Source organism: Streptomyces sp. NBC_01450 (assembly GCF_036227505.1).
Lineage (GTDB): Bacteria > Actinomycetota > Actinomycetes > Streptomycetales > Streptomycetaceae > Streptomyces.
Map to the genome: position 1 here is coordinate 920,188 of NZ_CP109480.1, position 56,911 is coordinate 977,098.

Annotated in this window: 51 protein-coding genes (2 of these 51 running past the window's edge); 17 read left to right on the forward strand and 34 right to left on the reverse strand. The window is 70.2% G+C overall.

The window, feature by feature from the left end:
* The 3 genes from OG568_RS04235 to OG568_RS04245 all read right to left on the reverse strand — a co-directional run.
* Window positions 1-332 carry the 5' portion of an SDR family NAD(P)-dependent oxidoreductase gene (locus OG568_RS04235; RefSeq protein ID WP_329530328.1) on the reverse strand. It extends 439 nt beyond the left edge of the window, so the window shows 332 of its 771 coding nt (coding positions 1-332); the start codon lies at window positions 330-332; its stop codon lies beyond the left edge, outside the window.
* A gap of 9 nt (window positions 333-341) precedes the next feature.
* Complete coding sequence (locus OG568_RS04240; protein ID WP_329530329.1) at window positions 342-1,133, reverse strand: SDR family NAD(P)-dependent oxidoreductase; 792 nt, start codon at window positions 1,131-1,133, stop codon at window positions 342-344.
* Between the two features lie 177 nt (window positions 1,134-1,310).
* Entirely contained in the window at window positions 1,311-2,330 is a 1,020-nt protein-coding gene (locus OG568_RS04245) for an SGNH/GDSL hydrolase family protein (protein ID WP_329530330.1), read from the reverse strand.
* A gap of 235 nt (window positions 2,331-2,565) precedes the next feature.
* Here OG568_RS04245 and OG568_RS04250 point away from each other — a divergent pair, with 235 nt between their 5' ends.
* Window positions 2,566-3,345 (forward strand): SDR family NAD(P)-dependent oxidoreductase, encoded by a 780-nt coding sequence (locus OG568_RS04250; protein WP_329530331.1) that lies wholly within the window; start codon window positions 2,566-2,568, stop codon window positions 3,343-3,345.
* A 68-nt stretch (window positions 3,346-3,413) separates the two neighbouring features.
* Here the strand turns inward: OG568_RS04250 and trxA are convergent, their stop codons facing one another.
* Window positions 3,414-3,740: a thioredoxin gene (trxA, locus tag OG568_RS04255; protein WP_329530332.1), complete on the reverse strand. Its 327-nt coding sequence runs from the start codon at window positions 3,738-3,740 to the stop codon at window positions 3,414-3,416.
* Between the two features lie 33 nt (window positions 3,741-3,773).
* On the reverse strand, window positions 3,774-5,477 hold the full coding sequence (locus OG568_RS04260) for a UGSC family (seleno)protein (protein WP_329530333.1): 1,704 nt from the start codon (window positions 5,475-5,477) through the stop codon (window positions 3,774-3,776).
* Between the two features lie 51 nt (window positions 5,478-5,528).
* On the opposite strand from OG568_RS04260, the gene OG568_RS04265 reads away from it, so the two are divergent.
* A complete protein-coding gene (locus tag OG568_RS04265) occupies window positions 5,529-5,681 on the forward strand; it encodes a hypothetical protein (RefSeq protein ID WP_329530334.1) in 153 nt (50 codons plus the stop codon).
* Window positions 5,682-5,861: 180 nt separating this feature from the next.
* On the opposite strand, the gene OG568_RS04270 is transcribed toward OG568_RS04265, so the two are convergent.
* The 4 genes from OG568_RS04270 to OG568_RS04285 form a co-directional block, all read right to left on the reverse strand.
* Window positions 5,862-6,797, reverse strand: coding sequence for a zinc-dependent alcohol dehydrogenase (locus OG568_RS04270; protein WP_329530335.1), 936 nt, complete (start codon window positions 6,795-6,797; stop codon window positions 5,862-5,864).
* 12 nt (window positions 6,798-6,809) lie between these two features.
* Window positions 6,810-8,747: a flavin-containing monooxygenase gene (locus OG568_RS04275; RefSeq protein WP_329530336.1), complete on the reverse strand. Its 1,938-nt coding sequence runs from the start codon at window positions 8,745-8,747 to the stop codon at window positions 6,810-6,812.
* A 155-nt stretch (window positions 8,748-8,902) separates the two neighbouring features.
* Window positions 8,903-9,640: a hypothetical protein gene (locus OG568_RS04280; protein ID WP_329530337.1), complete on the reverse strand. Its 738-nt coding sequence runs from the start codon at window positions 9,638-9,640 to the stop codon at window positions 8,903-8,905.
* 461 nt (window positions 9,641-10,101) lie between these two features.
* On the reverse strand, window positions 10,102-10,893 hold the full coding sequence (locus tag OG568_RS04285; protein WP_329530338.1) for a FadR/GntR family transcriptional regulator: 792 nt from the start codon (window positions 10,891-10,893) through the stop codon (window positions 10,102-10,104).
* A 196-nt stretch (window positions 10,894-11,089) separates the two neighbouring features.
* Between OG568_RS04285 and OG568_RS04290 the strand changes: the two genes are divergently transcribed.
* The 4 genes from OG568_RS04290 to OG568_RS04305 all read left to right on the forward strand — a co-directional run bounded on the left by OG568_RS04290 (window position 11,090) and on the right by OG568_RS04305 (window position 15,602).
* Window positions 11,090-12,217 (forward strand): acyl-CoA dehydrogenase family protein, encoded by a 1,128-nt coding sequence (locus tag OG568_RS04290; protein ID WP_329530339.1) that lies wholly within the window; start codon window positions 11,090-11,092, stop codon window positions 12,215-12,217.
* Complete coding sequence (locus OG568_RS04295) at window positions 12,214-13,407, forward strand: acyl-CoA dehydrogenase family protein (protein ID WP_329530340.1); 1,194 nt, start codon at window positions 12,214-12,216, stop codon at window positions 13,405-13,407. The genes OG568_RS04290 and OG568_RS04295 overlap by 4 nt, the downstream gene beginning before the upstream one ends.
* A gap of 11 nt (window positions 13,408-13,418) precedes the next feature.
* Window positions 13,419-14,609 (forward strand): acyl-CoA dehydrogenase family protein, encoded by a 1,191-nt coding sequence (locus OG568_RS04300; RefSeq protein WP_329530341.1) that lies wholly within the window; start codon window positions 13,419-13,421, stop codon window positions 14,607-14,609.
* Between the two features lie 63 nt (window positions 14,610-14,672).
* Window positions 14,673-15,602 (forward strand): cyclase family protein, encoded by a 930-nt coding sequence (locus tag OG568_RS04305; protein WP_443077538.1) that lies wholly within the window; start codon window positions 14,673-14,675, stop codon window positions 15,600-15,602.
* Between the two features lie 51 nt (window positions 15,603-15,653).
* On the opposite strand, the gene OG568_RS04310 is transcribed toward OG568_RS04305, so the two are convergent.
* Together OG568_RS04310 and OG568_RS04315 are read right to left on the reverse strand one after the other, a co-directional pair.
* Complete coding sequence (locus OG568_RS04310; RefSeq protein ID WP_329530342.1) at window positions 15,654-16,424, reverse strand: crotonase/enoyl-CoA hydratase family protein; 771 nt, start codon at window positions 16,422-16,424, stop codon at window positions 15,654-15,656.
* Window positions 16,421-17,188: an SDR family NAD(P)-dependent oxidoreductase gene (locus OG568_RS04315; protein WP_329530343.1), complete on the reverse strand. Its 768-nt coding sequence runs from the start codon at window positions 17,186-17,188 to the stop codon at window positions 16,421-16,423. The genes OG568_RS04310 and OG568_RS04315 overlap by 4 nt, the downstream gene beginning before the upstream one ends.
* Before the next feature lie 162 nt (window positions 17,189-17,350).
* On the opposite strand from OG568_RS04315, the gene OG568_RS04320 reads away from it, so the two are divergent.
* Both OG568_RS04320 and OG568_RS04325 read left to right on the forward strand, forming a co-directional pair.
* Window positions 17,351-18,874 carry a class I adenylate-forming enzyme family protein gene (locus OG568_RS04320; RefSeq protein WP_329530344.1) on the forward strand — a complete coding sequence of 508 codons (1,524 nt, stop codon included), beginning with the start codon at window positions 17,351-17,353 and terminating at the stop codon, window positions 18,872-18,874.
* A gap of 52 nt (window positions 18,875-18,926) precedes the next feature.
* Window positions 18,927-20,171, forward strand: a complete 1,245-nt coding sequence (locus tag OG568_RS04325; RefSeq protein ID WP_329530345.1) for an FAS1-like dehydratase domain-containing protein — start codon at window positions 18,927-18,929, stop codon at window positions 20,169-20,171.
* Window positions 20,172-20,187: 16 nt separating this feature from the next.
* On the opposite strand, the gene OG568_RS04330 is transcribed toward OG568_RS04325, so the two are convergent.
* Window positions 20,188-20,991 carry an enoyl-CoA hydratase/isomerase family protein gene (locus OG568_RS04330; protein ID WP_329530346.1) on the reverse strand — a complete coding sequence of 268 codons (804 nt, stop codon included), beginning with the start codon at window positions 20,989-20,991 and terminating at the stop codon, window positions 20,188-20,190.
* A 131-nt stretch (window positions 20,992-21,122) separates the two neighbouring features.
* Here OG568_RS04330 and OG568_RS04335 point away from each other — a divergent pair, with 131 nt between their 5' ends.
* Window positions 21,123-22,226: an acyl-CoA dehydrogenase family protein gene (locus OG568_RS04335; protein WP_329530347.1), complete on the forward strand. Its 1,104-nt coding sequence runs from the start codon at window positions 21,123-21,125 to the stop codon at window positions 22,224-22,226.
* Here the strand turns inward: OG568_RS04335 and OG568_RS04340 are convergent.
* The 4 genes from OG568_RS04340 to OG568_RS04355 all read right to left on the reverse strand — a co-directional run bounded on the left by OG568_RS04340 (window position 22,207) and on the right by OG568_RS04355 (window position 27,340).
* Window positions 22,207-23,262, reverse strand: a complete 1,056-nt coding sequence (locus tag OG568_RS04340; protein ID WP_329530348.1) for an LLM class F420-dependent oxidoreductase — start codon at window positions 23,260-23,262, stop codon at window positions 22,207-22,209. The genes OG568_RS04335 and OG568_RS04340 overlap by 20 nt on opposite strands.
* A gap of 90 nt (window positions 23,263-23,352) precedes the next feature.
* Window positions 23,353-25,005, reverse strand: coding sequence for an AMP-binding protein (locus tag OG568_RS04345; RefSeq protein WP_329530349.1), 1,653 nt, complete (start codon window positions 25,003-25,005; stop codon window positions 23,353-23,355).
* Between the two features lie 34 nt (window positions 25,006-25,039).
* Window positions 25,040-26,188 (reverse strand): thiolase family protein, encoded by a 1,149-nt coding sequence (locus OG568_RS04350; RefSeq protein ID WP_329530350.1) that lies wholly within the window; start codon window positions 26,186-26,188, stop codon window positions 25,040-25,042.
* 60 nt (window positions 26,189-26,248) lie between these two features.
* Complete coding sequence (locus tag OG568_RS04355; protein ID WP_329530351.1) at window positions 26,249-27,340, reverse strand: CaiB/BaiF CoA transferase family protein; 1,092 nt, start codon at window positions 27,338-27,340, stop codon at window positions 26,249-26,251.
* A gap of 75 nt (window positions 27,341-27,415) precedes the next feature.
* Between OG568_RS04355 and OG568_RS04360 the strand changes: the two genes are divergently transcribed.
* Complete coding sequence (locus OG568_RS04360; RefSeq protein ID WP_329530352.1) at window positions 27,416-28,585, forward strand: acyl-CoA dehydrogenase family protein; 1,170 nt, start codon at window positions 27,416-27,418, stop codon at window positions 28,583-28,585.
* Window positions 28,586-28,627: 42 nt separating this feature from the next.
* On the opposite strand, the gene OG568_RS04365 is transcribed toward OG568_RS04360, so the two are convergent.
* The 5 genes from OG568_RS04365 to OG568_RS04385 all read right to left on the reverse strand — a co-directional run bounded on the left by OG568_RS04365 (window position 28,628) and on the right by OG568_RS04385 (window position 32,418).
* Entirely contained in the window at window positions 28,628-29,569 is a 942-nt protein-coding gene (locus OG568_RS04365; RefSeq protein ID WP_329530353.1) for an SDR family NAD(P)-dependent oxidoreductase, read from the reverse strand.
* 83 nt (window positions 29,570-29,652) lie between these two features.
* Window positions 29,653-29,847: a ferredoxin gene (locus tag OG568_RS04370; RefSeq protein ID WP_329530354.1), complete on the reverse strand. Its 195-nt coding sequence runs from the start codon at window positions 29,845-29,847 to the stop codon at window positions 29,653-29,655.
* Between the two features lie 19 nt (window positions 29,848-29,866).
* Entirely contained in the window at window positions 29,867-31,054 is a 1,188-nt protein-coding gene (locus OG568_RS04375; protein WP_329530355.1) for an NAD(P)/FAD-dependent oxidoreductase, read from the reverse strand.
* Window positions 31,055-31,171: 117 nt separating this feature from the next.
* Complete coding sequence (locus tag OG568_RS04380) at window positions 31,172-31,912, reverse strand: SDR family NAD(P)-dependent oxidoreductase (RefSeq protein WP_329530356.1); 741 nt, start codon at window positions 31,910-31,912, stop codon at window positions 31,172-31,174.
* A gap of 113 nt (window positions 31,913-32,025) precedes the next feature.
* Window positions 32,026-32,418, reverse strand: coding sequence for a carboxymuconolactone decarboxylase family protein (locus OG568_RS04385; protein ID WP_329530357.1), 393 nt, complete (start codon window positions 32,416-32,418; stop codon window positions 32,026-32,028).
* A gap of 288 nt (window positions 32,419-32,706) precedes the next feature.
* On the opposite strand from OG568_RS04385, the gene OG568_RS04390 reads away from it, so the two are divergent.
* Complete coding sequence (locus OG568_RS04390; RefSeq protein WP_329530358.1) at window positions 32,707-34,368, forward strand: flavin-containing monooxygenase; 1,662 nt, start codon at window positions 32,707-32,709, stop codon at window positions 34,366-34,368.
* A 144-nt stretch (window positions 34,369-34,512) separates the two neighbouring features.
* Here OG568_RS04390 and OG568_RS04395 read toward each other — a convergent pair whose 3' ends face one another.
* From OG568_RS04395 to OG568_RS04420, 6 genes are all read right to left on the reverse strand, one after another.
* Window positions 34,513-35,541, reverse strand: a complete 1,029-nt coding sequence (locus OG568_RS04395) for a hypothetical protein (RefSeq protein WP_329530359.1) — start codon at window positions 35,539-35,541, stop codon at window positions 34,513-34,515.
* Between the two features lie 145 nt (window positions 35,542-35,686).
* Entirely contained in the window at window positions 35,687-36,385 is a 699-nt protein-coding gene (locus OG568_RS04400) for a TetR/AcrR family transcriptional regulator (protein WP_329530360.1), read from the reverse strand.
* A gap of 86 nt (window positions 36,386-36,471) precedes the next feature.
* Complete coding sequence (locus OG568_RS04405; protein ID WP_329530361.1) at window positions 36,472-38,469, reverse strand: alpha-ketoacid dehydrogenase subunit alpha/beta; 1,998 nt, start codon at window positions 38,467-38,469, stop codon at window positions 36,472-36,474.
* A gap of 79 nt (window positions 38,470-38,548) precedes the next feature.
* Entirely contained in the window at window positions 38,549-39,703 is a 1,155-nt protein-coding gene (locus OG568_RS04410; RefSeq protein WP_329530362.1) for an acyl-CoA dehydrogenase family protein, read from the reverse strand.
* A gap of 1 nt (window position 39,704) precedes the next feature.
* The gene (locus tag OG568_RS04415) at window positions 39,705-40,763 is read right to left on the reverse strand and encodes an alcohol dehydrogenase catalytic domain-containing protein (RefSeq protein ID WP_329530363.1); all 1,059 of its coding nucleotides are present in this window, start codon (window positions 40,761-40,763) and stop codon (window positions 39,705-39,707) included.
* On the reverse strand, window positions 40,760-41,587 hold the full coding sequence (locus tag OG568_RS04420; RefSeq protein ID WP_329530364.1) for an enoyl-CoA hydratase/isomerase family protein: 828 nt from the start codon (window positions 41,585-41,587) through the stop codon (window positions 40,760-40,762). Before OG568_RS04420 ends, OG568_RS04415 begins: the two co-directional genes overlap by 4 nt.
* A 167-nt stretch (window positions 41,588-41,754) precedes the next feature.
* On the opposite strand from OG568_RS04420, the gene OG568_RS04425 reads away from it, so the two are divergent.
* The 4 genes from OG568_RS04425 to OG568_RS04440 all read left to right on the forward strand — a co-directional run bounded on the left by OG568_RS04425 (window position 41,755) and on the right by OG568_RS04440 (window position 47,464).
* Complete coding sequence (locus tag OG568_RS04425) at window positions 41,755-43,296, forward strand: acyl-CoA synthetase (protein ID WP_329530365.1); 1,542 nt, start codon at window positions 41,755-41,757, stop codon at window positions 43,294-43,296.
* Window positions 43,293-44,063, forward strand: a complete 771-nt coding sequence (locus OG568_RS04430) for an SDR family NAD(P)-dependent oxidoreductase (RefSeq protein ID WP_329530366.1) — start codon at window positions 43,293-43,295, stop codon at window positions 44,061-44,063. Before OG568_RS04425 ends, OG568_RS04430 begins: the two co-directional genes overlap by 4 nt.
* A gap of 639 nt (window positions 44,064-44,702) precedes the next feature.
* The gene (locus OG568_RS04435; RefSeq protein ID WP_329530367.1) at window positions 44,703-46,160 is read left to right on the forward strand and encodes an MFS transporter; all 1,458 of its coding nucleotides are present in this window, start codon (window positions 44,703-44,705) and stop codon (window positions 46,158-46,160) included.
* A 347-nt stretch (window positions 46,161-46,507) separates the two neighbouring features.
* On the forward strand, window positions 46,508-47,464 hold the full coding sequence (locus tag OG568_RS04440) for a redoxin family protein (RefSeq protein WP_329530368.1): 957 nt from the start codon (window positions 46,508-46,510) through the stop codon (window positions 47,462-47,464).
* A gap of 149 nt (window positions 47,465-47,613) precedes the next feature.
* On the opposite strand, the gene OG568_RS04445 is transcribed toward OG568_RS04440, so the two are convergent.
* Window positions 47,614-48,369, reverse strand: a complete 756-nt coding sequence (locus tag OG568_RS04445) for a helix-turn-helix transcriptional regulator (protein WP_329530369.1) — start codon at window positions 48,367-48,369, stop codon at window positions 47,614-47,616.
* A gap of 54 nt (window positions 48,370-48,423) precedes the next feature.
* Between OG568_RS04445 and OG568_RS04450 the strand changes: the two genes are divergently transcribed.
* Window positions 48,424-49,704 (forward strand): MFS transporter, encoded by a 1,281-nt coding sequence (locus tag OG568_RS04450; protein WP_329530370.1) that lies wholly within the window; start codon window positions 48,424-48,426, stop codon window positions 49,702-49,704.
* On the opposite strand, the gene OG568_RS04455 is transcribed toward OG568_RS04450, so the two are convergent.
* The gene (locus tag OG568_RS04455) at window positions 49,694-50,575 is read right to left on the reverse strand and encodes a cytochrome P450 (RefSeq protein WP_329530371.1); all 882 of its coding nucleotides are present in this window, start codon (window positions 50,573-50,575) and stop codon (window positions 49,694-49,696) included. The two genes, OG568_RS04450 and OG568_RS04455, sit on opposite strands and share 11 nt — an antisense overlap.
* A 177-nt stretch (window positions 50,576-50,752) precedes the next feature.
* On the opposite strand from OG568_RS04455, the gene OG568_RS04460 reads away from it, so the two are divergent.
* The gene (locus tag OG568_RS04460) at window positions 50,753-51,625 is read left to right on the forward strand and encodes a VOC family protein (RefSeq protein WP_329530372.1); all 873 of its coding nucleotides are present in this window, start codon (window positions 50,753-50,755) and stop codon (window positions 51,623-51,625) included.
* Between the two features lie 59 nt (window positions 51,626-51,684).
* Here OG568_RS04460 and OG568_RS04465 read toward each other — a convergent pair whose 3' ends face one another.
* The 5 genes from OG568_RS04465 to mftF all read right to left on the reverse strand — a co-directional run.
* Window positions 51,685-51,873 (reverse strand): ferredoxin, encoded by a 189-nt coding sequence (locus OG568_RS04465; RefSeq protein ID WP_329530373.1) that lies wholly within the window; start codon window positions 51,871-51,873, stop codon window positions 51,685-51,687.
* Between the two features lie 86 nt (window positions 51,874-51,959).
* Window positions 51,960-53,432, reverse strand: a complete 1,473-nt coding sequence (locus OG568_RS04470) for a FadR/GntR family transcriptional regulator (protein WP_329530374.1) — start codon at window positions 53,430-53,432, stop codon at window positions 51,960-51,962.
* A 174-nt stretch (window positions 53,433-53,606) separates the two neighbouring features.
* A complete protein-coding gene (locus OG568_RS04475) occupies window positions 53,607-54,812 on the reverse strand; it encodes a cytochrome P450 (protein WP_329530375.1) in 1,206 nt (401 codons plus the stop codon).
* A gap of 90 nt (window positions 54,813-54,902) precedes the next feature.
* The gene (locus tag OG568_RS04480; protein WP_329530376.1) at window positions 54,903-56,183 is read right to left on the reverse strand and encodes an amidohydrolase family protein; all 1,281 of its coding nucleotides are present in this window, start codon (window positions 56,181-56,183) and stop codon (window positions 54,903-54,905) included.
* Between the two features lie 142 nt (window positions 56,184-56,325).
* On the reverse strand, window positions 56,326-56,911 hold the end of the coding sequence (mftF, locus tag OG568_RS04485; protein WP_329530377.1) for a mycofactocin biosynthesis glycosyltransferase MftF. The gene runs 800 nt beyond the window's last position; only the last 586 of its 1,386 coding nucleotides appear in the window; its start codon lies beyond the right edge, outside the window; the stop codon is at window positions 56,326-56,328.

A 56,911-nucleotide genomic window follows, 5' to 3' on the forward strand; every position in this document is an offset into this window, starting at 1 on the left:
ACGTCGAAGAGCCGGAGGTGATCCTCGACGTCGAGTTCGTCCACCCGGCCCAGCCGTGCGGGCGCGATCCCCGCGTTGTTGACCAAGACGTCCAGGCGCCCGAACCGCTCGCGCACGGTGTCGGCGGCGGCGCTCCAGTCCGCGACGGAGGTGACGTCGAGGTGGACGTAGCAGCCCGCCACCGAACGTGCGGTCGCCTCACCGCGATCGTCCAGTACGTCACTGACGATGACCTCGGCGCCCTCCCGCGCGAACAGAGCGGCCTCGCAGGCGCCTTGGCCGCGCGCGGAGCCGGTGATCAGTGCCACCTTGCCGTGCAGTCTTCCTGTCATGATCGCCCCTCAGGCCATGGACGCGCCGCCGTTGACGCGGATCACGTGTCCGGTGACGCAGCGGCTCGCGTCCGACGCCAGATAGAGCACGGCGTACGCGGAGTCGATCGCCTCGGCCACCGTTCCCAGCGGAGCGGCGGCGGCCATCCTGCCGGCGAGCTGGTCGAACCCGCTCTGCTGGAACTCGCCCGCGTCGTCCACGTGCCGCTGCCGGGTGATGCCGGTGTCCGTCCAGCCGGGTGCGACGCCGTTGACCCGGATGCCCCGGGGTCCCAGTTCGACGGCGAAGGTCCGGGTCAGCGCCTCGCCGCCCTTCTTGGCGGCGGCGTAGGAGCCGGTGCCGGCGGTGGCGAAGTCGATGATCGTGGAGAGTGTGTTGACGATGCTCGACCCAGGCCGCATCACCCGCGCCGCGGCCTGGCTGCCGTAGAGAACGCTCTTGAGGTTGACCGACAGGATGCGGTCGAACTCGTCGGGCGGGACCTCGGCGAGCGGACGGCGGATCATGATGCCCGCGTTGTTGACGAGGACATCCAGCCGCCCGAGTCCGGAGACGGTCTCGTCGACCAGCGCGCCCATGGCGGCCGGATCCGCCACGTCCACCCGGCGGGCCACGGCCTCCCCGCCTTCCTCCTTGATGTCGGCCACGGTCTCCTCGGCGCCCGCCAGGTCCAGATCGGCGACGACGACCCGGGCGCCGGCCGCGGCGAGGACACCCGCGCTCGCCCGCCCGATGCCGCTCCCGGCGCCGGTGACCACGGCCACCTTTCCGGTCAGCCGGAACACGTTCGACGGGTCCATCTCACTCCTCCCCGCCGTGGTGCGGCGGTGCTGCGCTGGTGCGGTCACTGGTGAACGGCCTGCGGACGCGGCATGCGCGCAGGTGATGTCGGTGGGGGCCTTCCACGGGTTCGGCGACGCGCCCGTCACGGCTCGGACCCTCTCCCGCAGGGCGGCGGGCGTGTTTCGGACAGCTCGTCATGTCGCACCTGCCCTCGCGGGTGCGACGTCCCGTCCGAGCCCGGCGGCGACATGCGGCATGACGCCCTCGGCGAGGCTGCGGTGCCCCACGTCCCCTGGATGGATGCCGTCCACGAGGTGTTCGGGCGCTACGAGGTCCAGTCCCGGCACGAGGGTCACACGGTCGTCCCCTCTCGCCTCGGCGAACCGGCGCACCGCGCCCTCCAGGCCGGCACGCAGATCAGCGAGGCTCGCGCCGAACCGGTTGGGGACGTGTTCCGCGTCCGGGCGGACGATCGGGCTCACCACCACGACCGGGACCTCGGGAAGGCCTTCGCGCACGGTGGTGAGGTAGAGCCGCATGGTCTCCGCGATCTGGGCGGTGCTGGTCGGCAGGGACGAGTAGGCGTTGGTTCCCCAGGCCAGGGTCACGGCCTCCGCCCCGGAGGCGGCCAGCACGTCGGCGGTCAGGAGTTCGCCGCGCGCCGACCCTGCGAAGCCGAGGTTGACCAGGTCGAGTCCGAGGGTGTCGGCGACCTGTGAGGGCCACGCCAGTCCGGGCTCCGTGACCGACCAGCCCTGCGTGATGGAGTCGCCGTAGACCACCCAGAGGGGGCCCCGCGCAGCGGGTTCCGGACGCTGGTCACCCGCCAGGCCGACCACCGTCACCTCCGTCGACTCGGGCAGGTACACCCGCACCACGCGGTCCCGGTCCCGCTCCGGCAACCGCACGCGCACCGTTCCGTCCCGGGAAGGCAGGGGGACCAACCGGGAGGGGCTCCCCGGCACTCGTACGACGAATCCCTCGGGGACGGTGGGGGCCGGCACGGTGGTCCGCTCCCCCACCTCCACCGTCAGCTCGACCGTCGACGCCGGGCCGGTGAAAGCCAGATGGACGCCGGCCGGCACGCGGGCGGCCCGCACGGTGTCGGCCGTCAGCTTCGCGCACCCCGCGAGCGGCAGCCGTGAGCCGCCCTCGGCCCACGACAGTCCCGGCAGTACACCACGGAGAAAGGGTTCCGGCTGCACCTGGATCATTCGGGATTCACCTCTCCATCGGGCGGCGGACGCAGATTCCGTGCGGCACGGTCGCGTTGTCCCGCTCCCTCAAGCCCGGACTTCGGCCGGGGCGTTGAACACTTCTCGCTTATTCATCTAACTTCTTTAACGGATATGGCTATATTAACGAGGTGTCTCCGCCGGGCGTCAAGGAACGTGTCAGCACCTTCTCCGGCGTCTTGCGGACCGGCCCCTCGGCAGAGAGGGAGGCACGATGGGCATCACCGAACTCACGCCCGACTACCGTGGTCTGATCGATCTCAAGGACAGGCATGTCCTCGTACTCGGCGGGGGGCTGGGCATCGGCCGGCAGACCTGCCTCGCCGCGGCGAACGTCGGTGCCAGGGTGTCCGTGGTCGACAGGGACCCCGAGCGCGCCGCGGCGGTCGCCGACGAGATCGACGGCCTGGCCCTCACCGGCGACGCCACCGACCGCGCGGATGTGGAGCGGCTGGTCGCCGAGGCCGTCGCGCGCTTCGGTCCGCTGCACGGGCTGGCGGACATCGTCGGTATCTCCGACAACGGCCCACTGGGCGAGGTGACCGACGAACTCTGGCAGCGCGGGCTCGATCTGAATCTCCGTCATGTCCTCCTCGCCCTTCAGGTCGGCGCGAAGGCCATGACGGAGGGCGGCTCCATGGTGTTCGTCGGTTCCGTCTCCGGTCTGCGGTCCGCCCCCCACCACGCCGTGTACGGCGCGGCGAAGGCAGGCCTCGTCAACCTGGTCAGTACGGCGTCCCTCGAACTCGGACCGGACATCCGGGTGAACGTCGTGGCACCCGGACAGACGGCGACCCCTCGTGTGGCCGAGCGGCACCCCGAGCCCGACTACTACGACCGGGCCGCCGGACAGGTGCCGTTGGGGCGGGTGGGCAGGACGAGCGACATCGCGTCGGCCATCCTGTTCTTCCTGACGGACCTCTCGGCCTGGATCACGGGTCAGACCCTGGTGGTCGACGGCGGCGCGGGCCGTAAGTTCGCCTACAACCTCTGACGCGTCCACGGGCGGGCTGGTGCGGACCCGGGGTTCCCGGGTCCGCACCAGCCCGCCGCTCTCGCGTGTCACAGGTACTCGGCGATGGCCTTCTCGATCATCGTGCGGGGCTTGGCCCCCACCAGCGTCGTCACGACCTCCCCGTCGGAGAACAGCAGGAGCGCGGGGATCGAGGAGACACCGTGCCGCTGGGCCGCCCGGGGGCTCTCGTCCAGATTGACCTTCACGATGTCGAGGGCCCCCTCGTGCGCCTCGGCCATCGCGTCGAGGACGGGCCCCATCGCCCGGCACGGGCCGCACCACGGAGCCCAGAAGTCCACGAGCACCGGTCGCCCGGCCCCCCGGACGGCCTCGTCGAAGTCGTCGTCGGTGACCGCGCGGACGACTGCCGCCATGAGCGTGCTTCCTTCCTCCGCCTGCGTGCGCGACTACGCGAGGGCGGCGATCTTCACGGTGATCGGCGTGGTCATCGTGCCGAAGACGAACTCCTTGGGCGTGCCGTGCCCGGCGACGGCGATGTTGATCGCGGCCGGGTCGTTGAACGCCTGGATCGTCTGGGTCCGCTGTTCCTCGGGGGTGAGCTGGAACATCCACTCCCACTCGGGCCGGACCAGGCCGCGCTCCCGGAAGTCGATGAACGGCGCGACGACGTCCCAGATCCGCGGCCGGATGTTGTGCAGCAGAAACCTCCTGACCGCGTCCTTGCTCAGCCCCGCGTCGGCGAACTTCCTCGCCGTCTCCGGGGGCAGCAGGTAGAACAGCCCGTCCTCGTTGCCTTCGAGGCCGGCCAGGGTGCTCGTCATGAAACCGACCTGGGTGAGCGTGGGGGTGCGCGCGGCGATGGACCGGATACGGCGGTCCGCCGGTCCGTGGTTGGAGCCGAGGTCCCACTCCCCCACGGTGTGCACCACGGTCACGGTGCTGTCGTCGGGCCGCAGGCCGTTGCCGACCTGGTACGGCTCCCAGGGGCTCTCGTCCTCGTTCTCGCCGAACACCTGGATGTTCTTGCGCACGGTACCGATGGTGTCGAGGTCCATGCGTCCGGGTATCCACGCGCCGAGGTTGCGCAGTGTCAGGGCGACCGCCCGTCCGATGCGGATGTTGACCCGGTTGTTGAGGCCCGGCCCGAGCGGGCTGCGCCCGCTGTTGATGCCGAGCTTCTTCACGAGCGGCCCGTTCACGAGGATCACGGGCGCGAAGGCCCCGGTCGACATCAGGACCGAGAGGTTCATCGGAGGCGGGCACGCGTGGATCGCCTTGAGCGCGGCGATCACGACGGGCAGTTCCTCCGGACGGCACCCGGCCATGGCGGCGTTCACCGCGATCCGCTCCAGGGTGCCGTGGCCGTGCAGCGGCGGGACGGTGAGGATCAGTTCGTCCCGGGGCCGCCCCTGGGCCTCGATGATGGCTTCCACCTTCGCCCGGGTCGGCGGGTGGAGCGGCAGCCCGTCACCGAAGTCCGTCTGGAGGTAGAACTCGTTGAAGGCTTCGACGGCCTCCACCGGGTCCTGGCCGCGGAAGGTGTACGTCTCCTGCCGCTCCTCGGCGTCCTTCTGCCCTGCGGTGTCGGTCGGGGCGGCGGCGGGAGCCTGGGTGAGGGCCCGGATGATGTCGTCCGCCACCGGCAGCGTCTGCTCGGTCGCCTGTTCCGGCGTGAGCGCGGTGAAGACGCGGGGCACGACCACGTACTGGAGCCCGGGGACGCCGAACACCTTGGCACTGGTGTCCGTGTCGCGCTCGAAGCCCCGGGCCACGATCGTGACCTGGGGGACGCCCGCCTTCTCGGCCTGCGCGCCGTCGTGGATCAGCCAGGACGTGCAGGCGCCGCAGTCCGCCGTGGCGCCGACGAGGGCGTCGCTCTCCTCGATGGCCCGCCGCAGCAGTCCGGGTTCGAAGCGGATGGAGCCGGGGTAGAGACGGACCTTGAGATCCGGGTAGGTCTCCTTGATCTTCTCCGCCACCGCCTGCAGCGCGATCTCGGCGTTGGGCTTGCTGTTGGACAGCAGGCCCAGCACCTTTCCGTTCAGTGTGTCCAGTCGCGGGGCCAGGGAGGTCTCCGCGGAGTCCAGCCTGTCCGCGGTGGGATTGACCACCTCAAAGGCGGCCTGGTCTACGCCGGCGTCGATCGTCACGGCTTCTCCTCACAGATTTAGTTATCTGTATCAGTTATACGATTGAACTCATTGGGTTCGTCAATACTCCGGTCGGAGATTGCCGACCGCCGGGACCTCGACGTCAGCAGCCACATCACCGTGACACCGGCCGCCGCGGCGGCGACCACCAGCCAGCCCGCCGCCCGCGGCCCCGCCGTCCGGGTCAGCCGGGCGGCCAGATAGGGCGTGAGACCACCGCCGGTGAGACGGCGCCCTCGCCGCCCGCGCAGAATCCCTGCACCATCCGGACGAGGACCAGCAGGACGGGGTCGGCGTGGCTTTCGACATCCTTGTCTCCGCCTGACGGTGTATGAGTGTCCGTGGACTGTCCGGAGCACGCCTGGCAGGGGCGGCCCACGGGGTTCACGGATGGACGACGACCTTGAAGGTCCCCGGCGGCCTGGAGGCGGCGGCCTCGAAGGCGCCCGCGGCTTCGTCGATGCCGAACCGGTGGGTGATCAGGGTCCGGGCGATCTCCGGCCGGTCGGCCAGCATCCGGGCCGCGCAGGCGAACTCCCGGGCGCCCGTGACGTCCTGGGCGTATCCCATCGAGGGCACGACGCGGGCCTCCTTGAGGAAGGCGGCCATGTGGGGCCACGTGATGCCGGGCGGGAAGACACCGACCGTCACCACCGTGCCGAGGGGGCGCACCAGCTCGATCGCACGGTTCAGCCCGCTCTCGCTGCCGCTCGCCTCGACGACGACGTCGTACCGGCCCGACGGCCGGGTCGCGCCGAGGCGTTCGCCCGCCTCGGCCTGGAAGGGGTGCCTGGCCACCAGGGCCACCTCCGCGGCCCGCATCCGCAGGGCGGCGGCAGCGGCCAGCATCCCGATGGTCCCGGCCCCCACCACGGCGACACGGGTGCCGGGACCGATCTCGCCCCTGCGGCAGGCGTGCCAGGACACCGCGCCCGGCTCGACGAGCGCGGCGTCGTCCGGGGACAGTCCCGGTGGCAGCGGCACGAGTGCCGACCGAGGTGCCCGGTAGTACTCCGCCATCCCTCCCGGTACGGTCATGCCGAGCACGTCCCGGCCCGCCGCGCGGCACATGTTGTGCCGGCCGGCGGCGCACCACTCACAGGTGCCGCACCTGGCTATGGCCTCCACAGCCACGGGCGTGCCGTCCGCGGCGATGGCGGCGATCTCGTGCCCGATGATCTGTGTGCTGCCTCGCCGCAGGTACCTCAGATCAGAGCCGCAGATACCCGCCGCGGCCACCCGGACCAGCTCTCCCGACCCGCCGGGCTCGTCGGTCTCGACGACCTCGATTCCCGGCGGCACACAACGGACCGCCTTCATCGCATCCCGTCCTCAGGCGAAGTCGTAGTCCTCCGGCCGGAACTTCGCCAGGAGCTCGTGGTACTCCTCCAGCCGCCACGGCACGTTGACCTGCTGCCGGCCGAACTCGTTCACGTAGTAGTTGCGGTCCCTGGACCCCTCGTCGTACCAGATGAGGGAGAGCATCGCCTCGTCGAGCCGGCGGTTGTAGTCCTCGAAGACCTCCTTGCGGACCGTCAGGTAACGGTGGCCCCCCTCGATGAGGGCGACCAGCCCCTCGGCCGTGTAGCGCGCCCAGGTCTCCATCCACACGATCAGCGACCCGGCCCGGTTCTGCGAGTTGGGGCCGTACATGATGAACAGGTTCGGGAAGTCGGGCACCGTGAGGCTGAGATAGGCACGCGGGCCGCCGCCCGCGGGGTCGCTCCACCGCTCCTCCAGCGTCTCCTCGGCCAGACCGCGATAGCGGGTCGGCCACAGGTACTTCTGGGTGGCGAACCCGGTGGCCGTGAAGACGAGGTCGTAGGGGCGCTCCTTGCCGTCGGCCGTGCGGATGCCCGTCGGGGTGAACCGCTCGATCTTCTCCGTGACCAGTTCGACGTTGTCCTCGAGCAGCGAGGAGTACCAGTTGTTGTCGACGATGAGCCGGCGGGCCATGGGGGCGTGGCTCGGGATGAGCTTCTCCCACAGGTCGGGGCGGTCGCCCAGCTTCGACTTCACGTACTGGGTGAGGCTCGCACGGTAGCCGTCGTTCCCCTCGTTGACGAGGCCGCCCGCGGCCTGCCACTCCGCGTCCGGCTCCTGGAGGACCTGGCCGCCCAGCCGCAGGGTCGCGATCGAGTAGCAGTACCAGTTCCAGTAGTAGGGCATCGTGTCCAGCAGCCAGCGGGTCTCCGGGGAGATGGCCTCGCCGTAGCGCTCGCGCGGGCTGATCCACTGCGGGGTGCGCTGGAAGACGCCCACGCTCCGGGCCCTGCTGCGCACCTGGGACATCATCTGCACACCGGTCGAGCCGTTGCCGATGATGGCGACGTCACGGCCGTCCAGCCGCTCCTGGCCCGTGCATTCGGCGGTGTGCACGATCGCGCCGCGGAAGTCCTCGATGCCGGGCGTGTCGAGGCGCTTGGGCGTGGCGAACAGCCCGCTCGCGCTCACCACGGCGTTGGCGGTGAGCTGTTGCGGTCGGCCGTCGATGACGGCGTCGATCGTCCACCGGCCAGTCGCCGCGTCGAAGGCGGCTTCCTGCACGTCGCTGTCGAAGCTGATGTGTTCGAGGACGCCGTATTTCTTGGCCACGTGCTGCAGGTAGTCGCGCACTTCGCCGGCCCGCGCGAAGTACTCGGTCCACGGGTAGTTCTTCTCGAAGAAGAACTGGTAGAGGAAGTTGGTGGTGTCCACCCGCACGTCCGGGTAGGCGTTGATGCTCCAGGTGCCGCCCAGCTCCGGGCGCCGCTCGTAGATCGTGTAGGGGATGCCGAGGTGTTCCAGCTGGACGGCCACGGCGATGCCGCCGAAGCCGGCGCCGATGACCGCCACCTGGAAGCCGTCGGGAATCGGCGGCTTGGCTCCCGTCCACCGGGCCAGCCGGGGATGGTCGTCGAAAGCGGCGAGGTCACGGCGGTAGGACCAGTCCCGGTCGGTGATCTCCTCGTTGCGGAAGGCCTCGTACATGCGGCGCAGTTCGACGTCGTCCGGCTTCACCTCGGTGAAACCGGACGTCATACCGAGGAGGAACTCCGTCGCCCTGGCCCGCAGGGTAGACACGGCCTCTTCGGCCAGGACGGTCTGCTTGAGAGCGCCGCCGTACATGGGCGTGGTCTTGAGCGGTAGTTCGAGCAGGGCTTCGTCTCCGGTGGCTTGGTAGAGCGCGAGCCTCAGCGCGTTGAGGTCGGCGTCGTCCAGCGCGCGGCGGATGAACGCCTTGTCCACGTGCGGTGACGCTCCCGTCGCGAGCCTGCCTTTCCCGGCCATACGGCTCCTTCCCTGCCGGCGTACCCGTGCCTGACGGGCAACCACATATCAAGGTTATTGAGTTAACTTAATCTACTCATGGATCGAGCTTCAAGACGCAGGTGAGCCGAACTCCACTCACGTATGCGGGGAGTTCGGCTCATCCTCGGTATGCCTCAGGCCGCCGCGGGCACGGCCGTCTGCTGTCCCAGCACCTCGCGCTCCTCGGACTTGACCGCTCGCAGCAGCACGACGATCATCGCGATCTTCCAGACGACGAACGCGATGGACGGGATCAGGACCGTGAACAGCCCGTCCCAGGCGAACGGACCGTCGGTCGCCACGTACACGAAGACCCCCGGGAAGAAGGCGGCCGCCAGCACGAGGTTCAGCCAGCCGAACCACCGCGGGAACACCGGCTCGGGCCGACGGTCGATGAGGGCCGACAGACCGATCACCGCGACGTTGATGACGAAGATGACGGCGACTCCCACGTACGTGAGCCAGAACTGGTCGCTGAGCAGCTGCATCAACTCGGGGCTGCGGTGCGGCCGGTAGGCGGCGGTGGCCAGCACCGCCAGCGGGTAGACCCAACCCGTCGGCGCGACGACCGCCGTCGTCAGCTGGATCATCGACAACAGGCCCCAGCCGCCTTCGATCCGGCGCATCTGCAGGCTCGTGATGACCGCGAACGGGTAGAAGAACGGAGCGAAGACGCCCATCGTGACCACGGCCCACAGGATGCCGGTCCGGTGTTCCGTCAGGAAGTCGGCCACCTGCTGCGCGTTGTCCGAGGGCGAGACGGGCGGCGAGAGGTGCCCGAAGACCGAGAACGCGAGCGTGTTGGCTATGACCACCACCACGCCGCACCAGACCGACATACGATAGAGCTTGAACTTCAGCTTTACGTCCATGGGATCTCCCTTGATCCGTCGCATGGTCGGATACCGCCTGGGCGCCGAGGACGTGGGTCACCGAGGCGGAGAGGGCACGGCGATCCGGGAGACGGCGATCCGAGGGACGCCGTTGACGCGGAGAGCCGGTGATGCCGCCGGAAGAGGCTCCGCAAGCTGCGGGGGATCCCTCGGATTCCGGGGAAGCGGATGTGCGGGAACGCGGGCTCGTCAGCGTGTTAAGGCAAGCGTGCCGGTGAGGTCATGGTCGCGTCGCATCGCCGCTCTCCTGGGTCTCAGTCCGCCCCGATGGGCGCGATGCCCGGTCGGCTGGATCCAACAGGAGGAGAGTAGGTGGCGCCGATCAGCCGTCGGCCCCGAGTCCCGCTGACCGGGACACGTCTTGCGAAGCCCGTGGTCACCCGGGCGTGGCCCGCACCGCCACGAGGAGAGTCCGACGAGATGGGTGCGGGCGCCTCGGATCAGGCGAAGAGATCCACCACGGGCTTGTTGTGCAGGTCGTCCTTGAGGAGGTAGGTGCCCGCGACCTTCATGTGCGTGCGCCAGTGCCGCTCGGCACCCTCGGCGTCCCGGGCCTCCACCAGCACCACGAGACGCTTGTAGGCCTTGATGGCCCGCTGGAAACGCTCGGGTGACTCCGTCTTGTCGAAGTTGCGCGAGACCCGCATCTCGAGATGGGTCGCCACGATCTCCTGGAGGACCGCTCCCTGGACGGCCATGGTCCTGTTGCCGCAGCGCTCCATGATCAGTTCATGGAACCGGTACGTCAGCCGCGACCACAGCGCCGGGTCGGGCACGGCGTCGTCCTTCGACTCCACGGCCGACTGGAGTTCCGCCACCACCTCGCTGAGGTCGGCGAGGTCCTGCTTCGTGCGGCGCTTGGCCAGCATGCGTGCGCACGCCGGCTCGGCGATCATCCGGGCCTCGTAGACGTCGTCGACGGTGGTCCCCTGCATCTGCAGGAGCAGTCCGACGTGACGGGCCGCCACGGAGAAGTCCGGGGCCATGACCTGCGCGCCGCCCCGGCTGCCGCGGCGGACGCTGATGAGCATCTCGGCCTCCAGGATGCGGAAGGCCTCGCGCAGGGTGGGCCGCGAGACGCCGAACTGCTCCATGAGCTGGATCTCGGGCGGCAGCGTCTCGCCGGGCGTCAGCTCACCCTGGACGATGCGCCGGCGCAGTTGCGCGGCGATCAGCTCCGCCGTCTTGGGCGCGCGGACCGTCTGGCCGACTGGCCCCAATGTGGCACTCATGACAATGAGTGTACTTGCTCGGAGAACCTCATTACCGGGATCGGGGCAAGGACGTCCGGCCACATCCCCGCCAGGCGGCTCCGCCCGCTGAGCGGGACGACCTTCCACCCTTGACACCAGAATCAGTTTACTGATTTATCCGATCACTGTTAGGGTCAAGCTGCGTGAAGGGCACGACGATGTCGATGGATGCGCGATGAGCCTCAGTCTCGGTGAGGAACAGGAGGAACTGCGCCTGCTGGTGCGCACGTTCCTCGAGGACAAGGCCACGAGTCACAGCCCGCCGCCTTCCGGCACCGGCCCGCAGGAGTACGACGCGGGCCTGTGGCACCAGCTCTCCGGTCAGCTCGGCCTCACCGGTCTGGCCGTGCCCGAGCGATTCGGCGGTGCCGGACTTGGCCCCGCCGAACTCGGCGTCGTACTGGAGGAGATGGGCCGCGCCCTGTTCCCGAGTCCCTTCTTCGCCACTGCCGTACTGGCCGGTCAGGCGCTGGCGCACTGCGGTGACGAGCCGGCGATGGAGCGGTGGCTGCCGGACATCGTCTCGGGAGCGCTCACCGCGACGCTGGCGACGGCCGAACCGGACGGCTCATGGGAGACGGACGCGCCCGCCACCGTGGCCGAGCGGGAGCCGGCCGGCTGGGTGCTATCCGGCACGAAGACGTACGTCGTCGACGGGCACACCGCCGACCTGCTGCTCGTGACCGCCCAATGCCCCGACGGCGTCGGGCTCTTCGGTGTCCCGGCCACCGCGCCCGGTCACACCCGCACGGTGCTGGACGCCCTGGATCCGACCCGGCCCCTGGCACGGATCCGCCTCGACGCCACCCCCGCGACCAGGATCGGGACCGGCGACGCTTCCGGACCGCTCGCGGCCGTGCGGGACCTCGTGCGGGCGGCGCTCGCCGCGGAGCAGGTCGGCGGAGCCGCCGCGTGCCTCGACATGGCGGTCGGACATGCCAGGACGCGGGAACAGTTCGGACGGCCCATCGGCTCCTTCCAGGCGATCAAGCACAAGTGCGCACAACTGCTGGTCGAGGTGGAGTGTGCACGGTCTGCGGCCAGGTTCGCCGGGTCGGTCGTGGGCACGCCCGGCACCGAGGCGGCGATCGCGGCCGCCGTGGCCCGCTCGTACTGCTCGGAGGCGTTCACCCACGCGGCGAAGGAGAACATCCAGATCCACGGGGGGATCGGCTTCACCTGGGAGCACCGCGCGCATCTGTATCTGCGCCGGGCCAAGTCGTCCGAGCTGCTGTTCGGCACACCCCGCGAGGAACGGGTCCGGCTCGCCCGGCTCACCATGTCAGGAGGAGCCCGCCCATGACGACCGCATCGGCCCTCCCCCTCCCCCGGAACCCGGAGTCGCTCGACGTCTTCCGTTCCCGGCTGCGGGACTTCCTCTCCGGCCACGGGCCCGGGCGGCGGCCACGGGATCCCGAGGAGCGCTTCGCCTGGACACGTGCCTGGCAGGCCGCCCTCTTCGACCACGGCTTCGCCGGACCGGGCTGGCCCGAGGAGTACGGCGGGATGGACCTGCCGTTCGCCCATCAGGTGGTGTACCAGGAGGAACTGGCACGCGCCCGGGTGCCCGGCCCCGTCGGGACGGGTCTGGGCATCGCCGCGCCGACGATCATCAAGTACGGCACCGACGAGCAGCGTCGGCGCTGGCTGCCGTCCATGCTGCGCGGGGACACCGTGTGGGCGCAGGGCTACTCCGAGCCGGAGGCCGGTTCCGACCTGCCGGGCCTGCGCACCACCGCACACCGCGAGGGCGACACCTACGTGGTGAACGGACAGAAGGTGTGGACCAGCCACGCCGCCAGGGCGGACGTCTTCTTCACACTCGTGCGGACGGGCACGCGTGAGTCTCGGCAGCGCGGGATCACCTACCTCGTCGTCGACGCCCACGCTCCGGGCGTTGACGTCCGTCCCCTGCGCGACCTGACCGGGGGGCACCTGTTCGCGGAGGTGTTCTTCGACGACGTCCGCGTACCGGTCGCCGACCGCATCGGAGCGGAGAACGGGGGCTGGCCGCTGGTCCGCACGAGTCTGGGGCACGAGCGCGCCGCCGGCGCCATGAACCAGGCCGCGACCTACCGGCGCGTCCTCGGCGAACTCCGGCAGCTCCTCGCGGAACGCGGTGCGCTGGACGACGCGGATGTCCGGGACCGGATGGCCGACTTCGAGATCCGGGCACGGATCATGCACTACAACGGACAGCGCACGATCTCCGACATCCTCACCCACGGGGAGCCGGGCCCCGTCTCCTCAGTGTCACGTCTGCACATCTCCCAGTTCGAGCAGGACATCCACGAGTTCGCCGTCGACATGCTCGGCCCGGCCGGCCTGCTGGGACCCGGGTCCGAGGACGCAGTGCAGCGCGGCAGGTGGCTCCACGGCTTCCTGCGCACGCGGGCCTCGACGATCGGGGCGGGCACCGCCGAGATACAGCGGAACACCCTCGCCGAACAGGTCCTCGGGCTCCCCCGCGACCCCGGCATGCCCTCGGTCTGACAGGAGACACGATGAGGCTCGACACCAACGCCGAACTCGACGCCTTTCGCGCCGAGGTGCGCTCGTTCATCCGTACCCACGCTCCCGGCAGGAAGGCCCACGCGGGGGTGCGGGCGCCCGTCCCCGCGCTCGTCCCCGAGCTGCGCCGGTGGATCGCCCGGCTCCATGACGCCGGCTATCTCGGCCGGTCGTGGCCGACGGAGTACGGCGGTCTCGCCGATCCGCGCCCCGAGCCCGCCTTCGTCGTCGCCGAGGAACTGGCACGGGCGCGGGCCTGGGGGCAGATCGGAGCCGGCGCCCTCGCCGCGGGCGCACTGCTGGCCCACGGGACAGAGCGGCAGAAGCACCGCTTCCTGCCCCGGCTACGGTCCGGCCAGGATCTGTGGTGCCAGCTCTTCAGCGAACCGGAGGCGGGCAGCGACCTGGCGGGGCTGCGGACGCGGGCCCGCCGGGATGGGGACCACTTCGTGGTCGACGGCCAGAAGGTGTGGACCACCAACGCCCAGTACGCCGACGTCGGATACCTGCTCGCGCGCACCGATCCCGGGGCGCCGAAGACCCGGGGCATCACCGCGTTCGCGCTCGACATGCGCTCCCCGGGAGTGGAGATCCGGCCGCTCAGGGAGATCACCGGCACCGCCGACTTCAACGAGGTGTTCCTGGACGGGGTGCGCATCCCGGCCGACCGGGTGATCGGTGAGGTCGACGGCGGATGGCGGGTCGCCGGTGCGAGCCTGGCCCAGGAGCGGGGTTCGGTGGCAGCGCGGAGCGCCGAACTGCTCGACGACCTCAGCGGTCTGCTGGCGCTGGCGGCCCGGCCCGGTCCGGAGGGGCTGCCGCCTCTGGGTGACGCGGCCGTGCGCGATCGCCTGGGCCGGCTGGCGACGCGTGTGTACGTCGCCGACCTGATGAGCAAGGCCGTGCAGTCCCGGATGGCGGCGGGAACCGACGAACCGACCGATCCGGCGATGGTCAAGGTCTTCTTCAGCGACACCAACCTCGACGCCGTCTCGCTGGGGGTCCAACTCCAGGGGCTGGACGGCCTGCTGGCCGAGGGCGACGACCGTGCCGTGGACGGGGGCTACTGGCAGGACGCCCTCCTCTATGCCCGCGCCTACACCATCGCCGGGGGCGCCAACGAGGTGCTGCGCACGACCATCGCCGAGCGGGCCCTGGGACTCCCCCGGGAGCCGCGCTCCTGACGTGGACCGGCCTGGACGGTCACGTCGTACGCACCCGAGTCACAGCGAAGAGAGGCGGAAACCGTGCTGAGCGTTGCCGAGTTCGACACCTTGGCCGAGCAGGTCAGCAACTGGAAGCGCTGGGGCGCGGACGACGAGCGGGGGACGCTCAACTTCATCACCGCCGAAGTGGTGAGGAAGGCGACGGCCTCGGTGGTGACGGGCGAGAGCTTCTCGCTCTCCATGTCGCTGTCGCTGGACGGCCCGCAGAACGGCATCGGAGTCCCGGGGCGGATCAATCCGGTCCGGACGATGCTCGCGATCAACACGTTGATGGGCGACTCCCCCGACTCGGTCGCCTACAGCGACGACATCGTGGTGACCCCCACGCAAGCGGCGACGCACTGGGACGCGCTGTCGCACTGCAGCCACCGCGGTGTCATGTACAACGGCGTACCGGCGGACGCGGTCGACGCCTCCGGCGCCACGCGGCTCGGCATCGAGGCGGCCGGCACCGTCGTGTCGCGCGGCATCCTCCTGGACGTGGCCCGGCACCAGGGCGTCGACGTCCTTCCGGGCCGGTTCCCGGTGACGCGCGCCGTCCTGGAGGCCGTCGAGGAGGCCCAGGGAACACCGGTGGAGGAGGGTGACATCGTCCTGGTCCGGACCGGGCAGGTGACGCACTTCCTGGCGGCGGACGTCCCGAGCTATCGCCGGCCGGTGCCCGCGCTCGACTACGACGCGCCCCTCTTCTTCCACGAGCGCCGTGCGGCGGCCGCCGCGATCGACAACATGCCCATGGAGCTGCTGCCGTCGAACGTCGAGGACGTCATGCTGCCCGTGCACGTCCTGTGTCTGGTGATGATGGGCATGATCCAGGGGCAGAACTGGGTACTCGAGGACCTCGCGGCGGCCTGTGCCCGGGACCGCCGTTACACCTTCCTGCTGAACGCGACGCCCGAGCGCTTCCTGCGCAGCACCGGCGGGCTGGTGAACCCCGTGGCCATCCGCTGACGGCCGTCCGTACGGCCCGCCCGACGAGCGAACGCCGGGCGGGCGATGCGCCTAACGGCCCGTCCACTTGGGTTCCCTGCGCTCCACGAAGGCCCGTGCTCCTTCCTGCGCGTCCTGCGAGGCGAACACGGCGTCGGAGAACGGAGCCTGTCTGCGCCACACCTCGTCCTGCGGCCAGCCGGGGGCGGCGCTCGCCACGGCCTTGGCGCACCGCACGGCCAACGGCGCGTTCTCGGCGACACGTCCGGCGAGCTGTAGCGCCGCCTCCAGCGCCTGGCCCTCGGGCACGACACGGTTGACCAGTCCCAGTCGCTCCGCCCGCTCGGCGTCGATCGGGTCGCCGGTGAGCAGCAGTTCCATCGCGACGGAGCGCGGCAGACGCTGCGGCAACCTGATCATTCCGCCGCCTCGTGCCACCAGGCCGCGCCTGACCTCGGGCAGCCCGAGGCGCGCCCCCCGCGCCGCCACCACCAGGTCGCAGGCGAGGGCGAGTTCGCAGCCGCCGCCGAGTGCCCAGCCTTCGACCGCGGCGATGATCGGCTTCTCGGGGGGTGCCTCGACGAGCCCGCCGAAGCCACGCCCCGGAAGCGCCGGACGCTCCCCGAGCGCGAACCGTTTCAGGTCCATGCCCGCGCAGAAGGTCCCGCCGGCACCGGTCAGGACGGCGACAGACAGATCAGGTGAGTCGTCCAGGCGGTCGACGGCCTCGGCGACGAGGTGGGCGGCCGCCAGGGTCATCGCGTTCTTCTGTTCCGGCCTGTTGAGGCTGATGACGAGGACCCGGTCGTATGCGTCCACCAGGACCTCGGGGGCGGCGCTCACCTGGGGCCCATGCGCAGGGCGCCGTCGAGGCGGACGGTCTCGCCGTTGAGGTAGGGGTTGCGCACCATGGCCAGCGCCAGGTCCGCGTAGTCCGCGGCATGTCCCAGGCGCCTGGGGTGGGGAATGGTCTCGGCGATGCTCTGCCGGATGTCCTCGCGCAGCCTGGCCAGCATCGGGGTGTCGAAGGTCCCGGGCGCGATGGTGTTGACCCGGATCGCCCAGCTCGCGAGGTCCCGGGCCGCCACCAGGGTCATCGCGTGCACGCCGCCCTTGGAGGAGGCGTACGAGGTCTGGCCGATCTGTCCCTCGAAGGCCGCCGCCGACGCGGTCAGCACGATGGCACCGCGGTCGCCGTCCTCGACGGTGTTGCCGGCCATGGCGGCCGCGGCCAGCCGCAGGACGTTGTAGCTGCCGACGAGGTTGACCTCCAGGACCTGCCGGTAACTGTCCAGGGCCGCGGGTGCCCCGGACTTGTCGAGGATGCGCAGCCGGTCCCCGCCGCGGCCAGCGCAGTGCACGACGGCTCGCAGGCTGCCGGTCTCCTGGGCCGCTTCGAGGGCAGCCCGCAGGCTGTCCTCGTCGGTGATGTCGGCGGGCACGAACCGGACTCCGCCGCCGATCGCGGCGGCCGTCCGGGCACCGGCCGAGCCGGGCAGGTCGGTGATGACCACCTTCGCTCCCGCCTCGGCGAACGCCGCCGCGGTCGCGGCTCCGAGGCCGGAGGCACCGCCGGTGACGAGTGCGGTGATGACGTCCAACTGCATGTGTCCTCCCCAAGAATCAGGCATGTCAAATAAAAGATTTGTCTGTTTCAGGAGCGCTTTCGACTCACTAGTTCGGGCCGCCCATTGGCCTCACCTGGACTGCACCGATAGAATCAAGTAACTAATTTAGCTTAAACGTCTGCCTCCCCGTAGAAGGACGCCATGACGAAACAGGCCCGCTCGCATCTCGCCGGGCGCACCTTGCCCCTGCTCTCGAACTGGCTCCGTCACGTGATGGGCGTCGACCCGGCCGCGACGGCACTGACCTTCGCCGAGTCGAGCCTTCCGTGGTCGTACCTCGCCGACGTCACCCGCGATCTGGACGCTCTCCTGAGCGGCCACCCGTCCGCCCGACGGGTCGGCCTCGTCCTGCGCAACAGGCCGGCCCAACTGGCCGCGTTGCTGGCGGTGATCGCCACCGGCCGACAGGTCGTCACCCTCAGCCCCCACGTGGGCGAGACGGGCCTCGGCGACGACATCCGCTCGCTGCGCCCGGACGTCGTCCTCGCCGACGAGCAGGACTGGTCCCGGGACGCCGTCCGGGCCGCCGCCGAGGACATCGGTGCCGTCCCCCTGATCGCTCACCAGGAGACGGGCCTGCGGCTCCGGCCGGGCTCCTGGGCACCCGCACCACCCGGGCTGCCCGCGGACGACGTGGCCCTGGTGATGATGACCAGCGGCACGACCGGCAAGCCCAAGCGCGTCTCACTGACCTATCCGCAGCTGACCGCCGCGTTCCAGGCCGCCGGCACGGTGCTCGACGACAGCACCGGCCCCCGCCTGCGCCGGGGGTGCGTCATCCTGTGGTCCTCGCTCGCCCACATCAGCGGGCTGTACTTCGCGATCGCCCATGCCGTCGACGGCCGGTCCGTCGCCCTGATGGAGCGGTTCCAGGTCGAGGAGTGGGCCCGGTTGGTACGCCGGCACCGGCCCCGCCAACTGCGCCTGCCGCCGACCGCGATCCGCATGGTGCTGCACGCGGAACTCCCCGCCGACACCTTCAGCAGCGTGCGGGCGATCGGCTCCGGCACGGCACCCCTGCCGCCCGAACTGGCCGAGGAGTTCGAGGCGCGGTACGGAGTGCCGGTCCTCGCCACCTACGGCGCCACCGAGTTCGCCGGCGCCATCGCGGGCTGGTCACTCGCCGATCACCGCCAGTGGGCGGGAACGAAGCGCGGCAGCGTGGGCCGGGCGCACCGCGGCATCGAACTGCGTGTGGTCGACCGTACGACACAGGACGTCCAGACACCGGGCGGCGTCGGACTGCTCGAAGTCCGCGGCCCCCAACTACCTGTCGTCGACGGTGGCTGGCTGCGCACGAACGACCTCGCCTCGCTGGACGAGGACGGCTTCCTGTTCATCCACGGCCGCGCGGACGACGCGATCAACCGGGGCGGATTCAAGATTCCGCCGAGTGTGATCGAGGACGCGCTCCACCAGCATCCCGCGGTGAGTGACGCCACCGCCGTCGGGCTGCCGGACGAACGTCTGGGTGAAGTGCCGGTCGTGGCGGTCACGTTGTGCGGTCAGGCCAGCAGGCAGGACCTGCTCGATCATCTGGCGAGCCGATTGACGCGCTATCAGATGCCGGTGGATCTGCGGATTCTGGACCAGTTGCCACGGACCCCTTCGCTCAAGGTCGACCGGCCCCGGCTCCAGGAACTCTTCACCGCCGACGGTAGGTAGGGCCTGGCCCGTCCACTCGGCGGGCAGCCGCCCGCCCACGAAGCAAGGAGAGATGGTGACCACGTTGACGGACCGGCCGGACTACGGCCTCCTCACCGACGATGCCGTGGAGCGCTCACGCCGCCGCGTCGGTGTCCCCCAGCGCCGTCTGCCGCCGCACAACCTGGAGGTGACCACCGACGGAATCCGTCACTTCGCGCTCGGATACGGCGACGACAATCCCCTGTGGTGCGACCCCGCACACGGACCGGCCACCCGGTGGAAGGGCACGATCGCACCGCCGAACTTCCTCTACACCATGGGCGAGAACGCCGTCGAACCGGACGACGGGGCCAAGGCGATCCTCAAGGGCGACCCGTTCGCCGGGCTCGGCGCCTACCAGGCGGCCATGGAGTTCGAGTACTACCGGCCGCTGCGTCTGGGCGACCGCTGCTCCTGCCTGCGGGCCCAGGTCGGCGTCCAGGTCAAGCCGAGCTCCTTCGGCGGCCGGGCCGCCCATGTCACCAACGACTTCCTGTTCGCCGACGGCGCGGGGCAGGTGGTCGCCCTCCAGCGCGGCACCTGGATCCACGCCGAACGGCACACCAGCAGGAACCGAGCCGACGGAAAGGGAGACCTGGAGTTTCCTCCCTACACCGCCGACCAACTCGCCGAGATCGACGCCGCCTACGACGCCGAGGAGCGCCGCGGGGCGAACACCCGCTACTTCGAGGACGTCCACGTCGGCGACGAGCTCCAGCCCCGGGTCAAGGGGCCGCTCACCGTGACCGACGTGGTCGTCTGGCACGTGGGCTGGGGCATGCAGCTGACGCCGCCGGGGGCCTTCGCGGTCGCCCGGCGGGTGCGGCGCAAAGCCCCCGGTCTGTACCCGCCCAACGCCCGGAACATCCCGGACACCGTGCAGCGGCTGCACTGGGAGCCGGAACGCGCGCGGGAGCTGGGCATCCCCATGAGCTACGACTACGGCGGCATGCGCGAGACCTGGCTGACGCACGCGCTGACCGACTGGATGGGCGACGACGGCTGGCTGTTCAGGCTCCGCTGCGAACACCGCAAGTTCAACTACGTCGGGGACACCACATGGGTGCGCGGTGTCGTGGTGGACAAGGTGCGGACCGACGTCGGCAACGAGGTGCACATCGAGGTGGCCTGCCACAACCAGCGTGGGGAGGTCTCGACACCGGGACGGGCCGTCGTTCTCCTGCCGACCCGTCAGGCCCCGGTGCGCCTGCCGGATCCGCCGGCGGACACCCTCGGCGATCTGCTGGACGCGGAGATCGCACGGTTCGCCGGCTGACAGGCGCGGGCGCGGGTCAGCGCAGCGTCCACTTGGGTTTGACGAAGGTCTCGCGCGAGACCTGCGGCTTGCCGAGGGGATTGCCGATCGTCGTGTAGTGCCAGCCGAGTGCCTGGGCCGCCTCGCGGTCCAGGCCGTGCGTCTCCCAGATCGCCCGGACGGTTCCCTGCACGGCGGCGGGCGGCTTGGCCGCGATGATCCGCGCCAGTTCGTCGGCCCGGCCCCACAGTTCCGGGTAGGGCACCAGCTCGGACACCAGACCGATCTCGCGTGCGCGCGCGGCCGACATCCGCTCGTCCAGCCCGAGCAGTGCCCACCGCAGGGCCTCGCCCAGGGGGATGCGCCGGGCCAGCCCGATGGGCTCCAGGGCCGACGTCATGCCGTAACTCACATGCGGGTCGAAGAAGGTGGCGTCGTCCGCGCCGATCACGATGTCGCAGTCGTTGAGCCAGTAGAAGGCACCGCCGGCGACCATGCCGTGCACGGCGGCGACGACCGGCTTCCACACCCTGTTCTGCTTGGGACTCAGCCCCCGCCCCGGGTCCTCCTGGCTCCAGACGTTCTCGGCCAGATGGATCCGGTCGTCGACGTCGGTGCCCGTGCAGAAGGCGCGTTCACCGGCGGCCCGCAGGACCACCGCGTGAACGGCGTCCTCGGTACGCACGCGTTCCCAGATGTCCCGGAACTCGTCCACCATGGTCTGGTTGAACGCGTTGAGCTTGCGCGGGCGGTTGAGGGTGACCGTGGCGACGTGTTCCGTCACCTCGAACAGGACGGTCTCGTACGCGCGCCCACCGGCGCTGAACTCCTGGTCCGACATCATCGTTCCTCTCGCCCGCCGGGTTCGCGGCCCTGGGATCCTCCGGAAGCTGGCACGCCAGATAGCTTAATCATTACACTCAATGAGAGGCTAGTGATCCGTAACCGGTACGACCATGGAAGGGCCGGTCGATGGTGGACTTCGAACTCTCCGAGGAACAGGCCGCACTGCGCGAGGCGTCGCGGGATCTGCTCACCTCGTACTGCCCTCCGCATCTCGTCCGGTCGGTCCTCGACGCGGGCCTGGACGTCGACGAGAAGCTGTGGAGCAGGGGTGCGCGCATGGGCTGGACGGGCCTCGCGACCCCCGAAGCCCAAGGAGGCTCGGAGCAGGGGCTGGTGGAGCTCTGCCTGGTGGCCGAGGAACTGGGACGCGCCGCTGCACCGGGCCCGTTCGTGGAGACGGCCCTGGCGTCCATGTCCGCCGCCTGGGGCGGGCCCGACCTGAGCGACCTCGCCGTACGGGCCGCGACGGAACTTGGCGAAGGGCGACTGAAGGCGGGGTTCGTACATCACGGTTCCCTGACCGCACGCCGGGAGGGGCAACACCTCGTCCTGTCGGGCCGGGCCACGGCCGTGCACGCCGCCGCCTGCACCGACTGGCTGCTGGTGACGCTCACCGGGGACGAACCGTACGTCCTCCTGGCCCCGACGTCCGCCGCCCGTACGGAGCGGCGCACCACCTTGGATCTGACGCGTTCCTGGTACGACGTCGTGTTCGACGACGTGGCCGTGACAGCCGGGCAGGTGCTGTCCGACCGCCCCGACGTCGCGAACCGGTGGGTGGACGCGATGACGGTCCTCACCGCCGCGGACGCACTGGGCGTGGGCCGGCGGCTGCTGGAGATGACGGTCGGCCATGTCACCGTGCGCGAACAGTTCGGCCGTCCGCTGGGCAGTTTTCAGGCCGTCAAGCACAAGGCGGCCGACATGCTGATCACCCTGCGGGGCCTGCGGGCCGCCACCTACTACGCGGCCATGGCCTTCGACGCGGGCCGCGAGGACGCCACCATGGCGGCCGCCGTGGCCAAGGCCTTCGCGAGCGAACGCCTCCCCGAAGTCGCCGGGGAGGCCTTGCAGTCCCATGGCGGCATCGGCTTCACCTGGGAACACGACCTGCACCTGTATCTGCGGCGGGCGACGGTGGACTCCCTGGTCCACGGCACCGCCGCCCACCATCACCAGCGGGTACTCGCCCACCTGGAACGCGCGGCGGTCACCCGGCAAGCCGCTTGAGCAGTTCCATGTCCTCGACCCGCCGATCGTGGGTGACCGCGATCGGCGCGGCGTTCAGCCCCGTGACCCCGCTGTCCCGGAGCGCCGCGACCCGTTCCGCGACCAGCCCCCGCGGGCCCACCAGAGCCACCGCGTCGACCAGTTCGCCGGGGACCGCGGCGGCGGCCTCGGCCTTGCGGCCGTCCTGGTACAGCTCCTCGATCTGCGCCGCCGGCCCTTCGAAGCCGTACCGCGCGACGAGGGCGTTGTAGAAGTTCCGGCCCCGGGCTCCCATGCCGCCGACGTACAGGGCGATGTACTCGCGGACCCGCTGCCGTCCGGCCGCGAGTTCCTCCGCGTCGTCGCTGACGAGGACCTTGACGTCGGCGACGACCCTGAGCGGCGGCAGCCCGGCCGGGCGCCGGGCACGCCCGGCCTCCAGAGAGGGACCGAAGACCTCCTTGGCCGCCTCCGGAAGGTACAGCGTGGGCTGCCACCCCTCGCACACTTCGGCCGCCAGTTCCACGCTCTTGGGCCCCAGGGCCGCCAGGACGATCGGGATGTCCGGCCGGACGGGATGGTTGATGAGTTTCAGGGCGCGGCCACCCCGGCCCGTACCCCCGCGCTCGGCGGTCAGCGGCAGCTGGAAGACCCGGCCCTCGTGCCGCAGAGGCTCGCGCCGCCAGACGGTCCGGCAGATCTCGACCACCTCCCGGATCCGGGTCAGCGGGGATGTGTGGGGCAGCCCGTGGAACCCCTCGACCACCTGGGGGCCGGACGCGCCGATGCCCAGCTCGAACCGTCCTTCCGACACGAAGTCGAGTCCGGCCGCGGTCATCGCGAGGAGCGCGGGGGTGCGCGAGTACACGTTGAGGATGCTGGTCGCGAGGCGCATCCGCTCGGTGCGTGCGGCGAGATGGCCGAGCTGGCTCACCGAGTCGAAGGTGTACGCCTCGGGCAGCAGCACCGAGTCGACTCCGGCCGCCTCGAAGTCGCTCAGCCGCCGGGTGGCTTCGGCGAAGCCGCCCGAGTAGCTCATCAGCAGTCCCACGTCCATGAGGAGCCTCTCTTGTTCCGCCGGGGCCGAGGCCGGCACCGGATCACGACGGCACGGGTTACGGGGCGGTCAGGCACGGGGTACGGGCGGTCAGGCACGGGCCTCCTCGGCGGACTGCTCCGTGGCCCCCGCCCCCCGCAGCCGGTCGCGCAGCTCGAACTTGCGGACCTTCCCCGACGGGGCCCGCGGGAGATCGGGGACGACCACGATGCGCTCGGGCGCCTTCTGCGGTGCCACCCGGTGCCGGGCGAACAGCTCGCGCACCTCCTCGACGTCGAGTGTGCCGCTGTCGAGGACCACGAAGGCGGCCACCCGCTCGCCGTACCGCGGGTCGGGTTCGGCGACCACGGCCGCGTGCCGGACCCGTGGATGGGTGGTGAGGATGTCCTCGACCTCCTTGGAGGCGATGTTCTCCCCGCCTCGGATGATGATGTCCTTGATGCGGTCGGTGATGGTCAGGTGGCCGTCCTCGTCGAGCCGTCCCACGTCGCCAGTGCGGAACCAGCCGCCGGGCAGGAACGCCGAAGCGTCGTACGCGCGATTGCGGTAGCCGACGAACTGGCTGGGGCCGCGGGTCACGACCTCACCCGACTCCCCCACCGGCAGCGGACGCCATGTGTCGTCGACGATCCGCACCTCGTCGCCGAAGCGCACCAGGCCGTCCGTCATGGACCGCTGGCGCGCCGAGGCGTCCAGTGGTGAGGTCGCGCACCGCGGGTGCTCGGTGCTGCCGTAGGCGCGGGCCACGACGATGCCCGCGTCGTCGGCCCTGGCGACCAGCGCGGGCGGGACGTTGGCGGCACCGATCTGCACGAACCGCAGGCTGGAGATGTCACGGCCGTGCTCCTTCGCGGCCTTCAGCAGAGCCTCCACGTGCAGGGGTGTGCCGCTGGTGATGGTGCACCGGAACTCCTCGACGAGTTCGACGGCTCGGCGTTCGTTCCAGCGGTCCATGTGCACCGTGTCGGTGCCCCCGACGATCCCGCTGCACGCGGCCAGCAGCCCCGCGACATGGCCGGAGGGCCAGGGGATGAGGCGGGTGTCGTCGGGTCCGGCCTCGTTCATCAGGTCGCCCTTGCGCAGCTCGTGCAGCAGGGTGTTGTGGGTGTGCTGCACACCCTTGGGTGTACCGGTCGTCCCCGAGGTGTAGATCACCGCGCACACGTCGTCGGCGGCCACATCCACGGGCGCCGGCGCCTCCGCCGCCTCGGCGAGCAGGGCGCCCCAGGGGACCGCGTCCGGTGCCACGCGGTCACCGATCACGACGACGTGTTCGAGGGCGGGCCCCGCGTCGAGGCGGGCCAGGCGGTCGACGAAGTCGATGGAGCGCCATGCGTCGGGCACGACGAGCACCTTCGCCCGGGCGTCGCGCAGGATGACACCGACCTCGGCGGAGTCGTAGATGTGGGTGACGGGCAGGACGACCGCGCCGGCCAGCCAGGTCCCGAAGTACGACACCACCAGCTCCAGCCGGTTGGGGACCTGTACGGCGACCACGTCGCCGGGCCGCACCCCGAGCCGGCGCAGCCCGGCCGCCGCTCGCCTGCCCAGTGCGAGCATGTCCGCCAGGGTGACCGTGGTCGTCTCCGCCTCCGAGGCGAACACGAACCGCGTCCCGGGCACCCGCCGGCCGGCGTCCTCCAGGGCATCGGCCATGGTGCGCGAGGAGTAGTGGCCCTCCCGGTACCAGCGCTCCCGCAGCGCGGCCAGGTCCTGCCGCCGCTGCTCGGGTGTCACGCTCACTGCCGCCTCCTCCGGTGTCCGCGTCGCGGTCATGTCAGTCGGCCAGTTCGAAGACGGTGGCGTTGGCGGTGCCGCCGCCCTCGCACATGGTCTGGAGGCCGAACCGGATGCCGTGGCAGCGCATGTGGTGCAGCAGCCGGGTGGCGAGGATCGCACCGGACGCACCGAGCGGATGTCCCACCGCGATGGCCCCGCCGAGCGGGTTGACCCGGTTCGGATCGGCCTTCACCTCGCTCTGCCAGGCGAGCGGTACCGGCGCGAAGGCCTCGTTGACCTCGAAGGCACCGATGTCCCCGATCGACAGGCCGGCCCGCTCCAGCACCTTGTGGGTGGCGGGGATGGGCGCCGTCAGCATCATCACCGGGTCGTCCCCGACGACCGCGCCCGCGCAGATCGTCGCCAGCGGGCGCAGTCCGTGACGGCGGGCCAGCTCGGCCGTCGTGATGAGCAGCGCGGCGGCCCCGTCGGAGATCTGGGAGGCGTTGCCCGCGTGGATGACCCCGTCCTCCTGGAACGACGGCTTGAGGTTCGCCAGGGTCTCGGGTGACGTGCCCCGGCGCAGTCCCTCGTCCTGCTTCAGATCCGGTGCCGCGGGCACGGTGACCAGTTGCTCGTCGAATACCTCCGCGTCGATGGCGGCGGCGGCCAGCGTGTGCGAACGCGAGGCGTACTCGTCGAGCCGGTACCGGTCCAGTCCCCACTTGCGGGCGATCATCTCGGCCCCGGTGCCCTGTTCCAGCCGGTCGGTCCGGTAGCGGTCCAGCACGGTCCGCCCGTAGGGCAGACCGGTCTGCCGGGCGGCTCCGAGCGGCACGCGCGACATGGACTCGACGCCCCCCGCGATCACCCAGTCGTAGGCGCCCGCGACGACGGCGTGCACCGCCGACTCGATGGCCTGCTGGCTGGAGCCGCAGGCCCGGTTGAAGGTGACGCCCGGAATGCTCTCGGGCCAGCCGGCCGCGAGGGTCGTGAACCGGGCGATGTTGCTGGACTGGTCGCCCAGCTGCGTGACGCACCCCCACATCACGTCGTCGATGTACTCCGGCGGGACCTCGTTGCGCTCCACGAGCGCGCGCAGGACCACCGCCGAGAGGTCGACGGGGTGCACCTCGCTGAGCGCCCCGTCGCGCTTCCCGATGGGAGTGCGCACCGCGTCCACGATCACTGCCTGACGTGCCGTCATCTCTCCTCGCTCCCACATCGCAGGTTCCGTGTGTCGACCCGGTCGGGCTCGCGGGGCCGGTCAGGGCGCCGGGCCGCTCCCGGGCTCGTCCGCCCGCCACCGCGCGAGCGTGTCCTCCACCGACGACGCCGACGGCACACGAGCGAACCGCCGGCCGCCCAGCGTCGGCCGCCATCCCGTCCGGCCGCCCGACGCGGGCACCAGCGCGTGTCTGGCGCGCAGGTGCGGATGGCCGGCGGCCTCCGCCAGATTCAGCACGGGGCTCAGACAGGCGTCCGTCTTCTCGGCCGCCGCCGCCCATTCGTCCCGGGTGCGCCGCCGTACGGCCCGCGCGATCTCCCGGCGCAGCTCGGGCCAGTTGCGCGGGTCCTCGCGGGTGTCGGTCCAGGTGGGGTCGAGGTCCAACAGCTCCACCAGTGCCGCGAAGAACGGCGCCTCCAGGGCTCCGATCGCGACGTGCCCGCCGTCGGCGCACGGGTAGACGTCGTAGTAAGGCGCCCCGGTGTCCAGCCGGTTGGTGCCGGCGACATCCGACCATGTGCCCCTGGACCGGTACTCGTGCAGCATGGTCGTGAGGTAGGTCGTTCCGTCCACGATGGCCACGTCCAGCACCTGCCCCGCACCCGTGCGGTCGCGTTCGTGGAGCGCGGCCAGGACGGACATCACCAGATACATGCCCCCCGCGCCGAAGTCCCCCAGCAGGTTGGCGGTCGGGACGGGTACCTCGCCGCGCCGGGCGGCATGGTGCAAGGCGCCTGTGATCGCTATGTAGTTGATGTCGTGCCCCGCCGTCGGTGCCAGCGGGCCGTGCTGTCCCCAGCCGGTCATGCGCGCGTAGACCAGCCGTGGGTTGGCCTTTCGCACCTCCTCCGGCCCGAGTCCCAGCCGCTCCATGACGCCGGGGCGGAAGCCCTCGATCAGGACGTCGCACCGCTCGGCGAGCCGCAGCGCCTCCTGGCGGCCCTCGGTCGACTTGACGTCGAGTTCGACGACGGGCCGGTTCTCCACCAGCGCGGGCCGGGCGGTGCGCGGCCTGGTGACGGCCAGTACGTCGGCCCCCAGATCGGCGAGCAGCATGCCCGCGAACGGTCCGGGCCCCAGGCCCAGGAACTCCAGGACCCGCACGTCGCCGAGGGGTGGAACCGCTGACATCGGTCCTCCTATGATGACTCCCGCGCCATAGGGTATATCAGTTAACGATTTTAGATAATAACCTGGGAGCGGACCATGCCGTACAGCTTCTTCGAGGACGACCACACCGCCTTCCGCCGGACCGTGCGCAGCCTGGTCGAGCGCTCGGTGACGCCGCATCTGGAGGAGTGGGAGGAGGCGCGCCTCATCGACCGCTCCGTCTGGAAGGCGGCCGCCGCCGCGGGAGTGCTGGGGCTGCGCATACCCGAGCGGTTCGGCGGTGCGGGCGCCGACGACTACCGTTTCCGGTGCGTGATCCAGGAGGAGCTGGCCGAGGTCGGGGCGGCCGCCCTGGCGTCCGGTTTCTCGATCAACGAGGACATCGTGGCCTCGTACCTGGTCAGGTTCGGGACCGACGAGCAGCGGGAGAGGTGGCTGCCCGGCATGGCGGCGGGCGAGGTGGTCGCCTCGATCGCCATGACCGAGCCGGGCGGCGGCAGCGATCTGCGCGGGATACGCACAACCGCGCGGCGCGAGGGGACGGAGTGGGTCCTCAACGGCACCAAGACGTTCATCACCAGCGGTTCCAGCTCCGACCTGGTGATCGTGGCCGCTCGCACCGGGGAGGCGGCCGGCCGCTCCCGGCTCTCCCTGTTCCTCGTACCGTCCACAGCCCAGGGATTCCAGCGAGGGCGCAGGCTCAGGAAGTTGGGCCTGCACGCCCAGGACACCGCGGAGCTGTACTTCGACGACCTGCGACTGCCCCCGGAGGCCCTGCTGGGCGAGGAGGGGGCGGGCTTCGGCCAGCTCACCGCCCAACTCCCCCTGGAGCGGCTCTCGATCGCCTGGCGCGCGGTGGTGGCGGCGGAGGCGGCCGTGCGCTGGACGGTGGCGTACACACGGGAGCGCCAGGTGTTCGGGCGGCGGCTCGTCGACTTCCAGAACACCCGGTTCCGGCTGGCCGAGCTGACCACCGAGGTCGAGGTGACCCGCGGCTATCTGGAGCGCTGCATCCTCGACCTCAACGAGGGGACACTCGACGCGGTGACCGGGGCCAAGGCCAAATGGTGGGCCACGGAACTCCAGAACCGGGTGGTCGCCGCCTGCCTCCAACTTCACGGCGGTTACGGCTACATGGACGAGTACCGGATCTCACGGGCGTACGCCGACGCACGGGTGCAGACACTCGTCGGCGGCACGACCGAGATCATGAAGGAGATCATCGGCCGTGACCTGGCCGGACCGAAGCCCGGCGGGGACGCCTGAGCGGATGCCCCGGCCCGCGTCCGCCGCCGGTCGGGCAGGCGTCTACGAGGACGCGCCGCCCGGCTTCTCGCTGAACTGGTGCCCGAGGAAGGCGCCGGTCCACGCCATCAGGTCCCCGGGCACGTAGTAGTCCTTCTCGTCGTTGATCACGTCCCAGTTCTTCACGACGTCCTCGATGGTGGCCGGACCGTCCTCGTGCACATAGCCGGGCGTGGATCCGATGAAGAAGCGCGCGAAGCGGCCGGCGCCCGCCGCGTAGATCTCGCCGTTGACCGGGCAGGCCTCGTGCGCGAGATAGGCGACGATCGGCGACACCGCCTCCGAGGGCATGCCCGCCTGCTGGGCGGCGGCCTCGGCCGCGGCCTCGTCCTGGATGCCGCCCATGCGGGTCAGAGCGGCCGGGGCGACCACGTTCACCTTGATGCCGTGCGGTTCGCCGGCCAGCCGCGCGCTGCGGGCCAGACCGACCACGCCGCCCTTGGCCGCCGCGTACGACAGGTTGTTGTCAAGGCCGAACAGACCGGCCGACGTCGTCAGCACGACGCGGCCGTACCCCTGCTCGACGAAGTGCGGCCAAGCGGCCTTCATGGTGTTGAACGAACCGATCAGGTGAACGGCGAGATGGCGTTCGAGGTTGTCGAGGTCGACCTCGGGCAGACCGGCCCACCTGATGATGCCGGCGTTGTTGACGACGATGTCGATACGGCCGAAGGCGTCCAGCGCGGAGTCGATGATCGCCTTGCCGCCCGCCTCGGTGGAGACGTCGTTGGTGTCGGTGACGGCCTGGCCGCCGGCCGCGACGATCGAGTCGGCCACCTGCTGCGCCGGACCGGCGTCGGTCCCCTCGCCCTCCATCGATCCGCCGAGGTCGTTGACGACGACCTTCGCTCCGCGTTCGGCCAGCAGACGGGCATGGGCACGCCCGATACCCCGCCCCGCGCCGGTGACGACGGCCACGCGTCCTTCGAAGCTGAACTCACTCATGGGTGACTCCTGTCGTACTGCGCTGTCCCACCGTGCCTGCCTTCCGTCCGGGTCTCCCGGGGCCTCCGGGCCGCCACGGCCGGCTACTCCTCTATGCGGATGGCGAGTGCGGGGCACACCGCAGCCGCGTTACGGACGTCGTCCGCCAGCTCCGCCGACGGGTTCTCGTTCAGGAGAACGACGATGCCGTCCTCTTCACGCTGGTCGAAGACGTCCGGGGAAGCGTTCACGCACTGTCCGGCGGCGACGCACTTCTCCTCGTCGATGAGAACCTTCATGAAACCTCTCCCATTCGTTTCAGGGGGTGGGGACCGGGGTGTGCAGGGCGTCGACGACCTCCTGGCGGTGCAGGCGCGTCTGCTTGGGCATGTTCCAGCCCAGCACCCCGGTCACCGCGCTCTCGCTGGAGTACCGGACGACGAACCGGCGGGCCGCCACATCGCCTTCGACGACCTCGACGTCGGCGTCCGCGGGCAGCAGCCCGTGGACCTGGAGCTTCGCCTCGAACTGGTCGGTCCAGAAGTAGGGCACGGGCGCATACGGCCGGTCCTCGCCGAGAACGACGCCAGCGACGGCCGCGGCCTGCTCCGTGGCGTTCGTACGGTTCTCCAGGCGCATCAGGCGGCCATAGCCCTCATGGTGGAACCGGGCCACGTCACCGACCGCGTAGATCCCGTCCGCCGCACGGCAGCGGGAGTCGCACACGACGCCGTTGTCCAGGGTCAGACCGCTGTCCGCCAGCCACTCGGTCGCCGGCGACGCCCCGATGGCGACCACGACCACGTCCGCCGCCAGGGTCTCCCCCGTACTCAGTTCGACCCCGGTGACCCGCCCGTCCCGGCCGCTCAGTCCCGCGACCCCGGCCCCCAACCGCAGGCGTACGCCGTGCTCCTGATGGAGTTCCGCCAGCAGCCCGGCCACCATCGGACCCACTTGCAGGGCCATCGGCGCGGACAGCGGACCGGTGAGGGTGACGTCCAGCTCCAACTTGCGCGCGGTGGCCGCGATCTCCGATCCGAGCACGCCCTCACCGACCACGACGAGCCGCCCGCCGGGGCGCAGCTCCGCCTTCAGGGCGAGTGCGTCGTCGAGCCCCCGCAGCACGTACACGCCTGCGAGACCCGCCTGACCGGGCAGGGTACGAGGCCGGACGCCGGTGGCGAGGACGACCGCGTCCGCGGACAGTTCCCGTCCGGATGCGGTGCGCACCGTCCGGGCCTCCGGGTCCAGCGCGACCGCCTCCTCACCGAGTACGAAGTCGGCGTCGAGGCCGGAGAGGATCTCCTCCGTGCGCAGCGTCGCGCGCTGCGGTTCCCACGCGCCGGAGAGGACCTGCTTGGACAGGGGTGGCCGGTCGTACGGCGCGTGCGGCTCGTCGCCGATCACGGCGATCTCGCCGGTGTATCCCTTGCGTCGCAGCGACTCCACCGTGGTGAGTCCGGACGCCGACGCGCCCACCACCAGGATCCGTCCGGGGGCGGTCATGCGCTCACCCCGGCGGCCTGGACACCGTGCTCGATCCTCATGGCTGACTCCGATGTTGCTTCATACGTTCCCTCAAAATAGACCAGTCGGTCTAAAGAATAAAGAGACAGGCGGATGTCACGCGAGATAGCGTCCGCCGTTGGTACTGAGGGTCTGCCCCGTGACGTATCCGGCTTCTTCGGAGGCCAGATAGGCGACCGCGTAGGCGACGTCCTCGGGCCGACCGGCCCGCTTCATCGGCATCGTCCGCGCGACCGCGTCCACGTCGATCGGCCCTTGGCGCACCAGGGGGGTGTCGACGAAGCCCGGGGGGACGTGGTTGACGGTGATGCCCTTGTCCGCGAACTCGATGGCCAGCGCCCGGGTGAGGCCGATGACCCCACCCTTGGAGGCCGCGTAGTGCGCCATGGCCGGCGCACCGGTCTGCGCGGACGAGGACGAGATGTTGATGACGCGTCCCCAGCCCGCCTCCAGCATGTCGGGCACCAGTTCCCTGGTGACCAGGAACGGCCCCTTGAGATTGATGCCGATCATGCGCTCCCAGGCGTCCTCGGTGATGTCGACGAACGGCTGGTAGGCCGTTATCCCCGCGTTGTTGACGAGGACAGTGACGGGCCCCAACTCCGCCCGGGTCCGGCCCGCCGCCGCGGTCACGGCGGTGACCTCGGCCGCATCCCCTCCCACGGCGATCGCTGTTCCGCCCGCCTCCTGGATCGCGGCGACGGTCTTCTCGGCCCCGCCGAGATCCAGATCCCACACCGCGACCTTCGCACCCTGTGCCGCCAGCACCGTGGCAACCGCCTGGCCGATACCACGGGCGCCGCCGGTGACGACGGCGACCTTTCCCTGCAATGACATGCCTCTGCTCCTCGCTCGCGTGACACCGCGCGACAGGCCCCCGACGACCCCGCCGAACGGCCAGCTGTGCACCCCGTGCATTCGTCCGGCGCCCCGTTGAGCGCCGTCCCCCGTCAATCGGGGAGTGCCTCCCGTGCGGCGTTCCGGGCCGCCGTCGCGGCGGGGAAACCCGCGTAACCACTGGCGTGGTAGATGACTTCGGCGATCTCGTCCCGGGTCAGACCGTTGGTGACACCGATCCGGAAGTGGGTCCGCAGTTCGGTCTCCGCGCCCAGCGCGATGAGGATTCCCAGGGTGACCAGGCTGCGGTCACGCGGGCCGAGCCCCTCACGGGCCCACAGGGATCCCCACACGCTGGTCAGGCCGATCTCGACCAGTTCCTCACCGAGACGCCCGTCCCGCAGGTCGATATCCCCGTCGGGGAACACGCCGGGCAGTGCGTCTCGCATGGCCTTGAGCCCGGCACCGCGCAGGTCGGTCGGCTCTTCGACATTCTCGGCCGTCATGGGCGACTCCTGTTGACATGACACTGTGTTCTCCCCCCGGCCTGAAAGTTAGTCCAATCGGTCGGTATAATCAACGACCAGGACAGGGATCACCTGTCGCCGCCGCGAAAGAGTTCGCGGCAGACATTCAGAGGGTCGACCACCGCCCCGCAGGCATCTCCCCACGGCACGGCCATTGATCGAGTCAGGGCCCTGCCCTACTCTCACCTCAATCTTCGATCGACCGGTCGAATTATCAAACTCGGGCTCACGCGGGCGGAGCAGCCCCCTGTGCACTGTGGAGGGCAGATGAGCAAGACGACGAAGACGGCGACCGTGGCACCCGGAGGTCAGGCCGATCCGGCCGACCTGCTGGACGTCGTGATCATCGGCGCGGGCGTCACCGGCATCTACCAGCTGTACCGGGCTCGCGAGGCGGGCCTCTCGGCGAAGCTGCTGGAGGCCGGCAGCGGCGTCGGCGGTGTGTGGTACTGGAACCGCTATCCCGAGGCACGCTTCGACTCGGAGAGCTACACCTACGGCTACCTCTTCTCCAAGGAGCTGTGGGAGGAGTGGGAGTGGTCGGAGCAGTACGCCGGGCAGCCGGAGATCGAGCGGTACTTCAACTACGTGGTCGACCGGTTCGACCTGCGGCGCGACATCGCCGTCAAGACCAAGGTGAGCTCGGCCGTCTTCGACGAGTCGTCCGGCACCTGGACGGTGACGGCGGAGAACGGCACCACGGTCCGGACGCGTTTCCTCGTCGCGGCCACCGGGAACCTCTCGGTCCCCTTCATCCCCGGCATCGCGGGCCGGGAGGAATTCAAGGGCGAGCAGCACCACACCAGTCGCTGGCCCAAGAAGCCGATCGACTTCACCGGCAAGCGGGTGGCGCTCATCGGGACCGGCTCCAGCGGCGTCCAGATCGTGCCGGCCATCGCCGACGAGGTGACCTCCCTGACCGTCTTCCAGATGAAGGCGGACTGGGTCACACCGCTCAACAACAGGCCGATCACGGCCGAGGAGCAGGCCGGGCTCAAAGCGGACTACGAGCGGATCCGGGACACCCTCGACACCTCTCCCAGCGGGTTCCTGCACGCCATGAACCCGGTCATGGGCGCGGACGTCAGCCCCGAGGAGCGCCAGGAGTTCTACGAGAAGGTCTGGAACAGCCCCGGCTTCACGAAGCTGACCGAGCACTACCGCGACATGACGTTCAATCCCACGGTGAACGCCGAGTGGTGCGACTTCATGGCCGGCAAGATCCGCGGCATCGTGAAGGACCCCGGTACGGCGGAGAAGCTGATCCCCACCGACGGCGGCTACGGTGCCCGGCGCCCTCCGTTCGGCACCGGCTACTTCGAGGCGTACAACAAGCCGGCCGTCTCGCTCGTCTCCCTGCCCGAGGAACCCATCGTCCGGTTCACCGAGACGGGCATCGAGACCTCGACGGGCCTGCGTGAGTTCGACATCGTCATCTGGGGCACGGGCTACGACTTCGGTACCGGTGCGCTCAACCGCCTGGGGGTGCGTGGCAGGCAGGGGCTGGCGCTGGAGGAGCACTGGGCGAACGGCCCGCGCACCTACCTGGGGATCGCCGCGGCCGGGTTCCCCAACTTCTTCTTCCCCGGCGGCCCGCACGGCGCACTCGGCAACAACCCGCGCTACGCCGGCGACCAGGTGGACTTCGCGCACGAGGCCCTGCTGCACGCGTACAAGGAGGGCTACGACGTGATCGAGGTCAAGGCCGCCGCGGAGCAGGAGTGGACCGACCTCATGAACAACAGCGACAACATGTCGATCTTCCAGAAGGCCAGCTACTTCTACGGGGCCAACATCCCCGGCAAGGCCGTCAGCCAGTTGCTCAACCCCACCGGACGGTGGAAGCTCCAGGAGCTGATCCAGAAGGTCCGGGAGAACGACTTCAACACCTTCGCCCTGTCGAGGGCGGGCAGCTCGGCCGACGCGTGACACCTGCGCTCCGCCACGACCACGCCGGTGTCCCGGGATACGGATCCTGGGGCACCGGCGTGCGCGTGCGTACGACCATGCGGGTCCGTCGGCCGGATCCCGCCGCTCATGCCACGGTGCGCGCGGCAACGCGAAGGTCCCGCATCAGGCCGCCCGTCCGGCTCGGGAGAAGATGAACGCCCCGTACGCGTCGCCCACGGTCTCGCCTGCCAGCCCTCCCAGAGGCGATCCCGGCAACGGTCGCGGCCGCCACGGGAACGGCGCCCCGGTCATCAGGTCCGTCCACTCCTCCTCGGCCGCGAGCCCCACCTCGACGACGTCCCGCCCGTGCTCACGGGCCCGCACGAGAGCACCGGTGATGAAGTCCACCTGATCGCCGGGGTGACGAGGGTTGTCGGGGACGCAGTGCGGGCCGCCGGGGAAGAAGAAGTTCGGGAATCCCGCGGTCATGACACCGAGATAGCTCCGTGGGCCGTCCGCCCAGTAGCCCGCCAGCCTGAGGCCGTCCCGGCCGCGCACCCCGAGCCGCTTCAGCGTGCCGCCGCTGAACGCGTCATCGCCGGCCACGATGAGACCCCCCGCGCACACACCGGTGTCGCTGAACGCGGACGAGCGGTTCTCCGGGACGTGCGGGGCGGACAGCTCCTGGCGGGCGACCCGGTGACCCCGCCCGGCGTCCCGCCCTTTGCGGTGTCCGGCCCCGGCCTGCTGACGGCCGCCCGTACAGAGACGGCCGGGTGCCGGGAGAGCCCCGGTGGCGGCGACCAGGAAGCGTGCCCGGTACTCGACGGCGTCACCGGTCAGCACCGACCAGGTCCCGGTCGGGTCGTCGTAGACCGCCGAACCCACGGTGGCGCCCAACCGGATGTGCGGGCGCAGGTCCTGACGGTCGACCAGATGGTTGAGATAGCCCTTGATGACCGGTTGCCCGGCGCCTTCCTCGGGCCGCTCCCACGCGCCTCCCAGCTCCGCGGAGAAGAGGTGTCCGCGGACACTGCTCTCCGCCTCGAAACGTGCCTCGAAGGAGTTGTTCCAGTACCAGATCCCGCCGACGCCGAGGCCCGCCTCGAGCAGTACCGCGGAAAAGCCCTCGGCCCGGGCGCGATAGAGCTGGTAGAGGCCTGTGGTGCCGGCACCCACGATCAGCACGTCGGCCTCGGTTCGCCAGTCCACTCAACATCCCTCCTCGTGCTGAGCGGTCGCCCACCGCCAAGCAGGACAAGAGGTTATACCGATCGGTCGGTGAATTAAATCTCCGTCACACTATCGGCGCGCGCAGAGGTAGGCAATGTCCGGAACACGGGTGACGGGCCCCGTGTCACGCCTTGCCGGAGGAACGCGGAATCGGCACGGGAGCGGCGGTCTCCCGCTTGGCGAGGAAGTCGCTCACATGGTCCTCGATGTCGTCGAACCGGCGGCCGGGACCGGCGAATCCGGCAAAGAGCGTCGCGCAGTACTCCCGGGACAGGCGCCGGGCGTCCCACTCACTCCCCGGCTTGATCCACTGGTAGGTGTGGTTGTGCATGTTCAGGAACTGCAGGGTGGCCAGCCTGGGATCGGCCTTGCGGAACGATCCGTCATCCATGGCGGCGACGAGCAACCGCTCGACGACGCCCTCGAATTCGCGGCGCTGGCTCAGCAGGCGGGTGCGGTTGTCCCCGCGCAGGTTCCGGTAGTCGTGTTCGTAGACCCGGACATGGTCCAGCCTGGCCAGGATGTTCTCCAGCAGTGTCTGGGACAGCAGCCGAAGCCGTAGCACCGGATCCTCGTCCAGGGCGGCGATCCGGTGCACGCCGGCGAGCATGGGACGCATCACCCGGTCCTGGATCTCGACGAGCAGATGCTCCTTCGAGCCGATGTAGTAGTAGAGCGCGCCCCTGGCAAGCCCCGCGACATCGCCCACCTCTGCGATACCGGTGGCGGCGTACCCTTTCTCGGCGAACAGCGCGGCCGCCTTGTCGATGATCTCCTGACGCTTGATCTCGTAGCCCGGTCCGTGCCCTGGTGGTCTTGCCATGATTCAGCATTTTAGGGACTGCGAACAGAAAGCCGAGGGACGGGTCGGGCGAGAAAGGGATTTGGATCACCCGGTCCATTCTGGATTCAGACCGCGGCGATACGGCGCAGGGTCGCGGCGATCGTGTCCCGTGAGGGCAGCCACGCACGCTCCAGGGAGGGCGCGTACGGGGCGGGCACCGAGGGCGGCGCCACACGCGTGACCGGTGCGTCCAGATGCCAGAAGCCCTCGTCGACGGCGAGCGCGGCCAGTTCGGCGCCGACACCGAAGTCCCGTACCGCCTCGTGGGCGATCACCAGGCGGTTCGTCTTGGCCAGGGAGGTGAGAACGGTCTGACGGTCGAGCGGGGCCACCGTGCGCAGGTCGACGACCTCGACGCTGACACCCTCGCCGCTGAGCACCTCGGCGGCGGCGAGACAGTCCTGAACCATCCGGGACCAGGAGACGAGCGTGATGTCGGTGCCCTCGCGGACCACCTTCGCCCTGCCCAACGGGATCAGGTGATCCGCCGGAGGCTGTGGTCCCTTGAAACCGTACTGCAGCCGGTTCTCGACGAAGACGACCGGATTGGGGTCCTGGATCGCGGCCCTCAACATCCCGTAGGTGTCAGCGGGGTTGGAAGGCATCACCACGGTCAGTCCGGGGATGTGCGCGAGCAGCGCCTCCAGGCTCTGCGAGTGCTGACTGCCCGAGGAGCGGCCGGCGCCGAACTGGGTGCGGACGACGAGCGGCATGGAAGCACGGCCGCCGGTCATGAAACGCAGCTTCGCCGCCTGGTTGAGCAGCATGTCGAGGCAGACACCGATGAAGTCCATGTACATGATCTCCACGACGGGCTTCATCCCGGCCATGGCGGCACCCACCGCCGTACCGAGGATCGCGCTCTCGCTGATCGGGGTGTCGCGCACCCTGCCGGGGAATGCCTGCGCCAGACCTCGGGTGAGCCCGAAGACGTTGCCGCCGGCTCCGACGTCGATCCCGGCCACGAACACCGCGGGGTCCGCCGCCAGTTCGTGCTCCAGGGCGAGCCGTACGGCGTCCATCGAACGGAAGATCTCCGCCTCGCCCGACAGCGGGGCCGGCTCGGGTACGACGGCACGCGGAGCGGAGACGAAGTCGTGGAGGGTCTCCGGACCGGGCTCGGGCAGGCTCCTCGCCCATTCCACCGCCGCGTCGATCTCCTTGTCGATCTCCTCGTCCACCACGTCGGCCTGGGACGCGTCCACCCCGGCCGCCGCCAGATGCCGACGGGCCACGCGCAGGGGGTCGCGCTCCTTGGCCTCGGCGACCTCTTCCGGGCTGCGGTAGCGCTGCGGGTCACCCTCGTAGTGGCCGTGCCAGCGGTAGGTCTCCGCCTCCACCAGGACCGGGCCGCCGCCATGCCTGATCCGCTCCACCACATCGATCATGATCCCGGCCACCGCGAGGACGTCGTTGCCGTCGACCTGGGCGTAGTCGATCCCGTATCCGGCGGCGCGGGCCGAGAGCGGCGCCCTGTGCTGCTCGGCGGCGGGCGAGAACTCCGAATAGTGGTTGTTCTCGCACAGGAAGACGACCGGCAGGTCCCATACGGCGGCGAGGTTGACCGCCTCGTGGAACATGCCCTGCGCCACCGCGCCGTCCCCGAAGAACGCCACCACCACGTCCCCCGCGTCACGCAGCTTGGCAGCGGTGGCCACTCCGGTGGCGATGGGCAGGCCCGCGCCGACGATGCCGTTCGCGCCGTAGATGCCGAGGCCCGGGTCGGCGATGTGCATGGAGCCGCCGCGGCCGTGGCAGGTGCCCGCCTCCTTGCCCATCAGCTCGGCCATCATCGACGCCGTGTCCAGCCCCTTGGCCAGCACATGACCGTGGCCCCGGTGGGTGGAGGTGATGCCGTCGGTGTCGCGAAGGGGCCAGCAGGCACCGACCGCGCTGGCCTCCTGTCCGATCGACAGATGCAGGAAGCCCGGGATCTCCGTGGCCTTGTACAGGTCCGACGCCCGCTGCTCGAACCGACGGATACGGCTCATCCGCCGGTACATCTCAAGGAGTTGTTCCGCGTGCGTGGATTTCACTCCGGTCTTCTGCGGTGCCACGGTCATGGTGCGTCCTCACTACTCCTGCGTCCCCTTGTGGAGCTGGTGTCCGGCCGCGCGCCGCGGAGCCGGAGCCACCCGGATCTCACGCCCGCTCGACCAGTGCCCTGGCGATGACGTTGCGCTGGATCTCGTTGGTGCCCTCGCCGATCTCGAGGATCTTGGCGTCCGCGTAGAAGCGGGAGATCTCCGACTCCCGCATGTAGCCGTAGCCGCCGTGGATCTGTACCGCCTGAGAGGCAGCGCGATTGGCCACCTCGGAGGCGTACAGCTTCGCCATCGCCGCCTCCGTGGCATGCGGACGCCCCTGATCGGCGAGCCAGGCGGCGCGGTAGACCATGCAGCGGGCGGCCTCGAACTCCGTGCCCAGATCAGCGATCTTGTGGGCCACCGCCTGGAAGGCGGACAGCGGGCGCCCGAACTGCTCGCGCTCCTTGGCGTGCTGGACCGCGAGCGCCAGCGCCGTCTTCGCCAGCGACATGCCCAGCGCAGCCACGCTGATGCGGCCCTTGTCCAGGACGGACAAGAACTGGCGCAGCCCCCCGCCTTCCTCACCGATGAGATGGTCCTCGGGGATGAAGCAGTCGGTGAAGACGAGTTCCCGGGTGTCCATGGCGTGCCAGCCGAGCTTCTTCAGCTTGCGGCCCACGGTGTAACCAGGCGTGTCCGTCGGCACGTAGAAGGTCGCGAACCGCTTGCGCCCCCCGTCGTCACGTCCGGTCACCGCGAGCAGGGTCACGCCCTGGCTGATGTCCGTACCGGCGTTGGTGATGAACATCTTGGTGCCGTTGATCACCCAGCCCCCGTCCGCGCGGCGGGCGGTGGTGGCGATGCCTGCCGCGTCGGAGCCGGCCCCGGGCTCGGTCAGACCGAACGCTCCGATGGCCTCGCCCCGGGCCAGCGGAGCAAGCCAACGGTGCTTCTGCTCCTCCGTCCCGTAGGCGAGCAGCGGCAGGGTGGCGATCGTGGAGTGCGCGTTCCAGGTGGAGGCGACGGACTGGTCGGCGGCGCCCAGTTCCTCCATCACCGCCACGTAGGACACCAGGTCCGATCCGGCGCCGTCGTACTCCTCGGGCACCAGCATGCCCATCAGGCCGAGCTCGCCCAGTTTGGTGAAGATGTGGGTCGGGAACTCCTCGTTCTCGGACCACTCGGCGGCGTGCGGCGTGATCTCACGGGCCGCGAACTCGCGGACCATCTCCTGCAACGCACGCGTCTCTTCCGGCAGGTCGAAATCCATGTCACATCCCCTTGGGAGTCAGCAGAACCTTGAGATGACGGGCCCGGTCCGCGGCCAGGTCCCTGAAGACCCCGATGCCCTGTGCCAGCGAGAACCTGCCGGTGAGCAGAGGCGAGGCGTCCAGACGCCCGGTGCTCATCAGGTCGATGACGCGAGGGATGTCGAAGTTGTAGCCGAGCGTTCCCAGCACGGCCCGCTCGTAGAAGACCAGTTGACCCATGTCGACCTGGACGTTGCCGTGACCGACCCCCGCGAGGACGACCCGGCCGCCGCGCCGGACGGTGGCGACCGCCTGTCCCGCGAGCGCCGCCACACCCGTGGCGTCGATCACCACGTCCGGGCCGATACGGCCGGTGCGCAGGAACACCTCGCGGCGTACGTCCGTCTCACCCGGGTCGAACGCCTCCGTGACACCGCTCTCCAGGAGCCTTTCCCTACGCTCCTTCAGCGGCTCGCTCACATACAGCCCGGCCGCTCCCGCGAGACGGGCGGCGAGCACGACCGCGAAGCCGATCGGCCCGCCGCCGACCACCAGGACGTTGTCGCCCGGTCGCACTCCGGCCCGGGTCACCGCATGCAGTCCGACCGCCAGAGGTTCGGCGAGCGCGGCCATCTCGTCGGTGACGTTGTCGGGCAGGCGCACCAGCCCCGCAAGGGGCACGGTCACGCGTTCGGCGAACGCGCCGGAGGAGGCGAGTCCCACGGAGCCGCTCTTGGGACAGATGTGGTACTCGCCGCGCAGGCACCAGTAGCACACGCCACATCGCCACACGGGATCGGCGGTCACCCGGTCACCGACCTCGATACCGGGCACCTCGGAGCCCAGCGCGAGGACGGTTCCGCTGAACTCGTGCCCCAGCGCCAGGGGCGGCTCCGCTCCGGTGAGGGGGTGCGGGCCCGTGCGGATCATGTGCGGGCCTTCGAGGAACTCATGCAGATCGGTGCCGCACACACCGCACCAGGAGACCTCCACGACCGCTTCGTGCGGCCTTGGTTGCGGTGGGTCGGGTACCTCGTCCAGCCGCAGGTCCCGTGCACCGTGCCAACGCAGTGCCTTCACGCCCTACGTCCCTCCGTGTCGTCGTGGTCCGTCTCGCCGCCATCCCGCCCAGGACCTCCGAACGTCGCCTTTCCCGGGCCGTGTTCGAGGAAGGAGCGCAGTCCGATGGCCGCGTCGGCGGTGCCGAAGACTCCCGCGAACAGGGACCGCTCCAGGGCGAGTCCGGTGGACACGCCGGCGTCGGCGCCGTGGTCCACCGCCTCCTTGATCGCTTCCAGCGCCGCGGCGGGCCCCTCGGCGAGCCGCTTCGCGTACTCGAGGGCGGCGGCGAGCACCTCGTCGGCCGGGACCACCTCGTCCACGAGGCCGATCCGCAGCGCCTCCTCGGCACCCACCCGGCGACCGGTCATCAACAGGTTCTTCGCCCGTGCCGGGCCGAGCAGGCGCGTCAGTCGCTGGGTGCCGCCGGAGCCCGGCATGATGCCGAGCTGCACCTCCGGCTGACCGAGCAGGGCGTCCCGGGCCGCCACGCGGTAGTCCGCGCACAGCGCCAGTTCGAGGCCGCCGCCGAGCGCGTAGCCGGTGATCCCCGCGACGACCGGCATCGGAAGCCGGGCCACCTCGTCGAAGGTCCGTTGCAGGGCCCGGTTCCAGCTCCGTATCTCCTCGGGTCCCATCGCCGCCAGTGCCTGGATGTCGGCACCGGCCGCGAACAGACGCTCACCGCCGTGGAGCACCACGGCCCGCACGTCGCGGGAGTCGGCCAGCTCGCGGGTCACGGCCGCCAGCTCGCGCCGTTGTTCGGAGTCGAAGGCGTTCATCGGTGGGTTCGTCAGCCGGAGGACCACGACCGGCCCGTCGGCCTCCCATCGAATACGTGGCACAGAGACCCTCCTTCCTCGGCGGGAAATCGCTCCGCACGGCGGTTGTCGGTGGCTGCGGAGCGCCGTAAAGTGCGGCTACGGTTTTATAGACCAATGAGTACACGAAAACTTTGTAGTGGGCAACCGACCGGTCGGGACAATGCCGGTCGCCGAACGAGAGAGTCGCCGTGCACAATTTCGCGAGCATCCTCGACTACCACGTGACCCAGCGGCCCGACGCCGTGACCGTCGTACAGGACGAACGGCACCTGACCGTGCGTGAGCTGCATGAACGGGTCAACCAGCTGGCCGCGGGCCTGTCCGAACTCGGCGTGGGCCGGGGTGACATCGTGGGGCTGCTGCTCTACAACCGGCCGGAGTTCCTTGAACTGGTGTACGCCGTCAACCGGATCGGGGCGGTTTTCCTGCCGCTGAACTACCGGCTGTCCGAAGACGAATGGCAGTACATCCTCGACCACGCCCGTGCCAAGGTGATCGTGACCGAGCCGGAGTTCGTCCCGGCCATGGCCCGGATCGACCCAGGGCTGAGCCACCTGGAGCACCGAATCCAGCTCGACGCCGATCCCGACACCCAGCCGCCGTGGACGGGTTACGAGGAGTTGCTGGCCCGCCACAAGGGCGCCCGCGTGGAGCCGGTGGACGTGGTCCCGGGTGACCTGCAGCGTCTGATGTACACCTCCGGCACCACCTCGCGACCCAAAGGCGTGTGCATCACCTACGGGAACGTGCAGGCCAAGAACCTCGCCCACATCGTGCACTTCGGGCTGACCGCGGCGGACACCACGCTGGTCTGCGGTCCGCTCTACCACGTCGGAGGGCTGGACATGCCCGCCCTCGGAGTGCTGTACGCGGGCGGCACGGTCGTCCTGCAACGCAGGTTCGACCCGGAGGGCGTGCTGCGCGCGATCCAGGATCACAAGGTCACGAACGCGTGGCTGGCGCCGGCCATGGTCAACGCCGTCCTGGAGGTCCCGGACCGCGAGACGTACGACACCGCGTCCGTGCGTTTCGTCCTGGGCGGCGGCGAGAAGACCCCCGAGCCGGTGCTGCGGCGGATCATGACCGCCTTCCCCAACGCCTGGTTCGCCGACGCCTACGGCCTGACCGAGACCGTCTCCGGTGACACCTTCCTCGACCGTGAGCACTCCCTGACCAAACTCGGGTCCGTCGGCCGTCCCGTGCCCCACACCCGGATCCGTATCGTCGGCGACTCCGGCGAGGAAGCCCTCGTGGGCGAGCTCGGCGAGATCACCCTGCGCGGCCCGAAGGTCTTCGCCGGCTACTGGCGCGACGAGCGGGCCACCGCCGCCGCACTGAAGGACGGCTGGTTCCACACCGGTGACATCGGGCACGTCGACGAGGACGGCTTCCTCTATATAGACGACCGGAAGAAGGACATGATCGTCTCCGGCGGGGAGAACATCGCCACGCCCGAGGTCGAGCGGGTCCTGTACGAACACCCCGCCGTCCTGGAAGCCGCCGTGGTCGGCCTCACCCACCCCCGCTGGGGTGAAGTCCCCCGCGCCTTCGTCGTCTTCCGGCCGGGTACCGCGGCCGGGCCGGAGGAACTGAGTGAGTTCTGCCGGGCACGCCTGGCCAAGTTCAAGGTGCCCACCCGCTTCGACGTCGTCGACGCGCTCCCCCGCACCCCCTCCGGCAAAGTCCTCAAGCGGACCCTGCGCGACATCCCCGCAGAGGAGCAGGCATGACCGACGTGAACACCCGACTTCGCCTGGACGGCAAGACCGTATGGGTCACCGGTGCCGGAAAGGGCCTTGGGCGCGCCATGGCGGTGGCTCTCCACCAGGCAGGGGCCACCCTGGCCGTGACGGCACGCACGGCCGCCGATCTGGAGCGGCTCTCCGGCGAACTGTCTGCCCAAGGCGGCAAGGTGCTGGCCGTGCCCGCCTCCGTCTCCGACTCGGCCGCCGTGCGGACGGCCGTCGACCGTGTCACCGAGTGGGCGGGCCGACTCGACGTCGTGGTCAACTGCGCAGGTATCAGTCCGCACTTCACCCGCAGCGAGTACGTCACCGACGAGGCCTGGCAGCAGGTCCTCGACGTGAACCTGGCAGGCACCTTCTACTGCTGCCGCGAAGCCGGGAAGGTGATGCTGGAGCAGGGCTCCGGGTCGATCGTCAACGTCTCGTCGGTGCACGCCGGCACCGGTTTCGAGCGGATCGCCGCCTACGCCGCGAGCAAGGGCGGCGTCGAGGCGCTCACCAAGGCGCTCGCCGTCGAGTGGGCCGAACACGGGGTGCGTGTCAACACCCTCGCGCCCGGCTACTTCCGCACCGATCTCAGCTCCGGCCTGCTCGACAGCCGCTGGGGCGAACGGATCGTACGGGGAACTCCCCTGGGCCGGGTCGGCGAAGCCGACGAGTTGGGCGGCGCCGCGGTCTTCCTCGCCTCGGACGCGTCCCGCTTCATGACCGGCACCACGGTCACGGTCGACGGAGGCTGGACGGCCTGGTAGCGGACGCGGTTCCGCAACCGACCCGCGCCTCCACCGCCCCAGCCGCTTTTCCTGACCAAACCATTGATTGTACCGACCGTTGGGTCTATTTTACGGGCAGCCACATCGCTGGTCAGGAGAGACCCGTATGTTCAATGAGGATCATGCGCGCAGCGGTGTCGCCGGCCGCCCTCCCCCGCTGGGCGCCGGCCGCACTCACTCGAGCCCGCACCCGGGCCGTCCAGCCCGGATTCGCCGCAGCACTCGCCCCGAGCGATCCCCGACCAAGGGCCGCACAACGCAACGCGGACATTGAACGGCCCGGCACACCGCGCCGCAGATCCCGCACCACAGCCCTTAGATCCCGCACCACAAGCCTTCGCCGCCGCCCTTCCAGGACCACCGCATCGACCGGCACGGACGGTCTAGGCGGCGACAAGAGCCGCCGAGCCTGGGTCGGCCCCGACCGGTCGATTCCCTCCACCGGTCCGGCCTGACGCGGCAATCAGAACGCCGTTGCCGAACCGCTCCCCTCTCCCGGGCCGCGGTCACTCGGAACGACACCATCCACAGGGATCGATCCTGCTCCCGGCGTCCCCCACGCCGCCCGGAACAATGCGCCGCTCCCTGGACCTCCGCTCACCCACGGAAGGCCCTTCCATGTCCCAGACAGAGATCACGCCACCCCAGACGCCGGAGAGACCCCGCTCGACCCCGCACAACGTGCTCATCGTCGTCGCCCTGTTGTGGGCCGTGCAGCTGGTGTCCCTCGTGGCCGCGCTGTCGGGCGTCACCCAGGCCGCGGTCGCGATCCACTTCCAGACCACCCAGATCGCCTGGTTCACCCTGATGACCCTGCTGAGCGGGACCTTCTTCCTCCCCTTCGTGGTCAAGGGAGCGGCCCTGTTCGGCAAGAAGCGTGCGCTGGTCGTCGCCACCGCACTGGGCCTCGTCGGAGACCTGGTCGCCGCCGTCGCCACCGACTACCGCACGCTGCTGATCGGGCGCGGCATCGCGGGCATCTACGTGGCCGCCACTCCGATCTGCTACGCCATCACCCGTGACGTCTTCCCCCGCCGCTGGGTCGGCCTGGCCAACGGGATCATGGCCGGCGGTGTGGGTCTCGTCGCCTTCGGGGGACCCTTCCTGTCGGGCTGGCTGCTCGACAACCACGGTTTCCGCGGCGTTCTGTGGTTCATGGCGATCAGCACGGCCGTGAGCCTGCTCCTGGTGACGTTCCTCGTCCCGGAGAGCCCCGTCCGCGAGCGCGGCGGCCGGATGGACTGGGCCGGCGGAATCCTCCTCGGCGGCGGCGTCACCCTCCTCGTCTACGCCGTGGGCGAGGGGGCGGACTGGGGCTGGGGCAGCGGCAAGTTCATCGGATTCGTCGTGGGTGCGGTGGTCGCGCTGATCGCCTTCCTGCTCGTCGAACGCCGGGTCGCCGAGCCGCTGTTCCCGCTGGCCATGACACGGCGCCGCACCGTGTGGACGGCGCTGCTCGCCACCTCCGTGGCGGCAGGTTCGCTCAGCGCCGTCGGCGTGGTGATCCAGCTGCTGGTGCTGATGCCGAAGATCCCCCACGTCTCCGACGGCCTGGGCTGGTCCGGGACGCACAACGCCATCGTCACGAGCCCGATCAGCGTCATGATCATCGTGGGTGCCGTGGGGACGGGCATGCTCGCCCGCCGCTGGGACAGCCGCATCCTGCTGGCCATCGGGGCCGCGCTGGCCGTCCTCGGCTACGGCATCGGCACGCAGTACCACCACACCGCCGCCCAGATCATCTCCTGGGGCGTGGTCGCGGGACTCGGCACCGGCATCGTCGTCGCCGTCGTCCCCATCATGATCATCGAAGTGGTCAGCCCGGAGGAACAGGCTCTGGCCAACGGCGCGCAGAACCTCGCTCAGGGGGTGGCGCAGATCATCGTCTCCCAGGTGGCCTATGTGGTGATGGCACAGCACGGAATGATCCTGAAGGGCACCCAGTTCTACCTCGACAAGGGCTTCACCAACGGGATGTGGCTGGTCGTCGGCTGCTGCGCCCTCGGTGGACTGTGCGTCGCCCTGGTCCCGAAGGCCGAACGTCTCCAGGACGCGGAGGTCGGCCAGGCCGCTTGATCCCGCCTCTCGGCGCGATCGCCGGGATGCTCGTCCCGGGACCATGAGGTCGGCACGAGCGGAGGACCTCGACCGTACCGTGGCCTGAACGGGCCCCCGCACCGCTACCCGCGGCGCGGGGGCCCGAACCCATGTCGGCACGGGTACGCCTTGACGGCCACCGGGGTTTGGTGCGGAGCCGCCGCCATGCCCCGGAAGTTTCGTTCCGTTCGGCGGGCATCCACTGCCGGAACCGGCTGCTCGACGCGGTGTTCTCACGGAGGCACTGGGGGCCGGCGGAACCCCTCTCCGCCTCGGCTTGACCTTACCCTCGGGGGCAAGGTTTAGCGTTCTTCGAGGTGAGAGACATGCAGATCAGCGAGTTGGCCCGCCGGGCGGGTGTGACCACGAAGGCGGTGCGCTACTACGAATCGCTGGGCTTGATCACGCCCGAGCGGTTGGCCAACGGCTACCGGGACTACGGCGAGCACGACGTACGACTCACGCAGGAGATCCGGGCGCTCGGCGGTCTCGGAATTCCTGTCGAACGCACCCGCCCGTTCCTGGAGTGCCTCACGGCCGGTCACCGACATGCCGACGAGTGTCCGGCCTCGCTGGCCACCTACCGGGACGCGATCGACGAGCTCACCCAGCGGATCGAGGGGCTCACCGCCCGCCGGACAGTACTCGTCGCACACCTGCAACAGGCCGCCCACCGGGGCGGCCGCCTCTCACCGGTCAACGAAGGAGAGGACCTGATGACGGACTACACCAGTCTGCCCGCCGACCTGCCCGTCCCCGAGGACGACGGCGCAGCCGTCCACCTGCCCGGCACGAAGATGCCGCGCCTGGAACTCTCGGGCACCGGCGGCACGGCCGTCCGCCTCGACGCCCTCGGCGCGGGACGCACCGTGATCTACATCTACCCGCTCACCGGCCGCCCGGGCGTCGACCTGCCCGACGGCTGGGACTCGATCCCCGGCGCGCGCGGCTGCACCCCCGAGACATGCGGCTTCCGCGATCACCACCAAGATCTTCTCGCCGCCGGCGCCGACGGCGTGTTCGGCCTCTCCAGCCAGGAGATCGACTACCAGCGTGAGGTCGTCGAGCGACTACATCTGCCGTTCCAGATGCTCTCCGACCCCGCGCGGAGCCTGGCACAGGAACTCGGCCTGCCCACCTTCGAGACCAGCGGGCTGACGCTCTACAAGCGGTTGACCCTGATCATCCGGGACGGCGTGATCGAGCACGTCTTCTACCCGATCTTCCCCCCGAACGAGCACGCCGCCCAGGTCCTGGCCTGGCTTCGGGAGAACCCCCTGTAAATCGGGGAGGTCCGGCCGGCCGCCGTACGGGACGGCAGCGCCTTCGTCAGCGCGTCTGTCAGTCCCGGCTGTCCCACCAGCCCCGCTGCATCACCGTCTCGCTGTCGCGGAGCAACGACTCGGGGCGCCTGGACGGATCGCTGTGACGGTCAGCCAGTCTGCCGGCGGGGTTGGTGTGTTCCCGGGGTGTGTCCGAAGGCGCGGCGGAAGACGTCGATGAAGGCGCTGGCGGACGACCAGCCGCACAGGTGGGCCACGGTGGTGACCGAGGTGTTCTCGGCCAGCAGGACCAGGGCGCGGTACAGGCGCAGTTGGGTGCGCCACTGCGGGAAGGTCATGCCGAGATCGGCCTTGAAGAGGCGGGAGAGGGTGCGGTCGCTGGCGCCGACTTCCCTGCCGAGGGCCGCCAGGGTGCGGTCGTCGGCAGGGTTGGTACGCAGGATCTCGCAGACAGCCTTGAGCTGAGGGGCGGTCGGGGTGGGCAGATGCAGGGGCTGCTGGGGTGAGGCCCGCAGCTGGTCGAGCAGCACGGCCCGCAGCCGCCCGCATTCGGGACTCTCGTCGTGCGGGGTGTGCGTGAAAGCGAGGATCAGCTCCCGCAGGAGCGGCCCGACCGTCAGGACGGTCGGCTGGTCCAGGTCGAGCGGGTTGTCGTGCGCGGGCAGGCCGACCAGGTGGAGTTCGAGTTCGCCGTGGGCCTGGTGGGCGTGCACGGTGCCGGCCGGTACCCAGATGGCGCGGTTGCCCGGCGCGATCCACGTCCCGGTGCCGGTCGTGACGGCCAGCACGCCCCGGCCCGCGTAGACGATCTGGTGGTCGTCGTGGCGGTGGGCGTCGATGGCGGCTCCGGGCGCCAGCCACTGGGTACGGGTCGGCGCCAGGGGTTCGTGGCGGATTTCTGTCATTGCTTGGCAGTTTATCGGAAGCGCGACATCTTGTTCCGCAGTGAGCATGGTGATGTGTCAAGGAATCGATCGATCACTCTGCTGTCGGTCGGCCATGCCTGTGTGGACATCTACCAGGGCGCGGTCGCCTCTCTCGTCCCGTTCTTCGTCGCCGAGCGCGCCTACAGCTACGCCGCGGTCTCGGGCATCGTGCTCGCCGCGTCGGTGCTGTCCTCGGTGGCCCAGCCCGTTTTCGGTCTGCTCACCGACCGCTGGGCGACGCCCTGGATCCTGCCCGTGAGCACCGTCCTGGGCGGACTCGGCATCGCCCTGAGCGGCCTGAGCGGCTCCTACACGCTGACCCTGGTGTGCGTGGCGGTGTCCGGCGTCGGGGTCGCCGCCTACCATCCCGAGTCCGCCCGTATCGCCCGGTTGGCCAGCGAGGGCAGCCACAGCGCGATGGGCTGGTTCTCCGTCGGCGGCAACCTCGGTTTCGCCGCCGCGCCCCTCATGGTCACCACCGTCGTCGCCTCCGGCGGGCTGCACCGGTCACCCCTGCTCGTGCTGCCCGCCCTCGCCGGCAGCGTGCTCTGCCTGCCCGTCCTGCGCGCACTCCAGAAGAGGACAGCGCTCGGCGGCACCAACACCGTGGTCGCAGCGGGCGCCGACGACAAGGCGTCGTTCCTGAAGCTGTCGCTGGCCGTGGTCTTCCGGTCCATCGTCTTCGTCGGCCTGAGCACGTTCATCTCGCTCTACGCCCAGCAGCGCACGGGCGGCGGTGCGGCAGCCGGCACCGTGGCACTGTCCGTGCTCTACACCGGCGGCGCACTGGGCTCCGTGCTGGGCGGCAGCCTGGCCAACCGCTGGGACCGGGTCACCGTCGCCCGCTGGTCGTACCTCCTCACGATCCCCGCCGTCGCGGGAACCGTGTTCGTCCCCGGCCCGGTGTTCTACGTGTTCGTGGCACTGACCTCCGCCGGCCTGTACATCCCCTTCTCCTTGCACGTCACCCTCGGCCAGGACTACCTGCCCACCCGCGTCGGCACCGCCGGCGGAGTCACCCTCGGACTGACCGTCAGCATCGGCGGCCTGGTCAGCCCGCTCATCGGCAGCCTCGCCGACGCGACCTCCCTGCGCACCGCCCTGGCCCCCCTGATCCTGATGCCCGTACTGAGCTGGCTGCTCTTCCGCACCCTGCCCGAGCCCACCGCACCGAAGCCCGTCGCGACGGCGCGGCGAACCGGAAACGACACGGATGAGGCTGCTGGTCCCGCCCGTACCGGCGGGACCAGCAGCCCGATGAGGGCGCCCGCAGCACCACTGCCGGGCGAGGACGGAGCCCCCGCTACCAGGTGACCGGCAGCTCCATGATGCCGAAGGCGAGCGAGTCGGCCGGCCGGAAGGCGAGTTCCTCTCGGTCGACCGCGAGGCGCAGGGTCGGGATGCGGCGGTAGAGGGTGCCGCAGACGACCTGGAGCTCGATCCGGGCGAGCTGCTGGCCGAGGCACTGGTGGATGCCCCAGCCGAAGGCGTGGTGGTGGCTCGCCTTACGGTCGAGGTCCAGCTTCTCCGGCTCGGGGAACGCCGTCGGGTCCCAGTTCCCGGCGGGCAGCGGGACGACGATGCCGTCGCCGGCCTCGATGCGCACGCCCTCGAACTCGAAGTCCTCCTTGGCGATCCGCCGCTGTCCGAACTGGGCGACGGTCAGATAGCGCAGGATCTCCTCGACCGCGCCCGCGACGGCCTTCGTGTCGTCGATCTCCCGCAACCGGGCCGGCTGCTCGGGGTTTTCGAGCAGCAGGGCGGTGCCCAGCGTGATCATGTTGGCGCTGGTCTCGTGCCCGGCGATCAGCAGGATCATCGAGAGCAGGGTCGCCTCGGGAAGGGTGAGGTCGCCGTCCTTGATCCGCGCTGCGAAGTCCGAGAGCACGTCGTCGCCGGGGTTCTCCATCTTCGCCTGAAGCAGCGCCGCCAGGTATCCGCCGAGCGCCTCGTTCGCCCGCCGGTCGTCCTCGGCGGTCTTGTCGCTGCGGGTGGCGAAGGAGGCGTTCTCCTGGAAGAAGTCATGGTCGTCGTACGGCACTCCGAGCAGCGCGCAGATCATCAGCGAGGGCAGCGGCAGCGACAGCGCGGTCACCAGGTCCACCGGCTTGGGACCGGCCAGCATCTTGTCGATCAGCTCGTCGGTGAACCGCTGGATCTCCGGCCGCAGCGCCGTGGATGGCACAACGGACGGATCCTCGCGTGCCGGGCCGGTCCCACTCGGCCGGTGCCGATCGTCCCCGTCTCTCCCGGTCAGTGGGACGGCCCGGGCGGCGGGCACACCGAAGCGCCTACCGTCGCGCATATGGAGAAACCGGGGCCCTGGCCGCCCTGGACTGACCAGCGTGAAGGAGAGAGTCGGATGGGAGTTCATTCGCTCGGGTACCTGAGGCTCGAGTCCAACGACATCGAGAAGTGGAGGGCTTTCGGAGCCGACTTCCTCGGGCTCATGCCGGTCGAGGGCGGCGGCTCCGAGTCGCTGTCCTTCCGGATGGACGACTACCCGGCCCGTATCGTCGTCTCCCCGGGCGCCCAGCCCGGAATGACGGCGATCGGCCTCGAGGTCCTGGACGAGCGCGAGCTCGAACGCCTGGTCGCGGACGTCGAGAAGGCCGGGATCAAGGTGACGCCCGGCACCGAGGCCGAGGCGGCGGACCGGAAGGTCACCGGCTTCGTCAAGTTCAACGACCCCGGCGGCAACCCGGTCGAGCTCTTCTACGGCACCGTCCTCGACCACGTACCCGTGCACACCCCACTGGTGTCGAAGTTCGTCACCGGGGACATGGGGTTCGGGCACGCGATCGTCTCCGCCGAGGACGCACGGACCACGTTCGAGTTCTACGTCAACGTGCTCGGTTTCATCGAGCGGAACACCATGCGCTCGCCGGGCGGCACGACCTGGTTCATGGGCTGCAATCCCCGGCACCACACCCTCGGCGTCACCCCGATGCCGGGCCCCGGGCGCCTGCTGCACTTCATGGTCGAGGCGGCGACGCTGGACGACGTCGGACGCGCCCTGGACCGGGCCGGCACGTACGAGGTGCCGATGATGCACAGCCTCGGCAAGCACACGAACGACCACATGGTGTCGTTCTACGTGTGGTCACCGGAGAACTATGCCGTGGAGTTCGGCTGGAACGGCCTGAAGGTGCCGGAGCCCGTCCCCGTCTACGAGATCACCGACGGCGCGTTCTGGGGGCACCACTTCACGCCGCCGCCGCAGCCGGCCGGCTGAGCGACCGAGCGTGACCGAGCCCCACGGCCCGAGGCCGTGGGGCTCGTGCGTTCACGGCGTCACCCTGCGGTGATCGCTCGTTCCGGGCAGGCCGACTCTCCGTCCCGGGCGGCCTCTTCCAGGTCCTCGGGGACGTCTCCGTCGTAGGGCAGCGCATAACCGTCGTCGTCGAGACGGAAGAGTCCGGGCGCCGCTGCCGCGCACCGCGCGTGCCCGGAGCACTGCGCCGCATCGATGGTGATCTTCACTCAGCCACTCCGTTCTACCGGGCTTGCTTCGATATTCAGGATACTTATTTATCGGGCGAAGGATCGGGTTCGGGCGTGCGTCTGGATCAGTGCCACCAGGGCATGAGCGCGTCCAGGTGACGGCGCATACGGTGCCGTGCCACCCCGGCGTCGCCCTGCACGATCGCGTCGAGGATGCGCTGGTGGACGTGGCGCACCTCGTCGGCTGCCGTGTCACCGGGCAGGGGCCGGTCGTGGCCGGACGCGTGCCGGCGGAACAGCTCGGTGATGATGTCGAGGAAGAGCGACAGCACCGGGTTGCCGGCCAGGGCCGCCAGCTCGGAGTGGAAGAGATCGGCCTTGCGGGGCTCTCCGGCCGGGCCCTCCGTGGTCCACCGCACAGCCCTCGACAGGCGCTCGGCGACCTCCGTGTCGCCCTCGGCGTGCCGGGCGGTCACCCTGGCGACGACGCCGAGTTCGATGGCGTTGCGGACGATCCGCAGGTCGTCGGCCGTGACGCCCTGGTATTCGAGGAAGAGCGCCATCGTGTCGACACTGGCCCGGGGCTCGGGCTCCGTGACGATCAGCCCGCCGCCCGGACCTCGGCGCATGCGGGCGACCGAGTGGTATTCGAGGAGGCGGACGGCCTCGCGCAGCACGGCCCTGCTGACGCCGTACCTGGCCAACAAATCCGCCTCCGAACCGAGCACCGTCCCGATCTGCCGGCCCCGCGCGGCGATGTCGTCGTGGATCCGGGCGGCGATGACCTCGGCGAGCTTGGCCCTCGGGCCCTCGACCAGTTCGGGTTCGACGACGTTCCCCTCGACGCGCCGGCCGCGGCGCACGCGGTGCTTCACGATCCACGCGGTCACCGACTCCAGGTGCGCGGTGAGCTCCGTCTGGGCACGAGCACCGTCGTCGGCGATCACGGCGTCGACGACTGCGCGATGCTCCCGGTGCGAGAACTCCTTCGCCGCGCGCGTCTCCGCCCTGGAGAGCCGACGGGAGGTGTGCGCGTACCGGGCGGTGAGGCGCGTGAGGACGTCGATGAACAGATGCAGCACGGGATTGCCCGACAGCTCGCCGAGCATCGGGTGGAGTGGTTCCTGCGAGTGGACCGACGGGTCGTCCAGGTGCGTGAGTTCGTCGTCGAGCGCCGTGCGGAGGGTGGCGATCCCGTCCTCGGAGATGCGCCCGGCCGCGAGTCCCGCGGCGATGGGCTCCAGCAGCCGGCGGGCCTGGAGCAGGTCCGTGACGCTGGTGCCGACGTACTCGAGATAGATCACCATGGCCCGGGTCGCCGGTCCGGCGTCGGGGGCGCGGACGATCAGGCCGCCGCCCGGGCCGCGCCGCATCCTCGCGACCTGATGGTGCTCGACCAGTCGAACGGCCTCGCGCAGCACGGCGCGGCTCACGCCCAGGCGTTCCCGCAGGTCCGCTTCGGAGCCCAGTGACTCGCCGACCGGCCAGCCCTGGCGGATCACGGTGGCCTCGATACGCAGTGCGGTCTGCGCGGCGAGTTTGCCGACCGCGGTACCGGTCCCGCCGTCGGCGAACTCGCGATCGACGGCAGTCGCCATGGGTCACTCCTCCGGTGGCTCTCGCGGCTCCCGAGTCTATGCGTCACCGCGCCGGAGGGACGAGACGGTGCCACGATTGGAGTGCCCTCATTTCGTCTTCGCGTCGCGAGTCCGCGGGGAGGCGGCGGCGACGCGCCCACCGGGGAGGCGTTCCGTGAACGCACGCGAGCCCCCTCAGCCACGCCACTCCAGGCGGAGCGACTTGATGCCGTACATGTTTCCGTGCTGCCAGAGATCCTGACCGGGCGCGATCCGGTAGTCGGGGATGCGGCGGTGCCACTCCTCGACCGCCACGTTGAGTTCGAGGCGGGCGAGGTGCGAACCCAGGCAGCGATGGGGGCCCGAGCCGAACGCGATGTGGTTGACGGCCTTGCGACGCAGGTCCACTTCGCTCGGGTTGTCGAACCGGTCGGGATCGCGGTTGGTGACCGCCAGCGGGAGCATCACCATCTCGCCCGCCCGCACCGGACAGCCGCCGACCTCGACGTCCCGCGTCGCCTTCCGCGCCGGGACGACGAAGGAATAGACCCGGAGGGTCTCCTCCACGCCGGTGGCGATGAGCGAGGGGTCAGCGAGGATCTCCCCGCGCTGCTCCGGATGTGTCGCGAAGTGGTACAGCGCCCAGCCGATGGAGATCGGGACCGTGTCCAGGCCGGCCTGGAAGAGCAGGATGCAGAAGGCGTGCATGTCCCGGTCGCTGATCGGTGTGCCGTCGATGGTCCAGCTCATGGCGTGGGAGAGCAGGTCGTCGCGCGGAGTAGAACGGCGTAGCGCGATCTGCTCCTCGAAGTACGCCGACACCGCTCGCATGGCGGCCAGCCGCCTGCTGCCGTCCGGGTCCTCATTGTGGGAGAGGTGCAGCAGTTCGTGCACCCAGTCCAGGAAGGTGGGCAGATCCTCCTCGGGCAGTCCCATCAGGCGCATGAAGATCAGGGTCGGGAAACGGCGCGCGAACTCGTCGAGGACGTCGGCGCCGTCGCGCTCCTTCAGCGCGTCGATCAGATCGCCCGCGACCCGGCGGATCTCCGGCTCGCGGGCGGCGACGGTCTTCGGGGAGAAGTAGTGGCCCAGCAGCCGCCGCCACACGGTGTGTACGGGCGGGTCCAGCATTTCGGGGATCCACAGGAACGTCGGATCCGGATCGAGCGCCGTCACCGACTTGTTGGAGAAGGTGCGCCAGTCCTGGAGCGCCTTCTGCACCGCCGGGCCGTCCGTGACGACCCAGTGGCCGCGGGCGACGGTGCTGCGGAAGCCCGAGTGCGCGGCGGCCATCTCGTCCCAGCGGTTCTGATGGCTGAGCACCGGGCCGCCGAGCCGGTTGTCGAAGTGATAGGCGGCGACACCGTCGTGGGTTCCGTCGGGTTCGAGTGTCGTGGTCATCGCGACTCCTCTCGTCGTACGTTCGTCAGAGCGCCTCGCCGGCGATGTCGAGCGCGATGAGCTCGTCTCCGCCGAGGCCGATCTTCCGCCCTATTGAGTGTACTTTTTTAGAGATGCTTCGGTAGGCGGGACGGGAGCCAGCTTCCGGCTCGTGTCGAAGCCCACGATCCCGGCGAGCGTGCCGCCCAGAATCGCCGCGCGGTCGGCGTCGGGGACGTCCGCGAAGTTCTCGGCGACACAGTCGGCGCTGCTGCGGAAGGTTCCCTCGGCGTGCGGGTAGTCGTTGCCCCACATGATCGTCGACAGGCCGGTGATGTGGCGGGCCTTGACCGCTGTGGGGTCGTCGGCGAACTGCACATGGATCTGGCGCCGGACGTACTCGCTGGGCTTGAGCGGGTGCGGCCAGCGACTGTTCACGGCGAACAGCCGTCCCATCGCCGGCTGTTCCTTCGGCGAGCGCGAGTCGTCCCAGAAGCCGAGCCACCAGTCGGGGTCCTGACCGGTGCCGGTCTTCCAGATCTTGTCCATGAACCCCATGTAGGAGACCAGCCAGCCGGCGCTGTACTCGATGAGGTTGAAGTGCAGGTCGGGGAAGCGTTCGCAGGCACCGCCGGCCACCAGGTCGGCGATGATCCCCTGCGGACCGTCCGCCCCGCTGCCCCCGGCGCTCAGGGTGCGGCTCGCCACCATGGCGTCGGTCAGCTGGCCCTTGCCCATGTTCATGGAGGTCATCAGGCCCCGGACCGTGACCGCGGTCTCCGAGACGTTCTCCCTGACCTTGACCCCGCCGGTGGCGACATGGAAGAAGACCGGCATCCCGTTCGCCTGGGCCGCGGCCCACACCGGGTCGTACTCCGGCGACCAGTAGGGCACCGGCGGGATGTCGGGCAGCAGGATCGCGCCGATCCCCAGCCGCGCGCACCGCTCGATCTCGGCGACCGCGTCGGGGATGCGGGTGAGCGGGATCACCGCCGTGGGGCGCAGGCGGTCCCGGTGAGGGAGGTAGCGCTCGGCGATGTAGTCGTTCCACACGCGCGCGTGAGCCATCGACAGTTCGTGGTCGTCGGTGAACAGGACGAACAGCGAGAGGTTGGGGAACATGACCGACGCGTCGACGCCGTCCAGGTCCATGTCGCGGATGATGTGCTCCGGCTCGCCGTCCGGCGTCTGACCGCCGTGCTGGCGGTACTTGGAGATGGTCCAGCCGTCGAAGCCGATGGTGTGGAGCTTCTTGAACTCCGTGTGACCGCCCGGAACGATCGGCTCCTCCAGGGTGAACTCCTCTTCCCACAGGGCCCGTTCACGGAGGTGCTTGGGCAGCCGGGTCTTGAAGAGATCGACCGGCTCGATGATGTGTGAGTCACCGGACACGACAAATTCCTTGAACACAGGCAGTACCCCTTTTCGAACCTCGTCGTTCGCTGCAGGACTCACCCGGGCTTGCCTACGAAGTTAACTGTACCGATCGGTCGAGTCAATAATTGAGGGTACGGAATGTCGCGTCGACCCCGCGTCAGCGGGTGACGCGCGGCCGCAGCGCGCCGGTGGAGCGGCCCCTCAGGGCCGAGAGCCACACGCCGGCCCCGTAGGCGAGATCGTCGAGACGGCGGGCGACGGCGTAGCGGAGGGGGTCGAGGGGAACCTGTTCGTGCCGGTACTCAAGTGCCACGTCGGCCAGCGCGGCAGCCACCACGGCCCTGCGTACCCGACGGGAAACCGTGCACCCGGCAGCCGCGAGCGGCCACCAGTGGCGGGTCAGCAGCGCGGAGGCCTGCGACAAGGTGCCGAGGGCGCCGTTGGCAGTGAGCCGCACGGCGAGCCGGTACGGATGCCGGGTACCGTCCAGTTTGCGGGCGATGCGCACGGTGACCACCCCCAGAACGGCCCCCGCGGCCGGGACCGACCAACGGCGTTGAGCGAGCAGCGCGGTGACGAACACCATGCTCCACGGGGCGAACACGGCGGGCGCGATGAAGTCCGGGTGCCGCTCGGCGAGGGGCTGGGCCCCGGTCCCGTACACGGCCTTGCGCAGAAGCCAGTCCCCCACGCGCACACGATGCTCGTGTGCGGCCCGGACCACTGGCTCGTAGCGCACCCGC

Excerpts from the sequence above, each read along its gene's own strand:
- OG568_RS04240 (WP_329530329.1), bottom strand. The coding sequence starts at position 1,133 with ATGGACCCGTCGAACGTGTTCCGGCTGACCGGAAAGGTGGCCGTGGTC.
- OG568_RS04245 (WP_329530330.1), bottom strand. The coding sequence starts at position 2,330 with ATGATCCAGGTGCAGCCGGAACCCTTTCTCCGTGGTGTACTGCCGGGA.
- OG568_RS04250 (WP_329530331.1), top strand. The coding sequence starts at position 2,566 with ATGGGCATCACCGAACTCACGCCCGACTACCGTGGTCTGATCGATCTC.
- trxA (WP_329530332.1), bottom strand. The coding sequence starts at position 3,740 with ATGGCGGCAGTCGTCCGCGCGGTCACCGACGACGACTTCGACGAGGCC.
- OG568_RS04270 (WP_329530335.1), bottom strand. The coding sequence starts at position 6,797 with ATGAAGGCGGTCCGTTGTGTGCCGCCGGGAATCGAGGTCGTCGAGACC.
- OG568_RS04275 (WP_329530336.1), bottom strand. The coding sequence starts at position 8,747 with ATGGCCGGGAAAGGCAGGCTCGCGACGGGAGCGTCACCGCACGTGGAC.
- OG568_RS04280 (WP_329530337.1), bottom strand. The coding sequence starts at position 9,640 with ATGGACGTAAAGCTGAAGTTCAAGCTCTATCGTATGTCGGTCTGGTGC.
- OG568_RS04285 (WP_329530338.1), bottom strand. The coding sequence starts at position 10,893 with ATGAGTGCCACATTGGGGCCAGTCGGCCAGACGGTCCGCGCGCCCAAG.
- OG568_RS04290 (WP_329530339.1), top strand. The coding sequence starts at position 11,090 with ATGAGCCTCAGTCTCGGTGAGGAACAGGAGGAACTGCGCCTGCTGGTG.
- OG568_RS04295 (WP_329530340.1), top strand. The coding sequence starts at position 12,214 with ATGACGACCGCATCGGCCCTCCCCCTCCCCCGGAACCCGGAGTCGCTC.
- OG568_RS04300 (WP_329530341.1), top strand. The coding sequence starts at position 13,419 with ATGAGGCTCGACACCAACGCCGAACTCGACGCCTTTCGCGCCGAGGTG.
- OG568_RS04315 (WP_329530343.1), bottom strand. The coding sequence starts at position 17,188 with ATGCAGTTGGACGTCATCACCGCACTCGTCACCGGCGGTGCCTCCGGC.
- OG568_RS04320 (WP_329530344.1), top strand. The coding sequence starts at position 17,351 with ATGACGAAACAGGCCCGCTCGCATCTCGCCGGGCGCACCTTGCCCCTG.
- OG568_RS04325 (WP_329530345.1), top strand. The coding sequence starts at position 18,927 with ATGGTGACCACGTTGACGGACCGGCCGGACTACGGCCTCCTCACCGAC.
- OG568_RS04330 (WP_329530346.1), bottom strand. The coding sequence starts at position 20,991 with ATGTCGGACCAGGAGTTCAGCGCCGGTGGGCGCGCGTACGAGACCGTC.
- OG568_RS04335 (WP_329530347.1), top strand. The coding sequence starts at position 21,123 with ATGGTGGACTTCGAACTCTCCGAGGAACAGGCCGCACTGCGCGAGGCG.
- OG568_RS04340 (WP_329530348.1), bottom strand. The coding sequence starts at position 23,262 with ATGGACGTGGGACTGCTGATGAGCTACTCGGGCGGCTTCGCCGAAGCC.
- OG568_RS04350 (WP_329530350.1), bottom strand. The coding sequence starts at position 26,188 with ATGACGGCACGTCAGGCAGTGATCGTGGACGCGGTGCGCACTCCCATC.
- OG568_RS04355 (WP_329530351.1), bottom strand. The coding sequence starts at position 27,340 with ATGTCAGCGGTTCCACCCCTCGGCGACGTGCGGGTCCTGGAGTTCCTG.
- OG568_RS04360 (WP_329530352.1), top strand. The coding sequence starts at position 27,416 with ATGCCGTACAGCTTCTTCGAGGACGACCACACCGCCTTCCGCCGGACC.
- OG568_RS04365 (WP_329530353.1), bottom strand. The coding sequence starts at position 29,569 with ATGAGTGAGTTCAGCTTCGAAGGACGCGTGGCCGTCGTCACCGGCGCG.
- OG568_RS04370 (WP_329530354.1), bottom strand. The coding sequence starts at position 29,847 with ATGAAGGTTCTCATCGACGAGGAGAAGTGCGTCGCCGCCGGACAGTGC.
- OG568_RS04375 (WP_329530355.1), bottom strand. The coding sequence starts at position 31,054 with ATGACCGCCCCCGGACGGATCCTGGTGGTGGGCGCGTCGGCGTCCGGA.
- OG568_RS04380 (WP_329530356.1), bottom strand. The coding sequence starts at position 31,912 with ATGTCATTGCAGGGAAAGGTCGCCGTCGTCACCGGCGGCGCCCGTGGT.
- OG568_RS04385 (WP_329530357.1), bottom strand. The coding sequence starts at position 32,418 with ATGACGGCCGAGAATGTCGAAGAGCCGACCGACCTGCGCGGTGCCGGG.
- OG568_RS04390 (WP_329530358.1), top strand. The coding sequence starts at position 32,707 with ATGAGCAAGACGACGAAGACGGCGACCGTGGCACCCGGAGGTCAGGCC.
- OG568_RS04400 (WP_329530360.1), bottom strand. The coding sequence starts at position 36,385 with ATGGCAAGACCACCAGGGCACGGACCGGGCTACGAGATCAAGCGTCAG.
- OG568_RS04405 (WP_329530361.1), bottom strand. The coding sequence starts at position 38,469 with ATGACCGTGGCACCGCAGAAGACCGGAGTGAAATCCACGCACGCGGAA.
- OG568_RS04410 (WP_329530362.1), bottom strand. The coding sequence starts at position 39,703 with ATGGATTTCGACCTGCCGGAAGAGACGCGTGCGTTGCAGGAGATGGTC.
- OG568_RS04430 (WP_329530366.1), top strand. The coding sequence starts at position 43,293 with ATGACCGACGTGAACACCCGACTTCGCCTGGACGGCAAGACCGTATGG.
- OG568_RS04435 (WP_329530367.1), top strand. The coding sequence starts at position 44,703 with ATGTCCCAGACAGAGATCACGCCACCCCAGACGCCGGAGAGACCCCGC.
- OG568_RS04440 (WP_329530368.1), top strand. The coding sequence starts at position 46,508 with ATGCAGATCAGCGAGTTGGCCCGCCGGGCGGGTGTGACCACGAAGGCG.
- OG568_RS04445 (WP_329530369.1), bottom strand. The coding sequence starts at position 48,369 with ATGACAGAAATCCGCCACGAACCCCTGGCGCCGACCCGTACCCAGTGG.
- OG568_RS04460 (WP_329530372.1), top strand. The coding sequence starts at position 50,753 with ATGGGAGTTCATTCGCTCGGGTACCTGAGGCTCGAGTCCAACGACATC.
- OG568_RS04470 (WP_329530374.1), bottom strand. The coding sequence starts at position 53,432 with ATGGCGACTGCCGTCGATCGCGAGTTCGCCGACGGCGGGACCGGTACC.
- OG568_RS04475 (WP_329530375.1), bottom strand. The coding sequence starts at position 54,812 with ATGACCACGACACTCGAACCCGACGGAACCCACGACGGTGTCGCCGCC.